We start from the raw sequence: 57,671 nt of genomic DNA, 5'->3' as shown, positions 1-57,671 counted from the left end.
AAGGTGACCATGTTTGCCTATAAAAAGGCGTTGGAGCTGGACGGGGCAGTGAAGCTGGACTTGGAGAAACTAAAAGAGAGAAATATCTGGATTGAATATTCCTCTAATGATGATATCGAAGAAGTTATCATTCCTTTCGATGAGGCCACTACCCGATTGGGGCAACCGCTTAATGCCGGTATTCACTTCGATAAACAGGAGCCTTACATGTCGTTTATTACGGAAAAGAGAAACAGAGCCGATGATGATTTCTTTGTGCCGAAAGGAGGTATCCTCTACTTCGATGCGGATAATGGCTCATTCAGAATAGATAATCCAAATAAGAAGCAAGACCCTTCACAATACTTTGCCGGAAGTATGTTCAGCTATAATGAAGATGAGCAAAATGTAACCTTTGAGGGTAAACTGAATTTTCTGGCAGGGCCAAATGTGTCTAATATTCAGGCTTCGGGAAAGGGAAAAGGGAATCTCGATTCAGCCAACTATGAAGTTGAGGCAATGTTTACCATGGCATTGGGGATGCCTCTGGAAGCACAGACCGCTATGGCGGGTAATCTCAAAGAAATGGGAGAGCAACTCGGAGTACCTAAGGCTCATGAAGATCGCTCGGAGCTTATTTATCGGGTAGCTGAATTTATGGGTGATGAGGCTACCAGAAAATGGGATCAGTCGTATCAGTCTATCCCCACGTCATTGGTCAATGCTTCAGGTGGAGCCTTGAATACTGATCTTGTGATTAGTGGGGTAAACCTGAAGTGGTCAAAGCAGAATAAGGCCTTCTACAGTGAGGGTAAGATCAAAGTCTCGAACGTATCCAATGTCGACCTGAACATGGAGTTGGATGGCTACATGGAAATTCGCAAAACTCCGGAAGGTGACGTGATGAATCTGTTGCTGGAAATGACGGATGGTACCTGGTATTACTTTATGTACGATGGCTTCCAGTTAGAAACCTTCTCTTCCAATGATGCTTTCAATGCACAGATTTCTAATATCAATACAGGAAAGGCGAAAGTAGGTAGCTTCAGAGCTTTACCAGGTTCCAAGGAACGAGTGATTCAATGGGTGGTTGATTATAAAAAGCTGTATTTTGGTATTGATGAGCCATATCAATTACTGATGGCTTCTGAATCTAACCAGACCCTCAAGAAGAAAGACACTGTTGAAGGTGACGGTTTCTAATCAACAATTACCATGAGAAAACTATTAACACTCACATTCTCCCTACTCTTTTCAGTGCTTATACAGGCTCAAACCTACGATTTTCTTGACCCGGGGCTCAAGCGGCTAACCAGTCAGAAAGGAATTCAGATAGTTCCGCAAGCGCTCGATGGATACTATCATACAGGGGAGAAGATAGCGAAGGAAGATATTATGCTCCTGTTCATGGACATTGACTACCAACCAGCCATCTATATAGATGAGCGTAATGAACCCAAAGTGATTGTCTTTGAAAAGGCTTCTGAAGAAGCGAAACTTGCTAAAATTCGCATGTTTGAAAACAGGAAAAGTGCTGACTTTATGCTTAATGAAAAGGCACCCGATTTCACGCTTAAAGACATGGATGGGAATGATGTAACCCTCGATGATCTGAAAGGTGAAGTTGTGCTGCTGAATTTCTGGTTTGTGGGTTGTAAACCATGCATCATGGAAATGCCTGAGCTGAACGAACTGGTGAAAGAATTTAAGCCCCATGGAGTCAGATTTCTGGCCATTGGCCTGGATAATCCTGAGCGCGTAAAAGCATTTCTTGAGAAGCAGGACTTCAATTATACCCTGCTGCCCAACGGCCGCAGAGTTGCAGGGGCCTACAGCATCAGTAGCTATCCCACCCATTTGCTTTTGAATGAGGAAGGAAAGGTAGTCTTCTCTCAGATAGGTTATTTCCCCGGGTTAAAATATGCACTTAGAAAGCGTCTGGAAGAAGCCGTTAAAGAATAACCCATCTTCTGACCGGAGGTCTTTACTTTCATTTTCAATCGATTAACTTGCGGCTCAAATGGTGGACATATGAGCGGAACACAAGAATTTATCAATCAAAACAAAGACAGATTTCTGAATGAACTTCTCGACTTGCTGAGAATTCCTTCTGTTAGTGCCGATAGCCGACACAAAGAAGATGTTAAGAAAGCAGCTGGGTTTATTCAGTCTAAGCTTCAGGAAGCAGGAGCTGACCGAGCAGAGATTTACGAAACTAAAGGGCACCCTATTGTCTATGGTGAAAAGCTGGTTGGCGAAAACGCACCGACTGTTTTGGTTTATGGTCACTATGATGTACAACCACCAGATCCGCTCGAACTGTGGGAGTCACCCCCGTTCGAACCAGTAATCAAGAAGACAGAAATTCACCCTGAAGGGGCTATTTTTGCCAGGGGAGCCTGTGATGATAAAGGCCAGGTGTACATGCATGTAAAAGCTTTCGAAGCTATGATGGCCGCGGGAGAATTAGCTTGTAATATCAAGTTCATCATCGAAGGAGAAGAAGAAGTAGGTTCAGATAACCTGGAAATCTTCCTGGAGGAAAATAAAGACATGCTGGCCAATGATATTGTGCTGGTTTCAGATACCGGAATCATTGCCAATGATGTCCCGTCAATTACTGTGGGCCTTCGCGGTTTAAGTTATTTGGAAATTGAAGTAACAGGGCCTAACAGAGACCTTCACTCAGGATTATATGGCGGTGCGGTACCGAACCCAATCAATGTATTGGCAGAAATGATTGCCTCATTGAAAGATGATAAGAAGCATATCACCATTCCCGGGTTCTACAACGATGTACTGGAGCTAACCGCAGAAGAGAGAGCCGCCATGGCCAGAGCCCCTTTTAATCTGGAAGACTATAAGAAGTCAATTGGCCTGAGTGATGTGGAAGGAGAAGAAGGTTACTCTACGATGGAGCGTGCTTCCATTCGCCCGACCCTTGATGTTAATGGGATTTGGGGTGGATATACCGGAGAAGGAGCCAAAACGGTGATCGCTTCCAAAGCATATGCTAAGATTTCAATGCGACTGGTGCCACATCAGGATCCTGACAAAATCACAGAATTGTTCCAAAAGCATTTTGAGTCTATCGCCCCCCCTTCTGTTAAGGTGAAAGTAACTCCACACCATGGCGCCTTGCCAGCGGTGACACCGACAGATTCACCGGCTTACCTGGCTGCAGCCAAGGCCATGAAGGAAACTTTCGGCAAAGAACCCGTTCCTTTTAGGGGAGGTGGATCTATTCCTATTGTTGCTTTGTTTGAACAAATATTGGATAGTAAAACGGTGCTAATGGGCTTTGGACTCGACTCTGATGCCATTCACTCACCGAACGAGCACTACGGTGTATTCAATTATTTTAAGGGTATTGAAACTATTCCTCTCTTCTTTAAGTATTTTTCTGAGATGAAGGGGTAGGGAAATGCCTCTTTATTGAGATATACAGACGGATATAAACCCTCGCCTAATGAAGAAGTTGAGTTTAGTTTTTAGTTTGATGCTGATGTTCCTGGCTTCTCAGGCCATGGCTCAGTTCAAAACAACTACCAGTTGGTCTTATGACGCTTCTAAAACAGAAGTAAAGACGGGCGATGAGATTGAGCTCATCTTCAAAGTAAAAATCATAGACGACTGGTACCTGTACTCCAGTGATATTGATCCCGATGTGGGGCCAATGGTTACCGAAGCAGAATTTGAACCCAATGAATCTTTTGAGGTAATAGGGCCATTAATGCCGGTAAATGCCAAAGAGAAGTATGATGATATCTGGGGAGCAGATGTAACCTACTTTGAAAAGACCGGAGAGTTTCGTCAGAAAATCAGAATACTTAAGAAAGACCTCGACATCAGAGGTTCTCTTACCTTCCAGACCTGTACTGATATTGACGGTCAGTGTATTCCGGGAGGAGCCGACTTTGACTTCAATTTTATAGAAGTGAGTGGAGGCGATGATATGAAGGCTCAGAATGACTATAGCGATTTGCTAGAGCCGGAGGGAGGCGAATCGTTATGGGGCTTCTTTCTGGCAGCATTCCTGTTCGGATTAGCAGCCTTACTGACCCCTTGTGTATTCCCGATGATTCCAATGACGGTAGCTTTTTTTACCAATAGTTCACAGTCTAAGAAACAGGCAAGGATTAAAGCAACTACCTACGGTTTATCCATTATTCTGATTTACATTCTCGTTGGACTCATCTTCACCAGCTTCTTTGGTGTTGGATTGGCCAATGATCTGGCTACAGGAGCTGTGGCTAATATTATTTTCTTTGCCGTATTCCTCATTTTTGCCATCTCATTCTTTGGCTACTTCGAAATTAATCTGCCTACCGGATTTGTGAATAAGATGGATAAGAATGCCAATAAAGGAGGTTTCCTGGGTGTTTTCTTCATGGCTTTCACTTTGGTACTGGTGTCATTTTCCTGTACCGGACCTATTGTAGGGACAGTACTCATTGAATCATTTCAGGGCGCTAAGATTAAGCCACTGGTAGGAATGCTGGGCTTTTCGTCAGCTTTTGCCATTCCGTTCACCGTTTTCGCCTTTTTCCCTGGCATGTTGAAGGATCTGCCAAAATCAGGCGGATGGTTGAATTCAGTAAAAGTAGTGCTCGGTTTCATTGAATTGGCCCTTGGTTTCAAGTTCCTTAGTGTAGCTGATCAGGCCTATCATTGGGGATTATTAGATCGAGAAATCTACATTGCTATCTGGTTTGTTCTGGCACTGGGATTAGCCCTTTATCTTTTCGGAATTATCAGATTCCCACATGACAGTAAGAAGAGAAAATTTCATCCGCTCAGAATGGCTATAGCGGTTACTTCTCTGGCATTTGCGATATACTTATTCCAGGGCTTCCGCGGTGCCCCTCTTGATGACCTCGCAGGTTATCTTCCACCCGATAAGAAAACCGACTTTTCGTTTGCCGTAAGCTTTGGTTTAGAAGAGGCTCCTGAAGAATTTAATGTGGCCCCAGTAGGATACAATGGTGAGGTAAAGCATGCGGACTTCCTGGAACTACCGCACAACCTAAAAGGCTTCTTCGACTATAATCAGGCTTTGGAGTTTGCTCAACAACAAGGGAAACCCATTTTCATTGATTTCACGGGTCATGGCTGTGTGAATTGTCGAAAAATGGAGCAGTACGTTTGGGCGGCCCCTGAAGTACTGGAAATTCTAAAGGAAGACTATATCGTTCTCGCTTTGTATGTTGATGATAAGACAGAACTTCCTGAGTCAGAATGGTACACTTCTGAATTTGATGGTAAAGTGAAGAAAACTGTCGGTAAGCAAAATTTCGACTTTCAAATAACCCAATTCAACGGGAACGCTCAGCCTTATTATGTGTTGTTAGATACAAACGAACAACCGCTGGTAGCTCCGCTTTCTTATGACCCCAGTGTAGAGAACTTCGTGAACTTCCTGCAGAAGGGTAAAGCAGAATTTGAAAGAAGAATGAGCGCAACAGCGTTGTCTAATTAAAAGACAATGCCTCCAATAGAAACCCTAAAAAAACAGCTGCCTGTAGAAGGAATGACTTGCGCAGCCTGCGCTAACACGGTTGAAAAGACTTTACAAAAGGCTCCTCATGTAGTTTCAGCTCAGGTGAACTATGCCACACATCAGGTAAGTCTTGAGGTAGATAACCAAGCCAATCTTAAGGAACTGAAGAAACTGGTTAAGAACGCGGGTTACAGCCTGATTCTGGAAGATGAGCAGAGTCGTTCTACTGAAGACAAACTCAAAGAGATCAAAAGACAGCTTTTTCTGGCTGTGCCACTGGCTGTTGTTGTGATGGTCTTGTCCATGTTCGTTGGTGACTTTCCCTACAAAAATTACCTGCTGCTTCTACTGACATTGCCTGTCTTATTCTATTCCGGTTTACACTTCTTCCGTAATGCTTTCCGGTTGGCGTTTAAGTTGCAAACCAATATGGACACCCTGATTGCCAGTGGAACAGGTGCCGCCTTTGTTTACAGTTTAATTAACACACTTGCTCCTGCCTGGATAGAGGGCTTAGGCCTTCAGGTTCATGTCTATTATGAATCGGCTGCAGTGATCGTCACTTTTATCTTACTGGGTAAATACCTGGAAGAAAGAGCCAAGTCCAGATCGTCTTCTGCCATTGAAAAGTTATTTAAGCTACAGGCCAAAAGCGCTATCAGGCTGGAAAATGGCCAGGAGAAAGAAGTTCCCCTTGAAGAGGTACAGGTTGGTGATCTGTTGCTTATTAAGGTGGGTGATCGGGTACCCGTTGATGGAGCGATTGAAAAAGGAAATGGAGTGCTTGATGAGAGCATGCTCACAGGAGAGTCAGTTCCGGTAGACAAAAAGCCGGGTGATCTTGTAAAGGCAGGAACATTGTTACAAAATGGCACACTGACTATTGAGGCCGAGAACCTTGGAGCAGATACTGCTCTCGGTCAGATCATTCAAATGGTATCTGATGCTATGGGCTCTAAAGCCCCTGCACAAAAGCTGGCTGACAAGATCTCTTCGGTTTTTGTGCCTGTGGTACTCGTTCTTGCCGTAGTGACATTCTTTGTTTGGTATACACTTGGTTCGGAAAATGCTTTTGCATTGGCCTTTGTCAATACCTTCAGTGTCTTGATTATTGCCTGTCCATGTGCGCTGGGTTTGGCTACTCCCACTGCCATTATGGTGGGTGTTGGCAAGGCAGCGTCTAAAGGCATCCTGATTAAAAATGCAGAAACGCTGGAAAAGCCCAAGAGCATTAAAGCATTGCTCTTTGACAAGACGGGAACCATTTCTAAGGGTAAATTAGAGGTAGTAGCTGAGCATCTGTTTTTTGATGATGCAGAAAAGCTTTACCTGCTAAGCATACTCAATGGTATGGAATCACAGTCCAATCACCCTATGGCTGATGCGGTGTCGAATTACCTCAACGAACGATACGCCCTAATGCCTTTCATGATCAATCAGTTGCATACTGTTTCGGGGATAGGCCTGAAAGCCATGATTGAAGAGGAGGAATATCGGGTAACCGGCTTGAAAGAATTGAATGGACTTTCGGCTGAGCAGAATAATGCAGTCAACGAATTGAAGCAACAGGGCAATTCAATAGTGGCTTTCTGGAAGGGTAGTCAGCTGCTGGCTTTATTCGGGCTACACGATAATATCAAGCCGGAAACCAGATCGGCTGTCGCCTCGCTCAAAAAGAGGGGGCTGCACCTTGAAGTTCTTTCCGGAGATCATGAGGCAGCAGTAGCAGCGGTAGCACATGACTCAGGTATTGAAGATTTTAAGGGAGGGCTTATGCCCGAAGATAAACTCAGATACCTGGAAGAGGTGCAGAAGAAATACGGACCGACTGTCTTTGTTGGTGACGGTATTAATGATGCTCCTGCCCTGGCTAAAGCCGACCTCGGTATCGCTATGAGTACCGGAACGGATGTAGCCATTGAGAGTGCAGATGTTACCCTCATGTCGGGAGATATATCTAAGATCAGTGAGTTTTTCAGGCTTTCAGAGCATATCAGCTCCACTATGAGGCAAAACCTTTTCTGGGCATTTATTTATAATGTCATTGCCATACCTGTGGCGGCCGGTGTACTTTATCCGGTCAATGGATTTTTGTTAAATCCCATGATTGCAGGTGGAGCTATGGCTTTTTCTTCTGTAAGTGTGGTATTAAATAGCCTGAGACTTAAAGCAAGAAAGTAAGCCTTCCTGTACTTTTTTTCAGCTTTCTCGCAGAATTCCTTTAATTTGTCGTTAAGCTCAAAAAGTAGGTCAATGAACAAAAGAGTTGCGGGCATCGCAGGGTTGGTATTAGTAGCAGTTGCAGTCACATTTTTTATCTTCAAATCGCAGAGAGATCAGGTAGACCCTGAGCTGTTCGAGGAGGCGGAAGAAGAACTGGTAGAAGAAGTTGTAGAACCTCAGTTTAAGTTCGGTATTCCTCTGGACTTATATGATGTGGAAGAAGGTAACATCAGAAGAAATCAGACTTTTGCTGATATACTCCTACCCTATAACCTGAGCCATCAGGATATTTATACCATCGATCGTATTTCGAAAGATGTTCATAGTGCCAGAAACCTGGTCGTAGGCAAACCTTACACTATTTTCTATTCCAGCGATTCAATCAAAAGAGCTTCCTACTTCGTGTATGAGCCGAATAACACAGAATACGTTATTTATCAACTAACCGACTCACTGGCAGTCTTCAAGGAAACCAGAACTGTGGAAGTGGTTGAAAAAACCATGGCAGGACTGATTACCATTTCTCTTGATCACGCTATTAGAGAGCAAGGTGGTTCAGCGGCATTGGTGAATGCAGTAGCAGACCTTTATGGCTGGCAAATTGATATGAAGGGCCTTTTCAAAGGAGATTGGTTTAAAGTAATTTATGAAGAGAAAATGGTCGATGGCCAGTCTGTTGGTATCGGCAATATTATCGGAGCTGAGTTCAACCATAGAAAGAATGCCTACATGGCTTATGCTTATGATCAGGGAGAAGGACTCAACTACTTCGATGAAGAAGGAGAGAGTAATCAGAAGGCTTTTTTGAGATACCCTGTTGAGTATTCCCGAATTTCGTCCCGATATAACCCAAACAGATTCCACCCTGTGCTGAAGAGAAGAACTCCTCACCTGGGCACAGATTATGCGGCTAACCGGGGAACACCTATTAAAGCAGCAGGAGACGGAGTAATTATCGAAAGAGGGTATACCAAAGGCAATGGTAACTATGTGAAGATTAAGCATAATAACACTTATACGACAGGTTACCTGCACATGAGCAAGTTCAGTAGCCTCAAGAAGGGACAAAGAGTAAGAAAGGGTGATGTGATTGGCTATGTTGGTAAGACAGGATTAGCCACAGGGTATCACCTTTGTTTCAGATTCTGGAAGAGAGGCAAGCAAGTGGACTTCCTAAGAGAAGAGCTCCCTGCCGAAACACCACTGAAAGAAGATCACAGAATTAACTTCGAAACGGTTGTTCAATTGACAAATAAAAAACTCAATGACATTCCTGCCAGTTGGGGAGATGGTCGAATAACAGCCAGTAACGAATAAAAATCTTAACGAATTCTTATTTTGAAGCAGGGTTTTACCCTGCTTTTTTCGTTTACTTTGGTTAAATGAAAAAGAGTCTCCTTCTCACCTTATGGCTTGTTCCTTCCCTGCTTTATAGTCAGGAGAAAGTGGGTCTGGTCTTGAGCGGAGGTGGAGCTAAAGGACTTGCCCACATTGGGGTTATTAAAGCACTGGAGGAAAATGACATTCCCATAGATTATGTAGTGGGTACTTCCATGGGAGCCGTAGTAGGTGCTTTTTATGCGGCAGGCTACAGTCCGGAAGAAATTGAGATCATCACTAAAGATCCTGCCTTTCAGAACTGGATTGAGGGGACCTCTACAGAGCGCTACCAATACAACTATACGAAGAGCGAGGATAATGCCTCATGGGTTTCTCTCGACCTGATCATTGACCCAAAAAGAGGACCACAGTTTAATTCACCTTTGGCGAATGACCTCATCATTAATTTTGTGCTTAATGAATACCTGACCCAGGCTGCCCAGGCTTCAGGATTCAACTTCAAAGAAATGATGGTGCCCTACAAAGCCATTGCTGCCGATGTCTTTACGCAACAGACATTGGCCCTGGATACCGGGTCCATTATGAAAGCTGTCAGGTCTTCCATGGCCGTTCCGTTCTTCTACAGACCTATCAAGAACAATGACCAATACCTGTTCGATGGAGGTATTTATGATAATTTCCCTGTCGATATTATGAAGGAAGACTTCGGACCTGATATCATTATCGGATCCAATGTGGCAACCAAACTGAGTGAGACTTACCCTTTCGATACAGACGATGAAATTGTAAATGATGCCTTGCTCTTCATGTTTCTGGATAAAACGAATCCGGCAATCCTGGATGAAAAGGATATTTACGTGGAACCTGATATCCAGGCCAATTACAGCGCCATTGATTTTGCTGAAGTGGAGGCACTGATTGACTCGGGATATAATGCCACCATCAGAAAATTACCTGAACTAAGGCAGAAGATCTCAGCCAGAAGGAATAAGGCTCAGGTAACTATGTCCAGAAGAGATTTTCATCAGAAGTTTGTTCCTTATTCTTTTCAAGAGTTGAGATTGTTTGGCTTCACTGAAGATCAGGAGAAGTTCATCAATAAGTTGGTTGACTTTAAAAGTGGTCCTAAAACCATTACCGAAATCAGTAAGGCCTATTTTCAGTTAGTTTCTGAGCCTTACTTCAAAAACGTTTACCCTAACTTCTCTTTCGATCAAAAAACCGGTAAATACATTTTCGAACTTTATTTAAAGTCAACTGCGCAAAATGCACTGACCCTTGAGTTTGGAGGCAATGTATCTACCAGAGAGGTATCAACCTTACAATTAGGAGCGCAGTTGAACTCCTTCAAAAGAAAGTTGAATACTTATAAGGTACTGGCATCGACCGGAAGATTTTACGAGGGTCTAAACCTTTCTACAAGGTTCAACCTAAACCCAAAAACCAGATTCTTTGTCGAGCCTGATTTTCAGTATAATCACTGGGACTATCTCAGTACAGAAGATATTTTCGATGAGTCTGTTGACCCCATGGTGATTCAGCGAACAGACCGAAAGCTCGGTTTCACTCTCGGCTTAGGCACTGGTCAGAGGAGCGTTTTTACGCTTGATAATGATATCATTAGTAATACAGATGCTTTCAGTAATATGAGTGGGGTCTCGTCAGATGAGGTCTTAGATGTGTTTCGCTTAAGAGGCTTTAAAGGTAAATGGGCCTATGAAAGAAATAGCCTTAATCAGAAGCAGTTTCCGACTATAGGTACCCGGTTCTATACAGGCTTGAAATTTATTCAGGCTTCTACAGAATACACTCCTGGTACCACTTCCGTTAATTATAACCCGGCACAGTCTACTACTTATGAGTCGAACCGCAACTGGTTCAATCTGACTTTCAGCTTTGAGGAATACTCTGTGTCGAGAGGCAAATATACTTTCGGCTGGTTGTTTGAAGCCTCTTATTCCAACATTAAACCCCTTTATAATTATCGAAATACGATTCTCTATACACCAGCATTTGAACCGATGTTCGATTCCAGAACCTACTTTCTGGATAACTTCAGAGCTCCCGGCTATGTGGCATTGGGCATGAAGCACCTTTGGGATTTTAAGGGTAGCCTGGATTTAAGAATGGAGGTTTATGCTTTTAGTCCATTCCGCAGCTTTGTTGAAAACACCAATCAGGAGGCCCTGGTTGACCTAGGCTTCAAAAAACCAGAGTTTACCGGTATGCTGGCCCTGATTTACAATACCATTGCCGGTCCGCTAAGTGTCCGAGTCAACTACATCGAAGGAAATAGTACACCAATTGGGCTGATGTTATCGTTTGGTTACCTTATTTTTAATCAGAAATCTTACGAATAGGCATATTTTGTCGATTCCAGGGGCTCAACAAAGGACGAATCGTTAAATTTGGTTATTATTGGATCGCGCTCGGATGTGCACCTCACCATGAAACACTGCTTTAGCTTACTATTTATAGTTTGCACGTGCATTGCATTGAGTGCCCAGACTACTATTCAATGGGCAACTCGGGTAGAAGCAGTGTCGTCTGAGTTTACTGAACTGGAAAATTCTTCCCGCCAAGCTCTTCTCAAACCCAATATTCTTCCTGCCGGGGGAAGCAATCCGAATGCCTGGAGGCCCTTTAAGCCCAATACTGTAGAGTTTATCAAAGTTGGTTTCGACTTGCCCATGCCTATCGAGCAGATTGCTATTGGTGAGACCTACAATCCCGGAGCCATTAGCCAGGTATTCCTTTATGATCAGGAAGGGAATGAATATAAAGTGTATGATCAACCCGCGGGTCCGGTCAGGGAGCGATGGCGGATGTTCCGCATATTTATCGAGAAAACTACCTACAACGTGGCGGCTGTAAAGGTAGTACTGGATGGAACCAAGGTAGATGGCTTCAGTGATATCGACTGTATTGGTGTCTCCAATGCCAGGGAGCCAATTGAGGCACGGATTAATCTGATGCCCAATATCAACACACGCCTTCAGGTTTACAGACTCAATGATCTGGTCAATAGTGATAAGAGAGAAATCAAACCACTTCTGACCAAGGATGGTCAGACACTCTATTTTAGTAGAAGAGGACACGAAGGTAATGTTGGTGGCCTTGATGATCTGGAGGATATCTGGTATTCAGATTTCGATCAGAGCACCCAGGATTGGGGGCTGGCCTACAATATTGGGGAGCCGCTGAATAATCTGGATCCCAACTTTATCAGTGCCTTTCTTCAGGAAGATGAGGAACTTATTATTCTAGGGAATGAGTACCTAAAAGGAGGAATGAATTATGGCCTTTCAAAAAGCCGAAGGTTAGACCGAACCACCTGGACCTACCCACAAAACCTGAAAATCTATAATGACCTCAATGTACATGAGAACGTGAATTTCTGGCTTACACCAGACAGTGAAGTGCTCATTATTTCTGAGGAAGGAAGAGGTACGGAAGGGCAAAGAGATTTATATGTCAGCTTCCTTCAAAAGGATGGTGTCTGGACAGAGCCTGTACATATGGGGCCGGTGATTAATACAGCCGGGGAAGAAGAGGGACCATTCCTCATGCCTGATAAAAAGACTTTGATATTCACTTCTAATGGACACAGCGGTTATGGTCAGAAGGATTTGTTCATGACCAGACGACTGGATAACTCCTGGCAGAGCTGGACTGAACCAGAAAACCTCGGGCCTGTAATCAATACTGAAGTTGATGACATGTTTCTGTTCATTCCAAAGAATGGAGGCTTTGGTTATTTCTGCAGAGAGGTTGAAGGGAATAATCTGGATATCCATTCATTTACATTGCCGCTCGTTTCTCGTCAGATCAGATTGGTTTCACTCTGTGGTCGAATTGTCGACCCTGATACTCAGGAACCTTTAGATGCTGAGGTGGTCTTTTCCAGACTGAGAGACGGTGTTGAAGTGGGACGGGTAAGAACCGATGCGGGAGGAAATTATTGTATTGAACTGCCGGCTGATGAAATTTACAGCTATAGAGCTGAAATCCCGGGCTTCGTGCCGGTAGGTTCAACCATCGACTTATTGGATGTATCAGACCTGAATGTCTATGCCGTATCGCTGGACAGACTAGACCTGGACAGCTCAAGAGTGGCTCTTGGTGAACCTATTGAGGTACCTCAGGATGTAGTAAAGGCTGTTGCCATTACTCTGGCACTTCCAGAAATTAAAAGAGACACTTTTGCGGTGCTCAATGCGCAAAGAAGGGAGTTGGGTTTACCGGAATTGAGCCAGAATGCTGTGCTCTCTAATGCACCTACTCCTACTGTTTATGCCACACCACAGTTAGTGAAAGCGGCAGCTGGCAAATCATTTGCCATCAGAAATGTCTTCTTCGATTTTGATAAGGATCTGCTCAAGGAACAATCCTGGATAGAGATGCGGAATCTGGCCAAGTTCATGAACGACTATCCTAATGCCATTGTAGAACTCGGAGGCCATACCGATAGCTATGGTACTGATGCCTATAACGTTGACCTTTCACATAGACGGGTGGAAGCGGTGCGCAAAGGACTGGCCACACTGGGTATCAAAGAAGAACGATTACGCTTTGTCTGGTATGGCGAAACAATTCCTATAGCTTCTAACAGAACAAGAGCTGGCCGTGCCCTGAATAGACGGGTAGAATTTAAAATAATAAAACTGGAGTAATAAAGACCCTTACTTGGTCTGAGAGAGCTTTCTGTCTCTAACAGAAGTGATGTATTTTTCCAGATATCGATTCTTCAAATCTTCTTTGATCAAGTCGTATTTCAATATCTTATTTATAATTAACTGCATAAGTTTTTCATTCCTTTCTGATGGATACAGCTCATAGGCTTTCATGACCATCTCCATCGCATTCACATAATCTTTGCTTAAATAAAACTTGGCTGACTCATTGAAATACTGAAGTCCTGCCAATTGCTTAAGGTCGATTGTTTTGTACTGGTTGGGTAGTGTTTTAAAATCTGAGAACCACTCCCCAACTGTAGTCAACTGACTTATTCTACGATGATTTAACCATGGTTGTTTAAGTAATTGCTCCATTTCAACTGTAGTTCTCATAAAGCCATTGAAAGGTAATGTCGATTCAAAGACATATGACTTATTATCGAGCTCCAGATGTATAAAAACATGATTGGGTAATTCTATAATTCTGTAGTCATAGCCAAAGTGTTGGAGTATTATAGCATAAATCGCGGTGCCTGTGAGACAGCCGAATTGTCCATCGTTTAAAGTCTCCTGCATAGTGGCCAGGCGATCATACTCAGTTAAAAGACTATTGTGTGTTTTGTAGAATATGCTTCTTAAAAAGGCGTAATCAGACTTTCTTCGCTTTTCAACCTTCTCTAGTCTCTCAACAAGGTGACTAAACTTTTGAACCAATTCATCCTCATTTTGGGCCGAATAAATACTAAGAAACTGTTTTAAGGAATTAACTGAAAGGTTGATAGGGTCTTCTACAGAAGCTATATCATTTTGCTGAGCCCTGACTGGTGTCAGTGGTAGTATTAATAGCCATATGATGATCCTCCACTTCATTTTTTCTTCTCCCGCACCTGTGCATTGACATGGTTCTGTAAATTTCAGTTAATACAAATTTAACATTAAATTAATATTTAGCAAGAAATCGTCTCAAAAACACGACATATGAGGATAATGTTTTCTTTTACATTCAATTCATTAACATTTACATAACATATAATACTGCTTGCGTCAGAATGGCTTTTTACAGTTATTGCGTGCTTTCAGAATGGGTACACAGAAAGTCGCAAAAACATTAAGGAGCTACAGGAAAATCCATAAATGGATCGGTCTGATTTTGGCTCTTTTCCTAATTCTCAGTGCTTTAACAGGTGTTCTGTTAGGCTGGAAGAAGAATGTGGATTTGCTACAACCACCTACTCAGAAAGGAGTTGAGTTGAATATGTCAGCCTATAAGCCGGTAGAAGAATTGGCAGCGGCTGCTCTGGTCGCAGTAGATTCACTAGGCCTCACCTCCGATAACTTCGATCGAATTGAATACAGGCCTACCAAGGGGATTGCTAAGGTGCTATTCGATACAGGCAGCTGGGAAGTTCAAGTAGACGCTACAAATCTTGAAGTGCTTTCAGTAGCTAAAAGACATTCAGACTGGATTGAACATATCCATGATGGATCAATCATCTCTGAGACTTTCAAGCTCATCTCCATGAACATACTCGGCATAGGCCTTGTTTTCCTAAGTATAACAGGTTTGTGGCTTTGGTATGGGCCGAGAAAAATCAGGAGCCTTAAGAATAAGGCATAGTCACACAACCACATGCTGGCCCTTTTTAGTTGGAGCATTAATAAATCTTGAAGTATTAAAACTTTGTATCGCTCCCTATCGATATTCGTTAAATTAGCACTGATAAAGTTTGATTTATGAAGAAGGCACTCAAAATAGTCGTTGGTTTTATTCTTTTCCTTTTTGTGGCAATTCTCCTGATACCTGTCTTTTTCAAAGGCAAAATCAAGGAGCTGATTATGGAAGAGTTTGCCAAGAATACTGAGGCCACTTTGTACTTCGATGACTTTAACCTTTCTCTGATTAGAAACTTTCCAAACTTTACTTTATCCCTCGATGAGATGGGGATTATTGGAAAGGGCGTTTTCCAGGAAGACACCTTATTTAAGGTAGATGAGCTTTCTGCTACAGTAAATCTGCAGGAAGTGCTTTTTGGCGATCAGATAAGTCTGAAGTCAATTTCTGCTGATGGTGCCGATATCACCATTATTGTTCTGGAAGATGGTACTGCTAATTACGATATAGCCAAAGCTTCGGAAGAAGTTGTAGAACCAGATACCGATGAAGAAGCCGGGGCAGTAAGCCTGGGTCTTGAATCGATCTCAGTTACTAATAGCCAGTTTGTTTACTTCGATCAGGGACTGAATTACTTCATGCAACTGGCAGGCATGAATGTAACCGGTGAGGGAGATTTCACCAATGATATTTTTGATCTCACTACCAGAGGTCGGGTAGATGATGTAGAAGTTAATTATGAAGGTGTAGATTATTTACATAATAAATCGGTGGACCTTGATGTGATCCTTTCCATGGATCTCACCAACTCCAAATACACCTTTAAGGAGAATATTATCAAAGTGAATGACTTTCCGCTGGCAGCGGATGGTTCCTTTACCCTGCTGGATGAGGGCTATGGGATGGACTTATCTTTCTCTTCTCCGGGAGCAGAGTTTAAACAGCTACTCTCACTTGTTCCAGCCGTTTATTCTAGTTCATTTGAATCATTACGTGCGGCAGGGAATCTAAACTTTAATGGTACACTGAAAGGGGTTTATGCCGATGAGAGTATGCCGGCTTTTAGTTTTGGTCTTAACGTTAAAGACGGAGACTTTAAATATCCCGATTTACCCGATGCCATTAAGAATGTTCAACTCAGTCTGAATATTGACAATAAAACCGGAGTGATTGAAGACACCCGGGTTGATTTGCAGAACCTTCATTTAGAAATGGGTTCGAATCCTTTCGATGCTAAGCTTCTGATTGAGAACCTGAAAGACTATACCATGACTGCTGCTATTAATGGGCAGCTTAATCTGGCTGAAATAGGTTCTTATTATCCTATGGAAGGGTATGACATGCGCGGACTGATCAACATTAAAGCAGATGCCAGCGGTGTATATGACAGCCTGAAGAAGATGGTGCCGAAAATGGATATTGGTCTGAGCCTTGAAAACGGATATATAAAAACACCTGATGTGCCATCTGCGATTGAGAACCTGACTTTATCTGCAGGTGTCATTAACCCTTCTGGTAGATTGTCGGATACTGAAATTATGGTTGATAACCTGTCTCTTAATTTGGATGGGCAGGAGTTCATGGCCCAGTTGAAGCTGGTTAACCCTGACAACTTTACCTGGGATATGAAGTCTAGCGGATCTCTTGATTTGGAGAAATTAATGGCTATGTACCCGATGGAAGGAATGGAGCTGAAAGGAAAGATCAATACTTCGCTCCAGAGTAGCGGTAATATGAGAGATCTGGAAGCAGAGCGATATAGCAGATTACCAACTTCCGGAGAACTCATTCTCTCAGACTTCAGCTATAAGGGAGAAGGCATTGATCAGGAAATCAGTATTGCCACGGCTGAAGCCAGGTTCGATAATAACTCCATATCGCTTTCCAATTACTCAGGAAAAGCAGGTTCTACCTCTTACACCATGGATGGAAAGATCGAGAACTATCTCGGATTCGCGTTGAATAATGAAACGCTCACCGGAGCTTTGAATGTACAGGCCGATCAACTCAATGTGAACGAATGGATGGTTGAATCAGAGGAAGAGGTTGCCACAGAAAGCGGTGAACCCATGGAAGTTGTGCGTATTCCGGAGAACGTGGTGTTCAATATGACTGCCAAAGTGAATCAGGTGAAGTACAACAGCCTGAACATGAATAATGTGCAAGGGAATGTTGTGGTGAAAGATGGAGCTGTGTCTTTAAACAATACCGGGTTTAACGCATTGAATGGAACTGTTTCCGCTACCGGTATTTATGACAGTAAGCCGGAGCAACCTGTTTTCGACTTTAAATTAGGGGCTAAAGAAATTTCCATTCCTGCCTCATTCCAATCAGTAGATATGGTGCAAAAGCTGGCGCCTGTTACACAGCAGATGACCGGATTATTCTCAACAGACTTTAGCATCAAAGGAGCCCTGGGTTCTGACATGATGCCGGATTATGGAACGATTACCGGAGGAGGCCTCATACAGGTACTACAAGCCAGTCTTGGTCAGTCTGACCTACTTTCTGGTTTGACTAGTGTAACCAAGCTAAGCAATATTGGTACGGCCACACTTGAGCGTGTAAAAATGTCGGCTGAGATTAAAGATGGAAAGCTCTTCATTAAGCCGTTCGATATTAATATTGGAGACTACAAAACCACTATTTCTGGAAGTACAGGAATCGATGGTTCTATAGATTACCTGCTCAAAATGAATGTGCCGGCTGGTCAGGTAGGTGCCCAGCTGAATAGCCTGGTCTCGTCATTGACCGGAACCAGTAACCAACTGACAGGAGAAAACCTCATCTTGAATATTGGAATGGGAGGAGTCTTTACTGAGCCTAAGTTCAGTCTACAGAGTATTGCTTCTGCAGATGGCAATACTGTTCAGAATACGGTGAAGGCAACCGTTACTGCCAAGGTTGATGAAAAGAAAGAGGAGGTAAAGAAGGAAGTAGAGACCCAGGTAGATGCGGCAAAGGATTCTGCACGTGAAGTGATTACGGCCAAAACGGATACCGCTAAGGCTAAATTAGATAGCCTTGTTCAGGCACAGAAAGATAGCCTGGCTAAAGCGGCTGCCGGTAAATTGGGGGTAGAAAAGGATACCGTAGATAAAAAACTGGAAGAGGTAAAAGAGAAGGCAAAAGGGGTATTGGAAGGGCTTCTGAAGAAAAAGAAGAAGAATGAGAAGAAGGAAGATGAGGATGATGGAAACAATCCCTAAGACGACCTCAAAGACTTGAAAGTTACAGCTGAAAATCAGTCTTGATAGAAGCTTAACATTGGTAATTCACAGCTTAACAAATTCTTAAATCATTCAATATCAATTACTTTCGTAAAAACTGTTATGCTTGCATAATAATGTCGAAAGTAAGCCCACATATAGATTTAGGTACCGGATATGTTCAGATATCTCGTTTACCTTTCGATCAGGCCATCAAAATCAGACAGTTTGTGCCTGAGTCAAGTATCCTTTGTTTCAATACCAGCGAGGGATTTGTAAATGATGCATTGGAGTACAGCCAGTACGAATACTGGTTTGACTTTCATCATAACTCCTACGAATCAGAATTTAGCATTTAAGATTTCCAGCCATTTTTGGCTACGGCCTCAATACTCTCTTCAACTTTGGTTTTGAGGTTCTCTTTGTATTCAACCAGATTGGCAGCAACCCGCTCATCTGAAGTGCCTACAATCTGTGCTGCGAGGATACCGGCATTTTTAGCGCCATCAAGGGCAACTGTTGCTACGGGAACACCACCGGGCATTTGCAGAATAGAAAGGACAGAATCCCAACCATCAATAGAGTTGCTAGACTTTACCGGTACACCAATCACAGGCAAAGTAGTCAATGAAGCCACCATACCAGGCAAGTGCGCAGCACCCCCTGCTCCGGCTATTATCGCCTTGAGTCCTTTCTCAGTAGCTGATTTGGCATAAGAGAACATTCTGTCAGGGGTTCTGTGAGCTGAAACAATGGTAAGCTCAAAAGCTACTCCCAAATCTTCTAATACCTGAGCTGCTTCTCGCATCACTCTCAGGTCTGACTGACTTCCCATTATGATTCCTACAACCGGTTGGCTCATGCTTTTACTTTTAATGTCGTTTTAACGAAGTTAACTTTTTCTCTTAATTCAGTCATGTCCTGATCAGACACGGTGATATGTCCCATTTTTCTAAATGGCTTGGTCAGCTTTTTGCCATACAGATGTACATGCACTCCCGCTTTTGCTAAAACTTCAGCCATGCCTTCGTATCTGGCGTTGCCTGTGAAGCCATCTTCTCCCAATAAGTTCACCATGGCCGATGGCCATAGCGTAGCAGTATCTCCCAGTGGCCAGTTGAGGATGGCTCGTAAATGTTGCTCAAACTGAGAGGTTACATTTCCTTCGATAGTCTGATGACCACTGTTATGTGTTCTTGGAGCAATTTCATTTACCAAAAGTTTTCCCTCTTTGGTCAGGAACATTTCAATGGCTAAAAGACCTGTCATATCCAGTTTTTCAATCACTGTTTTGGCAAGTTCCTGCGCCTCATTTTCGATGTTTGAATTGATATCTGCCGGAGAGAACAGGTATTCTACCAGATTATGCTCTGGGTGGAAAACCATTTCAACGGTGGGGAATGTCTTCATTTCTCCAGACTCATTTCTGGCGACAATCACGGCAAGCTCTTTCTCAAAATCTACCAGTTCTTCAACAAAACCATGGGCATCGAACGCTTTGCTCAATGCCTCTTCAGATTTAATAACCTGTACTCCCCTTCCATCATAACCACCGGTAGCCAGCTTATTGACAAAGGGTAACAAATCTTTTTTAGCTTCTACTTCTTCTGCATTAGCAACTTCGTGAAAAGGAGCCGTAGGTATATTGTTAGCAGCATAGAATTGCTTTTGATGCAACTTGTTCTGAATGAGCTCTATAATATGGGGCTGAGGAAACACCTTTTTGCCTTGGGTTTCCAGGGCCTTTAGTGCTTCGGTATTGACGTTTTCAATTTCAATGGTGAGTAGTTCCTTGTCAGCGCCAAAAGCCATTACGGTATCGTAATCGGTTAAGGCACCATTGGTGAAAGAGGTAGAAATATCTTTGCAAGGAGCATTGGGGTCAGGGTCCAGCACATGAACGTCCAGGTTGAAATCAATGGCAGACTGAATCATCATTCGGCCTAGTTGACCGCCACCCAGTACACCAATTTTTACATTAGAGTCAAAAGACATAAGCATTTTAGAAATGAGCCCAAAAATAAGGAATTCATACTGAAATGCAGGTTCGATTATTCAACTTCAATTCCCATCAGCTGCATAAGCTTGGTGGCGTTAAAGCTTTTGCAAATACCCGGAGTGAGTTTGTAGTTGAAATCTATTTCATTTCCTGTCACTGTACTGTTGAAGCTGTAGTTTTTAACTCCTTCAAGTTCATTGGTCATATTCCCCAAAACAATGTCGTGGGTAGAGACAAAGCCAAAGGCATTGGCCTTATTCAGTTGCTTGATCAGAGCTGTGGCCCCCTTATGCCTGTCGTCAGAATTGGTGCCTTTCAGCACTTCGTCAATCATGAACAATGTGGGTCTGTCTTCGCTAATCTGACCCAACAGTTGCTTGAGTCGTTTTAACTCTGCGTAGAATGATGATACACTTTCTTCCAGATCGTCTTGGGTGCGCATACTCGTAAATACTTTCAGCTCCCCTACTTCCATCCGATCAGCACAAACGGGAGCGCCCATCAGCGCCAAAACGCTGTTAACACCTACGGTTCTTAAGAAGGTACTTTTTCCACTCATGTTCGATCCTGTAATCAGACAAATGCCTCCCCGCCCTTCAAACTCAAAATCATTATTCACTCTTTTGGCTGAGTTAATCAATGGATGGCCAAGGTTGGTGGCTTTCACAGTATGAGGATTAGTAGAAATGCCGGCAAACACATGGTTCGGATTCGAATAGGCATACCCCGCAATACTCATTAAGGCATCGAAGGTTCCGATAATTTCGAACCACTCTTCCAGGTTAGCTTCATTCTCTGCTTTCCACTTACTGATTTTCAAATACCAGTAGATATCGAGTAACAGGGTAATGTTAAATAGCAGGTAGAGTACATTAGCCCTGTTTTGAAGATTGTCCAGTATATGAGAGAGCTCACTCAGCATTCTGGATGCTTTCTGATCTTGTCGGCTTAGTTTGGACTTGAGCTCTTTCAACTTTTTGGCATTGAAATCACTTTCTTCAATGAGTAATATTTGCTCTTTCAGTGATCTTAATGATTTGTAGCCTTTTTCCGTTTGTTGGGTAATGGTCATGAGTTTCTGAAAAAGCGTACTTAAAACACCAATGTTGATGAATATCATCAGGACGATCAGGCCGAAGGGCACTATCCCCATCGAGTTTAGAACAATGCTTCCAATGGTGATGATGGCCAGGCCAAACATCAATACCTTATATAAGGCCATGTTGGCGGTCTTTGATTCACTCCTTAACCATTGAAAAAGCTCTTTGGTACTTTGTTCATCGGGCTTTTCTTCGGTCATTCCATGGGCCTGAAAATTCTGTCGGAGATCTAAGTGGTCGGTTAGTTCAGCAATGGCTCTTTGTCTTTCAGTGATTTCTTCTTGGGGTGCATGATTGCTAAGCCATTTGGCCAGGATATTTTTCCCAAATAATGAAGAGGTTCTGTTGATTAGCTGGTACAGCGAGTGTTTACCGAAGACATCCAGGTCAATATGATAAGGGTGTTCAGGCTCAAAAAACTCCATACCATCTTCAAAGCCACTCAATTGAAAGTTCAATCGCTTGATTTCATCTTCATTAACCTGTACCAGGCTATTTGTGACTAGTAACTTCTTTTTACACGTTTCATGCTTTTTGAGCAAAAACAGGTAGACGGCAATAAAGGCGAGGAAAATGTATAACAAGGCAGAGCCATTACCCAGATTGGCCGTATAGACAAAACTGACAATGAAAACGATGAAGGAGAGCACTCTGAACCATGACAATTTTTTCGATTCTGATTTGAGCTGTTCTGCGGAGGCTTTGAATTCTTCCAGTCTTTGCGAATAGATGGCTTGAGCTGTTTCTTTCAAGATGATTAGAGTTTAAAGATTATGCATACGAGTACCCCTTACAAGAGTTCACCAGAAGTGTTCTCTTTTTTGGACTTCTTCGCAATTAGTGAAATCTTTATAAATTCAACCCAACGACAAACTACTTAGTGTGGCTATAGAAGAAAGTCAGTTGCTTGAGGCCTTTGCCAAAGGTGACAAAAAAGCTTTTGAGAAACTTTTCCGAGACTATTACGACTCAACCTGTCGATATGTGATTCGCATTATTCGCGACAAGGACACGACTGAGGAAATAGTACAATCTACTTTTGTAAATCTTTGGGAGAAAAGAGAAATGATAAGATCTGATATTAGTTTCAGGTCATATCTGTTTCGTGCTGCCCATAATACGGCACTGAACTATATTAAACACAGAAAGGTTGTAGCCAAGCATGTAGCAAGTAAGCAAGACAGAATTATTGAGGTAAAGAAGAATTTTGTCAGCTATCAGCCCGATTTTGAATTGCAAAGAAGGATTGATCATGCAGTGGGTGAATTGCCTCCTCAATGCCAGAGAGTATTTCGTTTGAGTAGAGAGGAAGGGCTTAAATACCATGAGATTGCAGAAGAATTAGGGATATCCAAAAAGACGGTCGAAGTGCACATGGGTAAGGCCCTTAAGATGCTCAGAGAAAGTTTGGGAGATTATTTAACTATTTTTTTACCACTCATCATTTTATGGTAGGGGTATTAGTGCATAAAATTGTCTGAGTATTGTAGATAGAAAAACACAATGGAAGAGCAGATAGCCAAATATCTGGCTGATGAGATGGGAGAGGACGAAAGAAAGCAGTTTGAAGAACAATTGCTTTCTGATGAACAGCTTAATATTGAGCTGCAGGAGAGTATTGCCTCGTGGGAAATATCTGGTGTTAATAATCAATCCACAGAAGATTTTAATGTCGATGCTGCCTGGAACAAAGTTTCGGAGCAATTGACTATTGAAAGGGAGCTTAAACCCGCTCCGACAAGATTCTCATTCTACAAAATCGCAGCCAGCCTTATGCTGATTGCCTCACTTGGTTACTTTATCACAAAGTGGTCTGGTGTACTGGATAATGGAGATGGTGATATAGTTTCATATACCACTACTGCCAGGGTTGAAGAAGTTAATTTGCCTGACGGCTCAGTGATTAAGCTCAATGCTAATTCTTCATTAACTTATGATAAGACCTTTGGAGAAGACAATAGAAATGTAACCCTTACCGGTGCTGCCAACTTTGATGTAGCCAGAAACGAGGATTTGCCATTTGTAATCTCCACCAAGAATAGCGAAGTAAAAGTATTAGGCACAAGCTTCGATGTAAGTGCTTATGATGATGCCGATGTGGAAGTAAACGTTTCATCAGGAACGGTTGGTTTCCAATCTACCAAAGCAAAGGGAGAGCCTTTGGTACTTCAAGCCGGAGAGAAGGCCACGTTATCTTCTGATGGACTTTCTATGCAAAGAGGTAAAGTGAAAAATCAGAATTATGCTGCATGGTGGACCAGAGAATTGGTTTATGAGAATGTAAAGTTGTCTGATGTAGTAAAGGATTTTGAAAAGACTTACTGGGTAGAAATTGAATTGGCTGATGCTGTTGCGGGTTGTCCGATTACATCAACCATTAAAGATAAGACGCTCGATGAGGCACTTGAAATAGTAAAAGCTACTGTACCGACTATCACAATCAACAGAGATAAAGAAAATCATATAAAATTAGACGGAAAGGGATGTACTGATTAAATTGGTACATGCATCGAAAGCTTGCCGTCACTATTTTTTTCTTCGTTGCCACTCAACTAATCGCACAGGACAAGCAGAACTCTGTTCTTAGTAACAAAATCAGCGTTCAGTTTAACAACTCTACCTTACCCGCAGCTCTCCGTCAATTGACCAGGGAGGCTAATCTCAACTTTTCTTATATCAGCAATATCATTCCCCGGGATGTCCGAATCACCTACTCTTATGAGAATGTAAGTGTGAAGGATATGCTGGATGATCTGCTCTCCAGAGGTAATCTCTATTATCGGGAAGTGCAGGGTACCATTATTATTCTCAAGCGAATTTACAGCGAGCGAACGATAACGGGGCAGGTACTGGATAAAACAACACAGGAACCTCTGCCCTTTGCCAATGTCTTCATTGACAATAGTACCCTGGGCCTGGCTACAGATCTTGAGGGCAGGTTTAAGATTGACAATATTCCGGATATAGGCTTCAACCTGGTGGTGTCTTACGTTGGCTATAAGTCCAAATCAATTCCTTTTAATTATAAGCAGGAAGTAGAGAATAGAAATTTCATTATTGAAATGGAGCTGGATTCTATTGCGCTTGAAGAGATTATGGTGATAGGGCAGGCCAGAAGAAGAAATGACAGGGAAAAGAGAAGGCTTTTTAAAAGGTTTGAAGAAGAGTTTTTGGGGAAGTCTGAAAATGCTAAGGAGTGTGTAATAGTCAATCCGGAGGTACTGGAATTCGAGGTCTTGGATAGTCTCAATAACTATCGGGTTACTGCCGAAGACATGCTTTATATTGAGAATAATGCCTTAGGCTTCAGGATTGGATACCTGCTTGAGGAATTTATTTTTGAGAATGGTACCAAAGTCAATATTGGCTCTGCACAATTCAAGGAGCTTGAACCCAAATCTAGAAGACAATACCGAAAGTGGGAGGAAGCCCGTGATAAAGCATACAGAGGCTCGGTGCTTCATTTCCTGAATGCACTGATCATGGATCAGTTGGATGAAGAGGGCTTCAAGGTGAATATCGTCCAATACGACTCAGTTACCTCTGAATACACAACACCCTTAAACCCACAACCTTTAGATCAGATACTACAGGTTGAAAAGACTGATAAGGAGTACCTATATCGGTTGACTACAGTCGGTGATATTGAGGTAACCTACACCAGGGAATTTGAAGATGATGACTACAAGAAATTGTATCGAAGTTCTTCCAAGAGTGGTAACTATAAGTATACCGATAAGAAGGCGAGGTCTTCAATTGCACTTTCTGAAAATCAGAGTTTAACAAGTTATCAGGTGTTTGGGATAGACCTGGATGAACTAGACCTATTCCAGAAGTCTATTATTTTCTTCAACGAAAAGACCACGACCATCAATTTTCCGGGACAGTTTCTGCAGCCTCGTGATGTGACTTTTGGTGGTTGGTGGCGCTGGGGAGCCTTTTCAGATGTGTTGCCCCTTAACTACAGACCTACTAACTAAAGATATTATAAGTCGCGAGTGCTGCCAGATAGGCCACCGCAGACATATAGATGGTTTGGAGTAAAGGCCATTTCCAACCTTTGGTTTCTCTATATACTACCGCCAAAGTACTCATACACTGCATAGCAAAAGCGTAGAATACCATGAGAGAAAAACCCAAAGCAGGGGTATACATTTTTCCTCCCGTTCTGGGGTTAACTTCCTTGCTCAGCTTTTCTTTAATGGTGAGCTCATCTTCCTCATCAGCCCCAATGCTGTAAATGGTAGAGATAGTGCCTACAAATACTTCACGCGCTGCAAAAGAGGTGATTAGAGCAATGCCAATTTTCCAGTCGTAACCCAGAGGTCTGATTGCCGGTTCTATAAACTTCCCAAACATACCAGCATAGGAATGCTCTAGTCTGTAGGAGCTTATGGCGGTTTCCAATTCCTCATCAGATACCGAGGCAGGTAATTCACTCTTTACTACTTCTTCAGCATTTGAGAAGCTGTCACCCGGGCCATAGGATGCCAGAACCCAAAGAATAATAGAGATAGCCACGATTACTTTACCCGCTTCAAACACGAAAGTGGTAGACTTTTCATAAATCGTCAGGGCTACATTCTTCCACTTGGGAAGTTTATAGGTTGGCAACTCCATGATGAAGTAGCCACGCTGTTTGGTCTTGAGGATATACTTCATGGCCCAGGCAGAAAGTATAGCCGCAATCAATCCCAGTAAGTATAGTCCTGTTAAAACAAGGCCTTGTAAGTTGATAAAACCCAGTACATCTTTCTGTGGAACAACCAGTGCAATGAGCAGCGTATAGACAGGAAGTCGGGCCGAACAACTCATAAACGGAGTTACAAAAATGGTGATGAGCCTGTCCTTCCAACTTTCGATATTCCTGGTGGCCATAATGGCGGGAATAGCGCAGGCCATACCCGATACCAAAGGAACCACGCTTTTTCCATTGAGTCCGAAAACTCTCATAATCCTGTCCATGAGGAAGACAGCTCTGGACATGTAGCCAGATTCTTCTAACAGAGATATAAAGCCAAATAGCAAGGCAATTTGAGGGATGAAAACAACCACTCCGGCCAAACCAGCAATAATCCCATCCGTAATCAGGTCATTGACAACTCCTTCTGGCAAGGCACCCTTTACCCAGGAAGAAAAGTCGGCCATAGAGTTTTCAATCAATGCCATGGGCCACTCAGCCCAGGCAAAAATGGCCTGGAAAATAATGAGTAGTATAGCAGTGAAAATAAGATAACCGAAGACCTTGTGAGTTACTACCTGATCTATTCTCTGTGAAAGACTAAGCTTTTTCTCAGACTCCGTTTTAATATTGCGGTCAACCACTTCAGAGATCAGGGCGTACCTGCCCAGCACTTCCTGTGATTGCGTTGGAACGTCATAAAAGCCGGTCTTTCTTTTAATTTCTTCTATGCTCTGGCGCTCATCATCAGTCAGGAAGCTGAGCCTTACATTTTGTTGAGCATACTGATAAGCTCTGTAGTCTTCAGATAGATCAAATTTCTCTTTAATCTCATCTATGGTATCCTCAGCCAATTCTCTCACCGGATAGAATGGTTTTTTGGGAACCTTAAGATCTTGTGTAAGAATATTCTTCAGTGCTTCTACGCCAAGACCTGAATGCGAGTTAGCGGGAATAATCTTCACTCCCAGGTCGATAGACAATGACCTCAGGTCGAACTTTAACCTTTTCCTCTCGGCCAGGTCCATCATATTCAGGACGAGCACACAAGGAATATTCAGGTCTCTTAATTGAGTAAAGAGGAGGAGGTTTCTCTTCAGATTAGTGGCGTCAGCCACTACAATAATGATGTCGGGATGCTGCGGGTGATCCAAATCGAGCAACACTTCCTGTACAATTTGCTCATCCAGTGTTTTAGGGAAAATACTGTAAGTACCAGGCAAATCAGTTAGTTCTGCCACTCGGCCATCGGGAAGTTTGACCATGCCCGATTTTTTGTCTACAGTAACTCCCGGGAAATTACCAGTCTTTTGTTTTAGGCCGGTTAGTAAATTGAAAAGGGTGGTTTTCCCTGAATTGGGGTTACCTACAAGTGCTATTTTGAGATCTGCCTTGGATGCCATCAATATCAGTCTTCAATAAGAATGCTTGAAGCCTCAGTTCTTCTGAGCGATAGGCAGTAACCCGACACCTCTATGGCTAAAGGTCCTCCCCAGGGCGCCACCAGTTCCAGTGAAATTTCTGAACCGGGTAAGCAGCCCATTTCCATCAATTTCACAGAAAGCACTTCATCAGTAAAGCCTTTGATAATGGCCTTTTCATGAAGTTTCAGGTGGGTGATGTTCTTCAAAACTTATTTAGATTAATTATAAAGAGCGGCAATTTAGTGGCGAAAAACGGTATAACAAAGTGATTCAGCTTATTTGTAATCAGTGAGTATCCAGTCTGAATGTTTAAGTGATTGCCACCTGACTTTTGTAAGATCGATATTGTTATCAATTAGCCGCACCTGAGGTTCTCTGTTTAATCTTACAAAGGATTCGGCCCTGATTTCAACATCTTCAAATCCCTCTTTTTTGTATTCCTTTTCCAGATACTGAGCAAACTGCCAAATCATATCGGGGTGCCCCGGAAGGCTGTAAGCCTGTTTTCGGGTTAAATGGTCTGCTGGTCTTACTACCCAGGTTGAGTCGCTCTTAGGATCATAGACGTTGAAGTTGGTGTAACCGGCCTTATACCGGAGCATCATTCTCCAGGCCAGTCGATGCCCTTCTTCAGTATAAAAGACATCTCCTTTATATAAATGATGTCTGAGGGGTAAATACAACTGATGTGCGAAATAGATACCAAAAACCAGCATAAAGGCAAGGCAGCTGGGTGTGAGGGCTGGTAAGCTTTTTTCAATTTTAACAATTGGCTTCTTCCTGAAGAAAGTTCTCCTTACCGTTTCAGGTTCAAAGAAGAACACCATGAGTGAAATCATAAGGTAAGGGAAAATGCCTATTTGAAATACGATTGAGTTGAAGAGGTGAAATAGGATACCGATAATGAAGGCGGCTTTACGAGTTCTCTTCCATAGTAGAAAGTAGATAATTAAACCATCGAATAAAATGCCGCCATAAATGACAATTTGCTGTAACCACTCTTTCTGAAGCAGATCCCCAATGAACCAATAGTCTTTTTTCCCAACAAAATTCATAAAGATAAAATCACCATTAAGCCACCCGGGATAGAGTTTATGCAGGGAGGCAAAGGTGAAGACGATCCACATTTGTGCAATAAAGATGTTAATGCACCACCTCGGGCAGGTAGTGGATACCACGGAGTTCCAGCGTTTGGCATCTGATGAAAAGTAAGCATGTGCCGGAACAATGAGCATGAAAATACTAAGGAGAATAAGCAGGTAATAGTGGTTGTTATAATGCGTTTTTTGCATCCAGTAAACCAGTGTCCATAGCATAGTAAAGAGGCCGATTCCCAATCGATAGTAGAAACCAAACATGACCATGAGGCCACAGGCTGCCATCAGATAGAAATAGAGATACATCCAGGGGCCATCAGGAGGTTGGAGCCACTCCATACCTATGAGGGTAAAATTAAACTCTGGTTCTATCAGTGCTGACCTGACCCAACCGGTAAGTGTAGCTCCGAAGCTCTCAAGGAAGATGAGTGCCCCAAAACAAATTCTAAAAAGAATCAGTGGAGAATTGTCTACAGGTTGGAATTGAAATTTTAACCAGTTCAACTAAATTGAATTAATAGCCACAATTTACAGTTATAAAAACATGGCAAAAAGCAAAAAGAAAGCTTTGAAGCAGGAGGAGGAAGAAAAAAAGGACAAGAAGCGGTCAAACGAGTCTTCAAATGAAGAGAATGAGCAATTCGATTTCGGGGGAATTCCTTCAAATGTCAACTTCAAAAGGAATATGGGTTGTGGGGGGTAACTACTCCGAATAGTAAACCCTTTTTACCCTTCCACTTACATTTGTAAGTATTTCATAAGGAATGGTGTTAGCCCAATCTGCTAGTTGATTCACTGTGGGGGATTCGCCAAAGACTATAACCTCATCTCCTTCCTTGGCCTCCAGTCCGGTAACATCAATCATGGTCATATCCATACAGACATTTCCAATGGTTTGTGCCTTTTTACCATTAACCATCACGTAAGCATTACCATTGCTAAAGATTCTCAAATATCCATCGGCATAACCAATGGCGATTACGGCTATTTCCATGTCATCAATAGCCTTACCCTTTCTTCCATAACCAATGCTTTCTCCTTGCTTGACCTTTCTGATTTGGGAGATCACGGTTTTTAACCTGGCTGGTTTCTGAAGGCGGCCCTGAAACTTTTTATTTACTTCTACTCCATGCAGACCAATGCCTAATCTTACCATGTCCATCTGATGTTCAGTGAACCGGGTAATGCCTCCTGAATTGAGAATATGTAAGAGAGGGCGATTGGGTAGCATGGCAGCAATAGATTCCGCAGCCGATTTAAAATCTTGTATTTGTCTGAGTGAAAAGGGTTCCTCATCGGAGTCGTCAGATGCTGCCAGGTGGGAGAAAATGCTTTTGACGTCCAGAGAATCTAGTCCGGAAAGTGTCTCTTTAAGATCAGCAAGTTGATCTGCATCAAACCCCAGGCGATTCATACCAGTGTTAATGACTAAATGAAGAGGTAGTCTTTTTCCCAGGGACTTGAAGGTATCGTGAAAATGGATCAGTTGCCGGATATTATAAACCTCTGGTTCCAGTCCATGCCTGATCATACCATATACATCATCCTCTCCGGGGTTCATCACCATTATTGGTGTCTTGATGCCATCTTTTCTTAAAGTAATACCTTCATCTACATAAGCTACAGCCAGGTAATCTACCTGATTGTATTCCAGCAGGCGTGCTACTTCAGTACTACCGGATCCGTAGGCAAATGCCTTGATAACTGCCATTACTTTGGTTGTCGGTTTAAGTAGCGATCTGTAGAAGTTCAGGTTATGTGCCAGAGCATCGAGATTAATTTCCAGACTTGTCTTATGTACTTTTTCTGAAAGCTCGAGTGATACACGTTCCAGGGCAAACTGCCTTGCTCCTTTTATTAATATAAGTTGGTCACTTAGTTCGTCAAGTTTTTCTGAAGTCATCAATGCTTCAGTGCTAGTAAAGAAAGTACCTCTGATACTAAAAAGTTCTTTATTGGATTCGAGCTGGGGCCCGATTCCGATCAACTGATCTATACCCTTCGAGATGAGTAAATCATTGAGTTTTTTAAAGTCTGATTTACTGGTTTTAGACTGTATAAAATCAGAAAGAATGACGGTTTTCTTCGACCCGGAGCTTTGCTGATCCATAAAGTTCAGAGCTTTGGAAAGGCCTGCCAGGTCATTATTATAAGTGTCATCAATAATATAGTTGCCATTTTGCCCCTTTTTCAGCTCCAGCCTCATTTGTACGGGCCTGAGTTTGTTCAATTGTGTTTGAATGTCCTCATTGAGCAAACCAAATTGCAAGGCAGTAACAATACAATGCACTATGTTTTGAAAAGAAGCATCATCAAGTAAAGACGTGGTGAATTGATATGACTTACCCTTCCATCTGACCTCTATTCCATGCTCTTGTTTAATGGCTGCCAGGGCCGACTCTGGGTTTCTTGACCAGCCAATTTTCTCACCTTTAAATTCTTTCTCTATGATTGAAGCCAGTAAGTGATCATCGGAGTCATAAACCAGAACCTCTGAATCGTTAAACAGCTGGAGCTTCTCATGTACCTTCTGTTCAATGGACTCGAAGTTTTCTTCATGAGCTGAACCAATGTTAGTAAAGATGCCTGTCTGGGGCCTGAGAATCTTCTGTAGCTTATTCATCTCCCCGGGTTGGGAGATGCCCGCCTCAAACACACCAATGTCATAAAGACTGGTTAGTGGCCATACCGAGATAGGTACCCCAAGTTGAGAGTTGAAGCTTTTAGGGCTGGCCAATACTTTTTTTCTGATGGATAGCAGAACTGTCAGCCATTCCTTTACAATGGTTTTGCCATTGCTTCCGGTAATTCCTATTACTTCACCGCTAAACTCACCTCTTTGATGCTGAGCTAGTTTTTGCAAGGCCTCCAGGCTTGATGGCACCTGAATCAGGTTTACCCCATGAGCACCTTCGAGAGTTTCTTCAATAATGAAGTTTTGTGTACCCTTGGCAATTAGTTGAGGAATGTATTGATGACCATTGTACTGCCTCCCCTTCAACGCAATGAAGAGTTCCCCGGGTTGATGGGTCGCCTGCCGGCTATCAAAGCAGATACTCGTAATGGAAGTTTCGGCTTTGTTACCAGCGGAAAGGATACCTCCTGTGATATTGGCTATTTCATGAACTTTCAAATCCGGAATTAGTATAGTCTGGAACCATTAGGAACCTTAAAGTCAGGAGAACAAAGAACGACTTTTCCCTCCTGATTGGGAAAACCCGTAACCAAAACTTCTGAGATCATTTTTCCTATCTGCTTAGGAGGAAAGTTGACAACGGCTATCACTTGTTTACCAATGAGTTGTTCACAGTCATACAAATCTGTAATCTGTGCACTGGTTTTCTTTACACCAATTTCCTGTCCAAAATCCACCTCGAGGATATAAGCACTTTTTCTTGCAGAAGTATTCATTTTGGCTGAAACAACTGTTCCAACACGTATTTCTATTTTTTCAAAGTCTTGCCATTCAACTAGCCCCATGACGGTTTATCATAAAAAAGGTTTGAGATTTATTACGATTAGTTAAACAAAATTATCTACCTAACGTTAAGAGCATTACAAATTTTCTTTAAATTAGGCGTTCATTTAAGCGATATGTTTCGAAAGGCTTCAATTATTTCTCTCTGTCTGGTAAGTTTCTTACTCGTTGAGCATAATTCTTTCGCTCAGGAAGAAGGTGGTCCAATCGACAAGTCGCAGGAAGAAGTAGTAGTTCAACAAGACTCTTCAATAGTCTTTGAAAGCGGTGAAGTAGAACACATCAGTATGCCAACCACAACTCCTTTCAACATTCCTTCTCCCGATCTGTCTAAAAAACCTGCTGCCACTACCAACAATACTCCGGCTGTAGATAAAACATCGCACGATGGTGAGCCCAAGGCCAAGGAAACCAAGCAGGACTTTTCATTTAACATCATCTATTACCTTATCTACAAGTTTAAACAGGTAGATAACTAGTCATTCTTACCACTTAAGTAATTAGCAATTTAGTCTTTGCAATAGTGTTGCAGGTATGTATACCTTTGCGGCATGGTTAGCAGAATCCTTTCCACTTTTTTCTTCATTGCCTTATCGACATTGGCCTATGCTCAGGACAATTGTAATATGAGCATTAGAGGTCATGTGATTTCGGGAGAAGATGGAGGGCCTGTACCCTTTGCTACCGTACTGCTTAAGAATGGCGGTGAAAAGGCCGCGGTATCAGACGAAAGAGGTGAGTTTCTGTTTGAAAATCTTTGTGAGAGACAGGCTATTATTTCTGTTCGTTTCGTGGGTTTCATTACATATACCGATACCCTGCTCCTTCAGGCAGGCGTTAATGAGCTTAATATAAGGCTGCAGGTAGATGTAAAGGAATTGTCTGAAGTAACCATCGAAGAAGAAGGGGTCGAAGAAGTGGCAACCATCAGCAGAGCTGAGTTGAACGAACTGGCCCTGGAAAAAACGGCCGGAGAATCACTTGGAAAAAGCCTCTCAAACCTAAGCGGTGTTACCATGCTTCAGTCAGGTCCAACCATTGCCAAGCCAGTAATTCATGGATTACACAGTAATCGGATACTTATACTCAATAATGGAATTCGCCAGGAAGGTCAGCAATGGGGACAAGAACATGCTCCTGAAATAGATCCTTTCGTAGCGAATAATTTGAGGTTGATTAAAGGAGCTGCTGCCGTAAAGTATGGCTCTGATGCCATTGGTGGAGTGATTCTCGTTAACCCTGCAGAACTACCCAAAGAGGCCGGTATTTCCGGGAAGGCTAGTCTCGTTGGAGCAGATAACAATAGAATGTATGCCGGTTCTATGCTTCTGGAAGGAGGGATTGCCGGATTAAGGGGTTTCGGCTGGAGACTTCAGGGTACTTATAAAAAGGCCGGAGATGCTAAGGCTCCTGATTACAGACTTACCAATACCGGAACCTATGAGAAGAATTATTCCATTGGTGTTGGCTACCATAAAGATAACATAGGGGCAGAGTTGTTTTTTAGCAGTTTTGATGCTGAAATAGCGATTTTAAGAAGCGCCCACATAGGCAACTTAACTGACCTGGAAGAGGCTATAGGAAGTGAACGCCCTTTGTTCATTAGCGATTTTAGCTATGACATCAATAATCCCTATCAAGCTGTTAACCATAAGCTTTTAAAAGCTAATGGCCATATTCAGGTGGCGAACCTGGGCCAGCTATCTGCGCAGTATGGTCTCCAAATCAATAAGCGTGAGGAGTTCGATATTCGAAGGGCAGGACGTTCTGTAATTCCGGCTCTATCTCTCGACTTGTACACCCACACAGTGGATTTGGATTTAGACATGGACCATATGGGTGACTGGAAATGGGATGTAGGGGCAAGCTTTATGTACCAGAATAATGAGAACAATCCCGAAACGGGGATCCGTCCCTTGATACCTGATTTTGAAAACGCTACCGCTGGAGCTCATGTTATTGGAAGATACATCAGACCGCAGTTTGAGTTAGAGGCCGGGGCCCGGTATGACTTTAGACATTACCTGGTAAAGAGGTTCGATGAGAATAATAATCTGCTGAAACCTGAATTCAATTTTAATAACCTGACAGGTTCTATTGGAGCATTGGTGTTTCTTTCCAATGATTTCCAACTTAGAACTAATATCGGAACTGCCTGGAGAGCACCACATGTCAATGAGTTGTACAGTGAAGGCCTGCACCATGGGGCTGCTGCCGTTGAAGAGGGGAATGATCAGTTGAAAAGTGAAAAATCAATCAAATGGATTACCAGCCTTGAGAAAGTAACAGAAAAGGTCAATCTGAATATTTCAGCTTATCTGAATCGCATTACAGACTACATTTACCTGAGACCGGAAGATGTGACTTTAACCATAAGAGGAGCTTTCCCTATTTTTCGTTATAGACAAACAGACGCATTGCTAACCGGACTTGATTTCGATCTGAAGTATCAGTTAAGTACCAGGCTGGAGTCAACAAGTAAGGTATCTATTATCTATGCCCGTGATGAACAGCAAAAGAGCCCATTAATCAATATTCCGGCTAACACTATTTCATCAGGATTAGATTACATGCTGAACATCAGAGGCCTGAACAAAGCCAATATTGGTTTTGACCTCAACTATACAGACAGACAAAGGAATGCTCCCAGAGTGGTAAGCATTGCCGAAATCAGAGAAGCCGATGACCAAAACTCAGACTTATTTGGAGCGGACCAGTCTGTTTTTGATATACTCGATGTTCCTGATGCTTATTTCCTGACCAATATTAATGCAGGCTTTGAAAAGGCTCTTGGTCAGCAGATTTTACGCTTTAACATTTCGGTGAATAACCTTTTCAATACCTCTTACAGAGATTACTTGAACAGGTTCAGATACTATGCTGATGAAATGGGAAGAAGTGTTACCCTAAGGGTGAACTACGAGTTTTAATCTATTTAAGAAGACTTTCGATATCCTTTAAGCTTAGATTCCCTTCGTAATAAGCTTTACCAAAGATTACTCCCTTTACTCCAATGTCTTCCAGTTTCTTAATGTCATCAACTGACCGAACACCACCACTGGCGAGGAAGTGGATATTAGGGAAAAGTGCCACCACTTTTTTATACAAGTCGAAGTTAGGTCCTTCAAGAATACCATCCTTCTCCACATCAGAACACTTCACGTATTTGATGCCTCTCATGTAGAAGTAATCGATATGTTCTTCGAGGTCGTAGTTGGTAGCATGTTGCCAGCCTCTGATCGTTATTTTACCGTCCTTGGCATCCGCTCCCAGTGTGATTTTCTCACGGCCGTATGACATCAACCAGGATGAGAAAAGATCTCTTTTGTTGATGGCCACCGAAGAAGCGGTTATTGAAGTAGCACCATATTCATAGGCTTTATTGATATCGCCATCGGTTCGAAGACCCCCGCTGTAGTCCACCTTAAGGTTGGTATAACCTGCGATGGACTCAAGGATATGATAGTTAACCGGGCTGCCCTTACGTGCTCCATCAAGGTCTACAATATGGATTTTGCTGATACCATAATCCTCAAATTGTTTCGCAATATCTATCGGACTGTCCTTGTAAACAGTTTCCTGAGAATAGTCCCCTTGCTTCAGTCGGGTTAACTTTCCGTTGATAATAGAAATTGACGGTATAATCTGAATCATAGTCTAAAAAGCACTTTTAAGGCGGTCAAAACTAGCAAATTTTTAAGCAGAAAAATGAAAGAGCTGCTTTATTAATTTATTAAATGCAAGACAAATAAAGTACTAAAAACTTACTGGTTTTCCAACAGCCATATGACTCTTTAGCCATCTATTTTTGCATCGGTGATGAGCTTAAAGCCCGAACCATGCAAAGTCATGATTTGTACGCTTGGATCGGCCTTCAAGTGCTTCCTCAGCTTAGCGATATAAACGTCCATACTTCGGGCATTGAAATAGGAGTCATCTCTCCAGATAATCTTTAAAGCAGTAGAGCGATCGAGAGGTTGGTTTAGGTGGAGGCATAACAAACGAAGCAATTCCGATTCTTTCGAAGTCAGCTTGGTTTGTTGCTCGCCATGAATGAGTAGTTGTTTATCGTAATCGTAGTGAAACTCTCCAAAGTTGAACTCCTTTTGATCTGAGATCTGGGGATTCTTTTCTGCGGTCCTTCTCAATATGGCCTGGATTCTGAGTAGAAGCTCTTCCATACTGAAAGGCTTGGTGATATAGTCATCACCACCAATCTTAAAACCTTCTATGGTGTCTTCCTTCATCGATTTAGCCGTGAGGAAAATAATGGGAGTGACTGAGTCATTCTTTCTGATCTCTTTGGCCATCGAAAACCCGTCCTTCTTTGGCAGCATAATGTCGAAGAGACATAAGTCATATTGCTCCCGTTTAAAGGCCGCTAAACCCTCTTCACCATCACGGCAAAGCGTGGTAGCATAGCCTTTGAGTGTCAGGTATTCGTTCAGGATTTGCCCCAGGTTAGGGTCATCTTCCACCAGTAATATTTTAAAACTAGCCATGTGTAAAAGGTAAAAAAACTTTGAATGTACTTCCCTTGCCCGGTTCGCTTTTCACAGAAACAGAGCCTTGGTGCATATCTACTATGTTTTTGACATAGGAAAGACCTAATCCAAAGCCCTTTACATCATGAACATTGCCGGTAGAGACGCGGTAAAATTTATCGAATATTTTATCAGTAGCTTCTTTAGACATACCAATACCCTTGTCCGAAATCTTGATGATAACACCGGTAGAAATGCTCTCGGTGCGGATATGAATCTCAGGAGCTTCCGGAGAATATTTATTGGCGTTATCCAGGAGGTTGTAAATGATATTGGTCAGATGCACTCTGTCTGCTTCTATTTCAGAATTAGAGGCCAGTAGCTGGCTGGTGATCTGTCCTCCCCTCTTTTCAACTAATATGGTTATGTTAACCAGTGCCTTTTGAATGATGTCGTGCACATCAGACTTTTCAAACTTTAGCTTGAAGTCTTTTTTATCCAGGCTGGCGATTTGTAACACTTTTTCTACCTGCATACCCAGGCGCTTGTTTTCATCGCGAATCACTTGAACATAACGATCTATGATAGCCGCATTACTTTTGATGTCATCATCCTGAAGAGCCTCAGTAGCTAATGATACAGTAGCAATGGGCGTCTTAAACTCATGCGTCATGTTGTTGATGAAGTCGTTTTTGATTTCAGAGATCTTTTTCTGCTTCAAAATGACCATGATGGCATAGGCAAAGCAGCCTACCACAATAAAGATTAAAATCCCTGATGCTGATAGAGGAACCAGCGCCTGTTTTAACAGGTAATTCTTTTCATTAGGAAAGTCTATAGCCAGCAAAAAGTCTTTTTCCATAAGGTCCATAGGGAAAAGATTGGCCTTAAGAGGTGACTGTAATACATGCTCTGCATCTTCTTTGATATTCGCATTCAGCAGTTTGAGCTCATCTTTGGAACTGTCGATGATACCATAATGGTATTCCAGGTCAATCCCTTTATTTTCGAGCTCCTCTCGCAGTAGAGTATCTAAATCAGCAGGATTAATTCTTTCATAGAGGTTATTGCTTCCCATTAAATGGTCCAGCCAGGTCTGTTTAAGCATGTCCATCCTCCGGTTCATCTGCTCCTCCACAATCAGGCTTCGATTGGCATTATCTGGCATGGGACCAAACTGTGCGGCAGGATCTACAAAAGCACTAAAGTCGAAGCTGACAAACCACTCTCCGGTTTGTTCATTGACCTGAAATTGGAACAGGCTGCTGATAGTCTCTTCAATATTGTTGACCCTTTGAGGATTTCTTGGGCTGAAACCTCCTGGATTGGAAATGCGATTAATCGAGTCTCTAAGAATTTCCAGATTCCTTTGGGGGAAGGGAACATTGCGATTCATGTTTTGAACCAGGAAATCGCGATCATTTTTAATAGCCAGTTTGTAGGCTACCTCATTGAGAGCATCATTCACCGATTTATTAAAGCGTTCCTTGTTGACAGTGTTCACTTCACTTATCCAGTAGAACTGAAAACCAATCAGGCCAAGTAGTGCCACACTCAGCAAACCAATTAACCAACGTATTTTATTCTGCGTCACGGTTTAAAATTACGGCTATTTCAGAGCTCTAATCACCTGGTTAACAATAATTAACATCGTTTAACCGGCTTTTAACAACGATTTGCAATCGATCAGAGTACTTTTGACTGAATAAGGAGGTAAAAAATGATAAGGTCAATTCAAACACAATTTAAAATCATTGGAGGTACACTGATGGTGCTTCTGATGCTGACAGCCAGCCAGTCATTAAAGGCTCAGGATGAAGGTACAAAAGAAAGTAAGTCAGTCTCTATTTCTACTACTGAAGATGGAAAAGTTAAGCTTCAGGTAATACAGAGAAGAGGCGAGCATGAAACTAACTTTGAGAAGACTTATGAGTCTTACGAGGACATGCAAAATGACCCCGATCTTGAGAAATATGGCATCAACAAAGACGATTTAACCTTTAGGTTCAATGGAGGTAAACCGCAGTTTTTCTTCCACAACGGACCTGGAAAAGGTTTCTGGGATGATGAGGATTTCGATATGTCCAGGTTCGGGGATATGCAGAAACGAATCGAGGAGATGATGAAAAACTTCGGAGGTAACTTCGCTTTTGACTTCGACAATGGGCACATGATGGATATAGACTCCCTGGTAAACAGATTCCAGTTCAGAAATGACAGTGGGCGTTTCTTCTTTAATGGGGATGAAATAATGGACATTGACTCGTTGAGAGATGCTCTCAAGGATAGAATGGGTCAATTTAGCTTCGATTTTGGTGACTGGGAAGATGACGGAAACTTCGGAGTCTGGAGTTTCGACCATGATGACGATGATGATACCGGAGTAAGAGTAATCACCAGAGCCAGAGTAGTAATTCACTCGGCAAAGGAGGAAGATAAGAAAGCAGCCGGTACAGACGATATGGAGAGTCTGGAGTTAAGAGATATCAGCTTCTATCCAAACCCAAGTGATGGAAGATTTGATGTTGAGCTAGCCACAAATAGTGAGGCCCCAGTGCAGATCGTTATTATAGACGATGAAGGCAATGAAGTTTATAATCGTCTGGGACAGCCCTCAAACGGAGCGTATCACTTCAAAGTAGACTTAACCCATGAGGGTAAGGGAATATATATCATGAAGTTGGTTCAAAACGACAAAGCACTTACCAAAAGAGTGGTAATAGAGTAAAATTTAGTTTTAGTTGAGTATTTAGAAAGAGGAAGTCGGTCAAACTTCCTCTTTTTGTTTTATTGGCTATATATTTGGCGCTCAATTACAAACAGATGGAATTAGTTAACGGTCGTTATTGCGTTCAGGGAGTAGACCTGATTCAGTTGACAGAGGAATTTGGTACTCCGGTATATGTTTATGATGCTGCTAAAATAAAAGCCCAGTTCGACAGGTTACAGTCAGCATTTAGTGCAGTGGATATGAAAGTGAAGTTCGCTTGTAAATCCCTGACTAACCTTTCCATTCTAAAGTTATTGAAGAGTTACGGTTCAGAATTGGACTGTGTATCTATTCAGGAGGTAAAACTCGGTTTGAAAGCCGGTTTCAGTCCGGAGGAGATACTATATACACCCAACTGTGTGTCTTTTGAGGAAATTAAGAAAGCCGTAGAGCTTGGGGTGATGATCAACCTTGATAATATCTCCATTCTTGAGCAGTTCGGAAACGAATATCATAATACCGTTCCGGTGTGTATCAGGCTGAATCCGCATATCATGGCGGGAGGAAATAAGAAGATTTCCACGGGCCATGCCGACTCGAAATTTGGCATCTCCATTTATCAAATGGCGCATATTCTGAAGGTGGTTTCTACTTATAACCTTAATGTGGTTGGTTTGCACATGCACACCGGTTCAGATATTCTCGATGCCGAAGTATTCCTGAGAGCATCTGATATTCTATTTGATGCAGCTAAGAACTTTGAAAATCTAGAGTTCATTGATTTCGGTAGTGGATTCAAGGTCGCTTATAAAGAAGGGGACATTACTACCGATATTGAAGATGTGGGTAACAAGCTTTCCGCAGCCTTTAATGAGTTTTGTGACAGGTATGGCAGGAAACTTGAGATGTGGTTTGAGCCGGGAAAATTTCTGGTGAGTGAGTCGGGTCTGTTTTTAACCAGAACCAATGTGGTAAAGACCACTCCTGCCACAGTTTTTGCAGGAGTTGATTCTGGTATGAATCATTTGATTCGCCCGATGATGTACGATGCTTATCACGAAATAGTGAATATTTCTAATACTTCCGGTACCAAAAGAGTTTACACTGTGGTAGGCTATATTTGTGAAACAGATACTTTTGGCTTAGACCGAAAGTTAAGTGAAGTGAAGGAAGGAGATCTTCTGGCTTTCAAAAATGCTGGAGCTTATGCCTTCAGCATGGCCTCCAATTATAACTCAAGGCTAAGGCCTGCTGAAGTTTTGATCTACGAAGGCAAAGCTCACCTCATTAGAAAGAGAGAGGAGTTTGAAGACCTCCTGAGAAACCAGGTAGAATTCGAAATTTAGGTCACGATAAACTCGCGATCGTTTATTTTAGTTAAGATTCTTAGTTACTTTAGAACCCCTAGAAACGCAATATGATGAATACAAAAAAATTAACCCTGCTTGCTGCTTTTTGTGGCATATTCTTAGCCTCGTTTTCATTTAAAGCCGATCAGAGTGACGCTTTGAAAAAAAGTATGGAGGCAGGAAAGACTACATACAATCAGGTTTGTATGGCCTGCCACCTGGACAAGGGACAAGGTATTGCCAATGTCTTTCCTCCTTTGGCGGAATCTGATTATCTGATGAAAGATGTAGAAAGAAATATCGAAAATCTGATTAATGGATTACAGGGAGAGATTACTGTAAACGGAAAAAAATATAATCAGGTGATGCCTGCAACCGGTCTTGACGATGCAGACATTGCTAACGTATTAAACTATGTGATGAACTCATTCGGTAACAAAGCCGAAAAGATGGTCACGAAAGAGCAGGTTGCTAAGGTGAGAGCAGATCTCAAATAGCAAGCTGAATTAAAAATAAAAGCAGAAATTCGTAGTTAAAGAACTGAATCTCCCCATGGAATTCAATACCCTCAAAAAACTGATGAGAAACATAACTGCGGTTTTCTGCTTTTTGCTTTTAAGTGCCAATGGATGCAAATCTCCGGGGGCTGATGTAAACCCTCAGGTCGATGACCAGGAGGTTTCGACTCTCTTTTCTCAGGGCACATCTATTGGAGAACTGCAAATTGCAGAATTAGATGAGGCTTCTGGCCTGGTTAACAGCCGTTCCAACCCTATATACCTTTGGTCGCACAATGATTCTGGAGGCTTTCCAGCACTATATCTTTTCACCAAAGAAGGAGCAGATTCGAGTAGGTTAGAGTTTAGTGGAGCCCAGAACATTGACTGGGAGGATTTAGCCAGTGGTCCCGGACCAGATGATTTGCTCAATTACCTTTATGTGGGAGACATTGGAGATAACAATGCCCGCAGATCTCAATTAACTATCTACAGGGTACCAGAACCAGATTTAACCGTAGAAGATATTCCTTCTACCTTTGTAGTAGCTAGTGGCGATTATGATGCAATCGACTTCGTCTATGAAGATGGGGCGCGTGATGCAGAAGCCTTATTTGTAGAACCCCAGTCTAAAGACATTTACATTGTAACCAAGCGTGAGCCAAGTGTAATTCTTTACAGGTTACCTTTTCCTCAAAGCACTACAGAGCTCAATACTGCAGAAAGGGTAATGGTGTTGCCTTACACCTTTATTACAGCGGCCGATATTTCACCATCCGGTGATGAGGTACTCATCAAGAATTACCTGAACATCTACCATTGGAAGAAGTCGGGCAATGAAAGCCTGACAGAATTATTAGCCACTGAGCCTGATCGCCTGAATTATGAACAAGAACCACAGGGCGAAGCCATCGCCTGGTCAGTTGATGGTTCGGCTTTCTTCACTATCAGTGAATCAGATGGCTCTAACCCTGTTGTTATTTATAGCTATTCCCGAAATTAACTGGCACTGATGGTATTCAGAGTAGCAGTGAAGGCATTGTAATAAGATCTGCCAATCGGAATTTTCTTAGCTCCAAGGTACACGTAATTAGTGTCTATGGCAGTTACAGAGTCTACCAATACCACAAAAGACTTATGCACCCTCAGGAACCTGTCTTTTGGTAGCCTGTCAGTGATTTCCTTCAATGATTTGCGAATGGTAAAGTCTCTGCCGTCACGGGCGTGAATTGTAATATGGTTACCATCGGCTTCAATCCATTCCAGCTCACTATATTTAACTTTTTCCAACATACTCTTCTTCTTAATGAAGATGGAGTCATTGTTATAGGTAGTAGGGTTGTTTTCGGCTAGTCTCTCACCAGTAGCTACCGCAATACGGTTTTTATTGAACAGGGCGACTTCTATAGCCGCATATACGTCATCCTTAGTGAATGGCTTAACAATAAAGCCTAGAGGCTGAGTTTGTTTTGCTCTGTTAACAGTCTCTTTATCAGAATAAGAAGTGATGTATACAAAAGGAACTTTATACTGTTCTTTGATAATGCCTCCCAATTCAATACCATCCTGATCGCCTTTGATTTTCACATCTAATAGAATCAGGTCTGGTCTGGATGCCTTAATTGCTTTAATGGCCTGGTTAGCAGAATTGGCTATCTCTGTATTCTCATAGCCAAATATGCCGAGCATTTCCTGAAGATTTTCCGCAATAAACGGCTCATCTTCCACAATCAAAATCTTCGGGCTGCTTTGATAGTCAGTGTCCATGGTCTAATCTTTTGTTAAGGTGAATATCTTAAATATTGAGGTTAATTGGCTGAAAACTACTAAAATAGTATCTTAAAATTATCCAAAAAACACCCTTCTTGAGAGCCTAAGTGATGGAAAACATTTTAAAAGATGCCACAGACGATTTATTGGATGTTAAAAAGAGATCCGTTGAGCTTCAGGAAGTTATAAGCAATCTTACTGAGCCAGTCTGGTCAATTGACCTCACATCCGAGCCCTATGAGATCGTATATCATAATGATCCAATTAAGCGATTTGGAAATCCTGAAGAGCTTGATCCATGGCCAAAAACCATGGAAGAATGGCAGCAGCGAATTCATCCGGATGATAGAGAAAGGGTGCTGGAAGAGGTTGTTAATGCCCTGAGTTCCGGTTCGGCCAACTACGCTTATAAATCACTTAGAAAGGAAGGGACCTATCGTTATTTCCGGGATCGTATCAGTGTCTACTATGAAGATGAGAAGCCGGTAAGGCTCGATGGTATCACTACTGATATTGACTACATCCGTAGATCAAGATTAAACCTGGAACTCAGTCAGCAAAGGCTAAAGGCCATTGTTGATGCTTTACCCGATCCGGTTTTCATCTCAACCAAGGAAGACGGGCAGGTCATTTTTGCCAATGAGGTGCTCTTCGAAGTATATGAAATGTCTCCGGCAGACTTTCTTGGGAAGAAGGTAATTCACTTCTATCAGAATTTTGAAGGAAGGAAGACCTATGTGGAGAGACTTCAGGTTGAAGGACATATTCAGGGCCATGAGCTGGTGCTACGTAATAAGAAAGGTGAGTCTTTCTGGGTTAGTGCCTCTACTATGCCACTTGATTTCCAGAATCAGGAATGCTTCATTACTATTCTTCAGGACATCACAGATCGAAAAAATCTGGAAAGTCAATTACAGGAAAGTAATGAGCGATATCAGTTGGCCGTAGAAGGAACTAATGATGCCATTTGGGAATATGATTTCAATACCAAACGCTCCTATCTTTCTCCTCAGTTTTGGGAAGGAATGGGTATACCTCCGGAGCAGAACCCTTTAGATGATCAATTAATTGCCAGATATCTGCATGAAGTTGATCGTAAGGAGTTCATAGTAATTCTCAATCAGCACCTGGAGCAGGGCAAGGAGAAAATTACCCTGGAATTCAGACTGGCAGCCGCTAATAATAGAATCATTTGGGCACTTTTTAAGGCTGGAATAATATATGACAATGAGGGGAAGCCAGTCCGCGCAGTCGGTTCTCTATCTAATATTACTTCACTGAAGGAGGCTCAGACAAGGCTGAGAGAAAGTGAAGCTAAGTATAAGCTGATATCAGAGAACTCCAGTGACTGTATATGTCTACAAGAGCTCGATGGTAGATTTGTGTTTGTTTCACCCTCATCAAAAGACGTTTTAGGCTATACCCCGGAAGAACTGCATGAGCTGAGGCTTAGAGATATAATCTCTAACGAATACCTTCATAAAGTATCCGATTCAATGCTTAAAGTGATCAATGGAGAACTCAAGACTATCTCCGTTACTTTTCAGGCTAAGCACAGAGATGGTACTCTACAGTGGCTTGAGACTGTTGGAGGGACTATACTCGATGATCAGGGAGAGCCATTGTTTCTTCAGACATCAACCCGTAATGTGACGGATCGAGTTGAGGCTCAAAGAGCACTAAAGGAGAGCGAGGAAAGGTATAAGCTGATTACTGAGAACTCGAATGATATTGTTTCTCTCATGGACATCTCCGGAAAGTATGTGTTTATCACTCCTTCCATTAAAGAGACGATGGGTTATGAAGTGGATGATGTCATCGGAAGAAATAGCCGTGAATTTGTACACCCTGACGACCTGGATACGATTAATGATGCCTTTAGTGAAACCATTGATAATAAGGTGAGAGATAGCTCGGCCATATTTAGATACCGACACAAGAATGGGTCTTGGCGCTGGATTAAAGCGACTGGTGGCATTATTCTCGATGAAGACCAGAACCCGATATACATCAGGGCCAATAAGGTTGATATCACGGAGAAAAAAATTACAGAAGAGAAATTAAAGGCGAAGGAAGAGCAATACAAGCTGGTATCAGAGAACTCAGCAGATGTGATCTGCCTCCATCGCCTGAACGGTTCCTTCACTTTCGTGTCACCTTCATGTACCAGGCTGCTGGGATATACTGTGGAGGAGAAGATGCAGCTCAGTTTGAAAGACCTGATTCATCCAGACGACTATAAGCGTGCCTCTGAAGTATTTGAAGAAACTGTCAAAAATAAAAGAAAGAACACCATCACTCAGTACCGTTATCAGAAGAAAAACGGAGAGTATTTCTGGGTGGGAGTTTCTATGAGTGCTGTATTGGATGATGATGATGAGGTGCAATTCGTATTGACCTCGACTCGTGACATTACGGAAATTGTAAATGTGATTGAGAAGGAAAGACAGCTCAATAAGCTGAAGTCGAGTTTCATTTCCATGGCCTCACATGAGTTCCGTACCCCACTAACCACCATTCAGTCCAGTAATGAACTGATAAGTATGTACCTGGATAATCGTTCGGAAATGCCTGACAATAAACTAGTGAAACACGTGACCAGAATCAGGACCGAGCTAGATCGTTTAAATGCGCTACTCAAAGATGTATTCACACTTGGCCGACTGGATGTGGGTAAAACGCAGCTCAAGAAGGAGATCACCACACTGACAGGCATTGTGAAACAGGTAATTCTTGAAAGTCAGGTTCAATTCAAAAACAGAAGTGTTGGGCTGAAAGTGGAAGGAAAAGAAAGGCAGCTGCTATTGGATAGTCAATTGATTTCACATGCTCTTTCTAACCTGATCAGTAATGCACTGAAATATTCTCCTGATAAGGAAAATCCTGAAGTAACCATCAAGTATGCATCAGACTCTGTACAGATAGAGGTAAAAGATTACGGTGTGGGAATTCCTGCTAAAGACCAGTCCAGCCTCTTTGAATCTTTCTCGCGTGCATCGAACGTTGGTGATATTGAAGGAACAGGTCTGGGACTTGTCATTGTGAAGCAGTTTATTGAGATGCATGGAGGTACTGTAAACTTCAAATCAGAAGTCAATAAGGGAACCACCTTTATTGTTAAGATTCCTAATGTCTAATTAGAAATAGAAGCCTAGCTTGAATAGTGGGAGGAAGTTTTCCTCCGATTTAGCCAGAAGAATATTCAAGGCAACTTTTCCGAATGGTGTCAGGTAAATTCCACCACCATAACCGTGATGGAGTTTGTTGGAATCTTCTCCTTCAACCCAAACTCGTCCGATGTCATTGAAGAGAATAAGCCCCACCCTTGAAGGCAGGAAGTAGTTTCTCCATTCGAACAAATCTACTCTCAGGTCAATTTGATGAAAAAAGCTGCTTTCTCCCGCAAAGCGATATCTTCTATAACCTCTGAGCGTATTGAATCCATCCAGATAACTGGCCTGGAAAAACTCAAAGTCTCCAAAGGATTTGTTATAACCCACTCTGGTAGCCATGGAAGTTCTGCCGAAGCCATCTAAAATCCATCTGAAAGTCAAATCAGAGTTCCATCTGGCACTATTGTTCGAGATGGAGTTAATGCCTATATCATAAATTAGTTGCGTATTGAATGTGACACCTCTTTTCGCCACAACACCATCATCTTTAGAATCGAACTGAAAGGCAATGTTTGTCCCTGCATAAGTTCGATGCTCGTTCAGGATATTCGGATTAAGGCCGTTGTTGGCGAAGTCAGAGATAAAGCGACCTTCATTCTCCTCAATTTCCACATCCCACAACCTTCCGCCTATTTTGAAACTGGCTTTTGAACCCACCTGAAAGCTGAGAGCCGGATTCAGTAAATAAGACTGGTATCTGGTTCTGTAATAGGTCAGTTCCAGGTCGTCATTGTATTCTGTCTCATTACCCAGTCCAAAGAAGTTATTGACAAAATTAGGGGCCTTAATTTCGGCATCGATCAACAAGTTGGCTTTACCAATCGCATCTACGAATTCGGCACTATAGTCTATACTGTATGAACTTGTGGCGATGGCATAGTTGGCCACAAGGCTTTGTTTACTGGCATAAGGTTCCTTTCTGAACCCATCAGTTACCTTCAAAAAGCCACCTCCTAAGAAAATACCGTCATCTGGGTTAAAGTTGAAACTGACCAAAGGCATTCTCAGGTCAAAGTCAAACTCTTCCATGTTATAATGGTTGATATCCGGGTCTTTGTCCGTGATGAAGCTCTTGGTTTCTGAACCAGCTTCTAATGTGGTACTCTTTGCTTTATCATACACCACGGTATGTTTCTTAAGTCCTTTGACAGAGCTTTTATCAACGATCAGGTCTTTACTTCCACCTCCGATAATTCTTACAATGATGCCCTTATTCACATCTCCGCTAACTTCGAACTCATCTTCCTGGCCGAAGCCAAACAGACGGATTTCTTCAGTTTCTTCAGTTTTGAAAACACGATGGTAAATGACCTCATCTCTGTTCCCTTTATCTGAGATTTTGTAGACAGTAACATCGGTTTCTTCATCATTCAGTCGCTTGACCACAAACCACTCTCTCTTATCACTACCCAACACATTCACTGATTTAGACAGGAAGCGATAGTAATCTGAAGCGTAGATATCTAGTTTGTCTCTTCTGTTTTTAAGCTTTCTGATGATCTCCTCACCATGTAGATCGAAGATTTTCTGAGGCCATACTTCAAAAGCAGATTCAATGACCTCATCGGTGAGAGCTGCTTTCAATTCCTGCGCCTGTCGAACCCAGTCCGCCTCAGAAGGTTCTGTCATAAAGTAGCGATCGAACCAGCGGATTCTGTAGAATCCATAAGAAGGGGTGTAGGTGATTTCATCATGGAAACCTTTCAAAGCAGGTTGAGCCCATTTGGATGCTGCAATCTTTTTGAAGACACCTTCTCCGGCAAAAAAGGCTACATCCCGATCGCGAGGTATGGGGCGGTAGAGCTTTTTATCATCTTTCAGGTCATATTCAACCCATCTCCATTGGTCATCATGGCGATCCCAATCACCGAGCCACATATCGAACAACCTGTTTCTGACCACAAAGACCTGATCTACTTTCTCATCATTGTCGTCCTCCAGTTCATCATAGAGGTCAATACTTGATTCTACATCGTCACCTGCTCCGAAGAAAGGCTCAACAATCTGCTCATCATTAGCTCTCTCTTCAAATACTGCTACGGTATTGGCGAAGTCTTCCCGGTAAATGCCGAAGCGCGGGTCATCAGGGATAAAATAGATGACCGGATTGGCGTGGTATATTCCGGCCGCATCAGCCAATGATGGTATAACCACGGGAGCGTAGGGGTGAGAGGAGGAGATTCCGTCCTGAACGATGCTCTTGATAAAAGTCCTTCTCAATTCTGGTGGTAAGGTCAGTGCCGGGTTTTTGTCCATAGAACGGAGCACATACTGCTTGCCATCCTTGCCCTCGAGTCTCAGAGAGGTTGTCTGATGTCCTCCTCCTTTTTTGAGTATTTTCAATCCCCCTTCAACACTGGCTATATCGAAGATGGGTAGCTCTACTTCCGCAGCCCATTCCTCCCTGTAGTTAGCACCGAAGAGTGCTTCGTGAAACTTACTTCGGTTGTGATACTTCTGGCTGGCGGCAAAGGTTGTATCCTTGTCCTTGAAGGTGTTTGGATCGAAATCTGCCAGAAGTTCCTTAGGACCTGGTTGCCATGGTAGCTCAGAGATAGTACTTGTATACAGGGCTTTGGGCTGACCATTTTCAGGGGTAACAAAATTGAGAACCACCCTTCCATCCTCGAAATAATCGAGTCGGGCAAAGCCCATAGTATTTTGAGCAAACAAGGCATCTCCCTTCTGCTTAACATGGGCATTGTTTTTTGATCCGGAACCACTAACGATATAATGCTTACCCTCTTTTTGGATGTGCTCCAGAGCATGTTCGTGACCCGCTGCATGAACAATATCCGGGTGAGATTTCATTAGCTGCACCATACCATCGCGGAATTGCTTGTAGACCGGATGTGATGTGTCTTGAATATTTCCGAAAATCTTTCTGTATAGTGGATAGATAGAACCTACCACCGGAAGTGGTACATAAAGATTCTTCATTTTCTTTGATGCAGTGAGAGGGAACAGGTGATCTTTCGCGCTAAAGACCCCTCCATGAATACCGTAGGTATACATAGGATGGTGCGAGGCCACTATTACTTTTTTGTGTGCGTTTCTCTTGAGGATGTCCTGAAAGAGTTCTCCTACCTCGGCAATGGTACTGGCACCACAGTCATTTCCTTCCTCTGGTTTTTTCCCTTTGTGCAGAAACCACTGTGTATCTATAATTACCAGAGTGATTTGGTCGGTGAGATCAACTTCTACCGGACCAGGACATCCATTCGATGGTAGCCAAACCTCACGATCATCCAGGGCTTGCTCAACATACTTCTGTTGATTTTTTAACCACTCCAGACCATACTCTTTGCCTTGCGCCCAATCATGATTTCCTGGCACAAAGATTCTCTTTCCTTCAAAGTCTTTCACCGCGTTGATCTGACCATCTATTGCAATTTCTGCGGCTTCTCTGAGAGGATGCTCCTCTGGTGGCATTCCTTTTGGATAAATATTATCCCCTAGAAAGATGACTGCAGCGTTCTTTCCTGCAGCGTCCAATTCCTTTTTTAGCAGTGTTAATACCGGGTTCTCATAGGGTTCTCCCGCATCTCCAACCAGATAGACAGAGTAAACAGGCGTCTGAGACTGAAAGGCCAGGCCTGTTAAGGGTAGTAGCGTAAACAGTAGAGAGATTAATTTTTTCATTTCCTCACAATTGCAGGATCAAACAGCAGTTTTTAATGATTGGTTCTACTGTTTCATTTTAAACCATAGCAAGGTGCCCCCTTCACCCTCCATTTCATTGCTAATGTACAAGTCACCATTCGGACTGAAGGCTATACCTTCCGGTTGAGGGAAGAGACTTCGCTTTAAATCAGTCAGGTTCTTGGGTTGACCATCTTTTCCAAAGACCATCAATGACCTTTTATGGGCTGATAGCACATAGACTTCTTCCGTAATAGGATGTACCGCCACGGCTGAAGGGTGGAATTTATAGTCTTTACCTAATACTCTTTCCAGGTCTTTATGGCTAACTGAAAAAAGAGGAAGCTTATCGAATTCGTTCTTGAGCAGGTCATAACCGTAAATTGCTCTTCCTGCCACTTTTACATCAGGAGTGTCTCCATCCTCTTTCAATGCCACCAACAAGTGGTTGGTCTTAGCGTTGTAACCCAGTCCTTCAACATTATTTTTGGAATCGAAGGGAGTTTTAATTTTCTCAACAACTCCTTCGATATTGACATTGAAGCGATATAGGTGTCCATTGCTTTTGACTACATAGATAAAGTCACCTACTCTTTCAATTCCCTCGAAGTCACCATCACCGTCAAAGCGAACTCTTTTTACCACTTGTCTTTTTTTCAAGTCGAAGACATACATTCGTCCTTTTTCATCGTTATGCATGGCGAGCTGATCGGTGTCGAAGTAGGTTAATCCCGAAACTTCCTCCAGATAATCGGGTAATGTGTAAACAATATTCGGAGCGGAGAGGTCATAAGGGGGCTTGTCCTGAGCCTTTACTTGGGGCAGGATAAGGGGTAAAACCAATAGCATCAATAGCTTAGCTGACCTGATCATTTGCATGGTTGGGAACAAAAATATATTTATTATCATTCCTTATAGGCACTGATATTCAAGTAATTTGGGTTGAGGTCTTATATTTAAGTTTAGAAAATACTACAGTGACAGATTTACTGGTCCCAAAAGTTCAGTCTTATTGTAAAGAACTCTTTTCTGACAGGCTTTCAGAAAACTTCGTTTACCACAATTATCATCATACTGAAAGAGTTGTTGATGCCGCGCGTATTATTGGTCGCGAGAGTGAATTGACTGACGAAGAACTAGAGTTGGTTACCATTGCGGCCTGGTTTCATGATGTCGGTTATACTGAAGGTTGTGACAATCATGAGGAGACCAGTGTGAAAATAGCCGAAGCTTATTTGAGTCAGGAAGGTCTTCCGGAAGACAAAATCAGGATTATTTCAGGTTGTATTCTGGCCACCAGAATGCCGCAAGCTCCTAAGAACCTACTGGAACAAATACTCTGCGATGCAGACATGCATCACCTGGCCTGTACAGATTATCATAAGATGTCAGACCGAATGCATCGGGAGATTGAGCTGACCAAGAATAAAAAGATCAGCGAGAGCGACTGGGATAAACTTAACTTCAGCTTCTTCAATGACCATGAGTATTTCACAGAATTTGGTAAGAAGTACCTTCAGCCCATTAAAGACGATAACCTGAAAAGGATCGGAAACGGTGAAGTGAAAGAAAAGAAGAAGTCTAAGTCAGAAGACAAACAGATTAAAAAACTTGAGAAAAAGCTGGCCAAAATGGAGGAAAAGGCTAGGATAAAACCTGATCGTGGTATTGAAACCATGTTTAGAACAACCTCTAAGAATCATCTGGAATTGAGTGCTATGGCCGATAATAAGGCCAACATTATGATTTCGGTAAACACCATTATTCTCTCAGTAGTGGTGTCTGTTCTTATCAGAAAACTCTACGAATACCCTAACCTGGTCATTCCAACCATCGTGTTGATTATTGTCTGTTTGACAACTATTGTATTGGCTATTCTGGCTACCAGACCCAATGTTTCATCAGGCGTTTTCACAGATGAAGAAGTGCTGAGTAAGAGAACCAACTTACTTTTCTTCGGCAACTTCCACAAGATGAAACTAGACCGTTACGAGTGGGGTATGAAAGAAATGATGAAAGACGGTGACTACCTCTATGGTAGTTTGATCAAAGACATCTATTACCTCGGGGTTGTACTGGGTAAGAAGTATAAGCTTTTGCGCGCCTGTTACACCTTCTTCATGATTGGTTTTGTCATTTCCATTATTGCGTTTGTCTGTGCTATGCTCCTCTTCCCTCCTCAGGAACAAACAGGCTTCTACACTTTCTGATAGCGTGTCATTTGTGAACAAAAGTGAACGAAAATGTACAGTTTAAATAACTGAATGATAGGCATAAGGCCGAAAATCAATATATTCGCTATTGGCATATAAATTGGTAAACCGATAAGGTCAAAACTTAAACGATTCAAATGATTAAACTACGCGACATCGACAAGTTTGTCGATTCCAAATACCAAAGAACTTTCATTCTCAAGGGAATTGATCTCGATATAGAACAAGGTGAATTTGTGACTATCATGGGCCCTTCAGGTGCCGGAAAGTCAACATTGATGAATATTATTGGTATGCTCGATGAGCCTTCTCAGGGAGAGTATTACTTCTTCGATGAGCCTATTCATAGAATGAAAGAGCGTAAGCGTTCTGATTTGCATAAGCATCATATCGGATTCGTCTTTCAGGCATATCACCTGATCGATGAGCTAACAGTTTATGAAAATATTGAGACACCACTTTTGTATAAAGGAGTGAAGTCAAAAGAGAGAAAGAGTCTTGTGGCGGAAATGCTTGATAGGTTTCAGATGGTAGCTAAAAAGGACCTTTTTCCTGAGCAGCTTTCTGGGGGTCAGCAGCAATTGGTAGGTGTGGCCAGGGCATTGATCGGTGAGCCGAAATTACTTCTGGCTGATGAGCCAACAGGTAACCTTCACTCAGATCAGGCGGAAGAGATCATGAAGTTGTTCCAGAAATTGAATTCAGAAGGAATGACCATTGTTCAGGTTACGCACTCCAAAGAGAACGCTGCCTATGGTAAGCGTACCATCAACATTGTAGATGGAGCTATTGATACAGATGACAGACATTAGTCCCAATCGATTATAAAATATTGAAGGAGCCATTTGTGATTGCAAATGGCTTTTTTGTTGCCCTAATTTCCGGCAGAATCACTTTTGGCCTCATATGCTTCTTTGACCTTCCAAAGTTGCCACCAGGCAGTTCCCGGAGAAGCATGATGTTCATAGTGATACCCAAAGAAGTAGCAACTTAGAAAAGCCCAGGCGTGATTGAGCTTTTGACTCCTTGATTTATGAATGTTTTGGGGAGTATGCTCTCCTCTGTGAGGCAGGTATGTACCAAAATAGAACAGCTGCAACGTAGAGAGCACCGCAGGCAACATCCAGTAGATAATTAGATTCTCAGTAGGAACTAAAAGTTTAAGGACATTAAATGCTCCAGCCATTAACACAATTTGTAGTACTGTGACGTACTGACTCAGAAAACTGAAATACCAGATCAGAAATCCTCCCTGATGGTAGTCAGGATCTTTGTCTGTGGCCACGTGTTTGTGATGCTCATGATGCTTAGGGAACAACTTTCGATAAAAGTTAAAGCTGAAGAGCAAAGCAGCCACATGGCCAATGAAATGATTGATCTTCTTATTACTTGAAACCGTACCATGCATGGCATCGTGAGCAGTAATGAACAAGCCGGTATATAAGTGCATAAGTACCAGTACCAAAACATAGGTCCATACAGAGCTCGGTTTTACGGGAGCCTGCAGAGCACCGATCAGCACTATGAACCATAGAGTAATAATGGTTAGTGCAACGTAGATTCCGGTATTCGACTTGGCTTTGGCCATGTCCCTAAATTAAGGATTAAAGTTTTTCGAGATGGCCCTTTATTTCTTCCATCAACCACATGGGTGTAGAGGTAGCACCACAGATACCAACTCTCTCATCTTTCCCGAACCATTCAGACTTTACATCTCCAATACTGGAAACAAAATGGGTTCTTGGGTTTTGATCGGCACAGATTTTATGGAGGACCTTTCCGTTAGATGATTTGGTGCCGCTTACAAAGACTATCACATCGAATTTTTTAGCAAACTCACGAAGCTCCTTGTCTCTGTTCGATACTTGTCTACAGATAGTGTCATTGGTTTTAACACTGATTCCATTTTCCTGAAGCATCTGATTGATTTCGTAAAACTTGTCCGTGCTCTTGGTAGTCTGGGAATAGAGGGTAATCTCACTGGGGAGTTCTTCCAGGTTAAGTTCTTCAATGTCCTGAAAAACCACAGCCTGATCATTCGTCTGTCCCAGCAAACCAACTACCTCCGCATGGCCATGCTTTCCATAGATGTAAATGTTTTCTTCTTTGTCGAAGCTGTTTTTGATGCGATTCTGAAGTTTCAATACCACGGGGCAAGAGGCATCAATCAGTTCAAGATTATTTTGAATAGCCAGTTGATAGGTTGAAGGAGGTTCGCCATGAGCTCTGATCAGTACCTTGGCATCCCTGAGGGATTTAAGCTCTTCATGGTTGATTATCCTCAGCCCCATTTTCTCTAATCGTTTTACCTCTTCATCATTGTGCACAATGTCTCCAAGACAATAGAGATGACCTTCCTCATTCAGGATATCTTCTGCCATTTCGATGGCATATACAACGCCAAAACAAAAGCCCGAATTGATGTCGATATCTACGCTGAGGTTAAACATATATCTTAAACTTAGGGATGACCTTTATGTTCAAAAATGGCTTGTTTTCATTAACGTTTTTTTCTGAACCTCAGATCGAATGCAACCGATGTTGAAAATAAATACCCAGAAGGATACCGAATTTTCTGATATCGGGAATTCTTATCCGCTCCTCCTTAATTCTGGAAGGGGGGCATTTTTTGATTTTTCTGAACAGCTTTAGGTAGTATTTATAGGCCAGATAAACACCAAGTCGGGCTTCTCGAGGTAATTGTTTAATTCCTTCAAGTGCTTCGTCAAAGTCACTTTGAATATCCGCTTCAATAGCCTCTTTAGCCGTTAAACTAAAGTCGTTGAAATCTACTCCGGGGAAGTACACTCTTCCTCTTTCTTCATAATCACTTTTGATATCACGAATGAAGTTAACCTTCTGGAAAGCGGCTCCCAGTTTTCTGGCAGGAGGAACAAGACGTTGGTACTGTGCTTCATCTCCATTACAAAAAACCTTCAGGCACATGAGCCCAACCACCTCTGCTGAGCCATAAATGTATTCTTCATAGCCATTCTGGTTATATGTCTTTTCTTCCAGATCCAGCCTCATTGAATGAAGGAACGCAGTGATCAGTTTATGATCTATTCTGTATTGGTTGACGACCAACTGGAAAGCATGGAGAACCGGATTGAGGCTTACTCCCTGCTCAATAGCCTCAAAGGTGTCAGCTTCGAACTGGTCTAGAAGTTTTTTCTTGTCTTTGTTATGAAATGTATCTACGATCTCATCAGCATAGCGCACAAAACCATAAATGGCATAAATGGGGAAATGCAGACTTTTATCCAGCGTCTTAATCCCCAGTGTGAATGAGGTGCTGTATCGTTGAGTAATCAACTTACTGCATTCTAATGTGGTTTGATCGAAGAGATCCATGATTTAAGATAACTAATAAAGTCTAAAAGGGTTTAAATGAAATCTTTAGCAATTTCATTTGCCACAACAATTCCTGAAATCAGACTGGGTGGAACACCGGGCCCCGGAACAGTTAGCTGGCCTGTATAATACAGGTTATGTACATGCTTATTCTTCAACCCGGGTTTTAGAATAGCTGTTTGCCTTAATGTATTGGCCAATCCATAGGCATTGCCTTTGAAGGAGTGATAATCATTGACAAAATCCTGATGGGCAAAGCTTCTTTTATACACCACATGATCGACAATGTTCTGACCACAATAGGCTTCCATCCGCTTCACGATCAACTTGAAATAATGCTCTCTTATTTCCTCACTGTCCTCCAACCCTGGTGCTACAGGAATTAGTAAGAAGAGATTTTCATGGCCTGCAGGTGCGACAGTATCATCAGTTTTTGAGGTTACTGAAGCATAGAACAACGGGTTTTCAGGCCACTGCGGATCTTCATATATATGCCTGGCGTGAGGTGTAAAGTCCGTGTCGAAGAACAAGTTATGATGTAGGAGTTTGTTCAATGGTTGATCAAGTCCAACATAGTAGAGCAGGGAAGAAGGCGCAAGCACCCTGGAATCCCAGTATTTTTCTGAGTAGTTGCGATCACCAGTTGATAGCAGCTTTGAATCTACATGATGATAGTCAGCTCCAGCGACCACCACATCTGCTTTAAAGTCTCCCTGGTTGGTTTCAACTCTACTCACCTTCTTATTCTCTGTGTGTATGGCAGTTACTTCATGGCTGCATAAAATTTCTACTCCTAATTCTCTGGCCAGAGAAGCAAGGGCTTCAACTATTTTGAACATGCCTCCCTTTGGATACCAGGTTCCAAGGGCCATATCCGCATAATTCATCAAGCTATATAATGCAGGGGTGTTTTTAGGCAGAGCGCCAAGGAATAATACCGGAAACTCCATTAACTGAATCAGCTTTGGATGCGAGAAGTACGTTCTGACATGCTTTGCCATGGACTGAAATACGTCCATGCGTACTACATCAATCAATAGCTTCAGGCTGGCAAATTCCGTGAGTGAGCGACCAGGCTTATAAACCAGTTGGTTAATACCTACCTCATATTTATAGGCGGCCTGCTTCATGAATGCTCTGAGCTTTAGACCTGCTCCAGGTTCTACCTGATCGAAAAGGGCTTCCAATTCCGGCATCTGAGCCGGGATGGGCATTTCTTCACCATGCTCATAGATGACCTGATATGAAGGGTCTAATCTGATAAGGTCATAGTAGTCAGAAACGCTTTTACCAAATCGATTGAAGAAAGACTCAAATACATCTGGCATCCAGTACCAACTGGGGCCCATATCAAAAGTAAAGCCCGACTCGCTGAACTGTCGGGCTCTTCCTCCAATGGAGTTATTTTTTTCCAGAATCGTGACTTGGAAACCTTTATCAGCCAGATTAATAGCGGCTGAAAGTCCTGCAAAACCGGAACCAATAACCAGTGCCTTTTTCTTATTCATTTAGGCTAAACTAGTATTAGCTTCTGTATGTTCTGAGTTTTTCTTTCAGTTGTTTTCTGGCAATGTGAATTCTATTCTTGACAGTACCAATAGGAATTTCCAATCTATCGGCAATTTCATGGTACTTGAATCCTCTGAAGTACATCATGAAGGGTGTTTTATAAACACTGTCCAGATCTTCTATAGCAGCATTAATGTCCTTTAGTGCGAAATTACTATAAGCACCATTTTCAATTTTGGTATCACTGCTGTTAATAAAATGAAGGTTATCAGTAGTATCTATGAAAGTACCTCTTCTTACCATTCTCTGATAATTAGTAATAAAGGTGTTTTTCATGATGGTATATAACCACGCTTTCAGGTTGGTTCCTTCTGAAAACTTTTCCCTGTTCTTGTAAGCCTTCATTAGGGTTTCCTGCAATAGGTCATTAGCGTCTTCGGTATCCTTCGTCAACTTTAAAGCAAATGGCTTCAGAGATTTAGTCATTTGTGTAATTGTGTAACTGTATTCTAGAGCTGTCATACGTTTTGCTTTTATGTTGAACAAATATTGTAAAACATTAAACAAAAGTCAAACAATTTCTGTGTAAACTTTTTGTTCAAACATTAAACAAACAAATGTAGGATGTCTGTTTTGCTTAATAAATGGGTA

The 57,671-nt window shown here is 42.3% G+C and carries 44 protein-coding genes (1 of these 44 only partly in view); 24 read left to right on the top strand and 20 right to left on the bottom strand.

Translation table 11 applies throughout. The features are described 5' to 3' along the window. From ACOOEY_RS09820 to ACOOEY_RS09785, 8 genes are all read left to right on the top strand, one after another. Nucleotides 1–1,182 carry the 3' end of a hypothetical protein gene (locus ACOOEY_RS09820; RefSeq protein WP_420388501.1) on the top strand. It extends 3,492 nt beyond the left edge of the window, so only the last 1,182 of its 4,674 coding nucleotides appear in the window; the start codon falls outside the window, past its left edge; it ends in the stop codon at nt 1,180–1,182. Between the two features lie 12 nt (nt 1,183–1,194). Beyond that, a complete protein-coding gene (locus tag ACOOEY_RS09815; protein WP_420388500.1) occupies nt 1,195–1,941 on the top strand; it encodes a peroxiredoxin family protein in 747 nt (248 codons plus the stop codon). 69 nt (nt 1,942–2,010) lie between these two features. Then, complete coding sequence (locus ACOOEY_RS09810) at nt 2,011–3,399, top strand: dipeptidase (protein ID WP_420388499.1); 1,389 nt, start codon at nt 2,011–2,013, stop codon at nt 3,397–3,399. Between the two features lie 49 nt (nt 3,400–3,448). After that, nucleotides 3,449–5,458, top strand: coding sequence for a thioredoxin family protein (locus ACOOEY_RS09805; protein ID WP_420388498.1), 2,010 nt, complete (start codon nt 3,449–3,451; stop codon nt 5,456–5,458). A 6-nt stretch (nt 5,459–5,464) separates the two neighbouring features. After that, nucleotides 5,465–7,660: a heavy metal translocating P-type ATPase gene (locus ACOOEY_RS09800; RefSeq protein WP_420388497.1), complete on the top strand. Its 2,196-nt coding sequence runs from the start codon at nt 5,465–5,467 to the stop codon at nt 7,658–7,660. A 72-nt stretch (nt 7,661–7,732) separates the two neighbouring features. Next, on the top strand, nt 7,733–9,019 hold the full coding sequence (locus tag ACOOEY_RS09795) for a peptidoglycan DD-metalloendopeptidase family protein (protein ID WP_420388496.1): 1,287 nt from the start codon (nt 7,733–7,735) through the stop codon (nt 9,017–9,019). 65 nt (nt 9,020–9,084) lie between these two features. Continuing rightward, nucleotides 9,085–11,403 (top strand): patatin-like phospholipase family protein, encoded by a 2,319-nt coding sequence (locus ACOOEY_RS09790; protein ID WP_420388495.1) that lies wholly within the window; start codon nt 9,085–9,087, stop codon nt 11,401–11,403. A gap of 135 nt (nt 11,404–11,538) precedes the next feature. After that, entirely contained in the window at nt 11,539–13,716 is a 2,178-nt protein-coding gene (locus ACOOEY_RS09785) for an OmpA family protein (RefSeq protein ID WP_420388494.1), read from the top strand. 9 nt (nt 13,717–13,725) lie between these two features. Here ACOOEY_RS09785 and ACOOEY_RS09780 read toward each other — a convergent pair whose 3' ends face one another. Then, a complete protein-coding gene (locus tag ACOOEY_RS09780) occupies nt 13,726–14,589 on the bottom strand; it encodes a hypothetical protein (RefSeq protein WP_420388493.1) in 864 nt (287 codons plus the stop codon). A gap of 211 nt (nt 14,590–14,800) precedes the next feature. On the opposite strand from ACOOEY_RS09780, the gene ACOOEY_RS09775 reads away from it, so the two are divergent. The 3 genes from ACOOEY_RS09775 (at nt 14,801) to ACOOEY_RS09765 (ending at nt 18,899) form a co-directional block, all read left to right on the top strand. Further along, nucleotides 14,801–15,337 (top strand): PepSY-associated TM helix domain-containing protein, encoded by a 537-nt coding sequence (locus ACOOEY_RS09775; RefSeq protein WP_420388492.1) that lies wholly within the window; start codon nt 14,801–14,803, stop codon nt 15,335–15,337. Between the two features lie 116 nt (nt 15,338–15,453). Beyond that, entirely contained in the window at nt 15,454–18,540 is a 3,087-nt protein-coding gene (locus ACOOEY_RS09770) for an AsmA-like C-terminal region-containing protein (RefSeq protein ID WP_420388491.1), read from the top strand. Nucleotides 18,541–18,677: 137 nt separating this feature from the next. Continuing rightward, nucleotides 18,678–18,899, top strand: a complete 222-nt coding sequence (locus ACOOEY_RS09765) for a hypothetical protein (protein WP_420388490.1) — start codon at nt 18,678–18,680, stop codon at nt 18,897–18,899. On the opposite strand, the gene purE is transcribed toward ACOOEY_RS09765, so the two are convergent. The 3 genes from purE to ACOOEY_RS09750 are packed head-to-tail and all read right to left on the bottom strand — an operon-like array spanning nt 18,896 to nt 22,391. After that, nucleotides 18,896–19,402 carry a 5-(carboxyamino)imidazole ribonucleotide mutase gene (gene purE / locus ACOOEY_RS09760; RefSeq protein WP_420388489.1) on the bottom strand — a complete coding sequence of 169 codons (507 nt, stop codon included), beginning with the start codon at nt 19,400–19,402 and terminating at the stop codon, nt 18,896–18,898. The genes ACOOEY_RS09765 and purE overlap by 4 nt on opposite strands. Then, nucleotides 19,399–20,535, bottom strand: coding sequence for a 5-(carboxyamino)imidazole ribonucleotide synthase (locus ACOOEY_RS09755; protein WP_420388488.1), 1,137 nt, complete (start codon nt 20,533–20,535; stop codon nt 19,399–19,401). Before ACOOEY_RS09755 ends, purE begins: the two co-directional genes overlap by 4 nt. 56 nt (nt 20,536–20,591) lie before the next feature. Next, nucleotides 20,592–22,391: a MutS-related protein gene (locus ACOOEY_RS09750; RefSeq protein WP_420388487.1), complete on the bottom strand. Its 1,800-nt coding sequence runs from the start codon at nt 22,389–22,391 to the stop codon at nt 20,592–20,594. A gap of 130 nt (nt 22,392–22,521) precedes the next feature. On the opposite strand from ACOOEY_RS09750, the gene ACOOEY_RS09745 reads away from it, so the two are divergent. The 3 genes from ACOOEY_RS09745 to ACOOEY_RS09735 are packed head-to-tail and all read left to right on the top strand — an operon-like array spanning nt 22,522 to nt 25,619. Beyond that, nucleotides 22,522–23,094, top strand: a complete 573-nt coding sequence (locus tag ACOOEY_RS09745) for an RNA polymerase sigma-70 factor (RefSeq protein ID WP_420388486.1) — start codon at nt 22,522–22,524, stop codon at nt 23,092–23,094. A gap of 48 nt (nt 23,095–23,142) precedes the next feature. Next, a complete protein-coding gene (locus tag ACOOEY_RS09740) occupies nt 23,143–24,135 on the top strand; it encodes a FecR family protein (RefSeq protein WP_420388485.1) in 993 nt (330 codons plus the stop codon). Between the two features lie 8 nt (nt 24,136–24,143). Next, on the top strand, nt 24,144–25,619 hold the full coding sequence (locus ACOOEY_RS09735) for a carboxypeptidase-like regulatory domain-containing protein (RefSeq protein ID WP_420388484.1): 1,476 nt from the start codon (nt 24,144–24,146) through the stop codon (nt 25,617–25,619). On the opposite strand, the gene feoB is transcribed toward ACOOEY_RS09735, so the two are convergent. From feoB to ACOOEY_RS09720, 3 genes are all read right to left on the bottom strand, one after another. Beyond that, complete coding sequence (gene feoB / locus ACOOEY_RS09730) at nt 25,612–27,723, bottom strand: ferrous iron transport protein B (RefSeq protein WP_420388483.1); 2,112 nt, start codon at nt 27,721–27,723, stop codon at nt 25,612–25,614. The two genes, ACOOEY_RS09735 and feoB, sit on opposite strands and share 8 nt — an antisense overlap. 5 nt (nt 27,724–27,728) lie before the next feature. After that, complete coding sequence (locus tag ACOOEY_RS09725) at nt 27,729–27,950, bottom strand: FeoA family protein (RefSeq protein ID WP_420388482.1); 222 nt, start codon at nt 27,948–27,950, stop codon at nt 27,729–27,731. Nucleotides 27,951–28,019: 69 nt separating this feature from the next. Then, nucleotides 28,020–29,345 carry an HTTM domain-containing protein gene (locus tag ACOOEY_RS09720; protein ID WP_420388481.1) on the bottom strand — a complete coding sequence of 442 codons (1,326 nt, stop codon included), beginning with the start codon at nt 29,343–29,345 and terminating at the stop codon, nt 28,020–28,022. Between the two features lie 40 nt (nt 29,346–29,385). Here ACOOEY_RS09720 and ACOOEY_RS09715 point away from each other — a divergent pair, with 40 nt between their 5' ends. Continuing rightward, nucleotides 29,386–29,544 carry a hypothetical protein gene (locus tag ACOOEY_RS09715; protein WP_420388480.1) on the top strand — a complete coding sequence of 53 codons (159 nt, stop codon included), beginning with the start codon at nt 29,386–29,388 and terminating at the stop codon, nt 29,542–29,544. Here the strand turns inward: ACOOEY_RS09715 and ACOOEY_RS09710 are convergent, their stop codons facing one another. Both ACOOEY_RS09710 and ACOOEY_RS09705 read right to left on the bottom strand, forming a co-directional pair. After that, complete coding sequence (locus ACOOEY_RS09710) at nt 29,545–31,974, bottom strand: bifunctional UDP-N-acetylmuramoyl-tripeptide:D-alanyl-D-alanine ligase/alanine racemase (protein WP_420388479.1); 2,430 nt, start codon at nt 31,972–31,974, stop codon at nt 29,545–29,547. It lies immediately after the preceding gene. A gap of 8 nt (nt 31,975–31,982) precedes the next feature. After that, the gene (locus ACOOEY_RS09705) at nt 31,983–32,321 is read right to left on the bottom strand and encodes a tRNA-binding protein (protein WP_420388478.1); all 339 of its coding nucleotides are present in this window, start codon (nt 32,319–32,321) and stop codon (nt 31,983–31,985) included. A 114-nt stretch (nt 32,322–32,435) separates the two neighbouring features. On the opposite strand from ACOOEY_RS09705, the gene ACOOEY_RS09700 reads away from it, so the two are divergent. Together ACOOEY_RS09700 and ACOOEY_RS09695 are read left to right on the top strand one after the other, a co-directional pair. Continuing rightward, the gene (locus ACOOEY_RS09700; RefSeq protein ID WP_420388477.1) at nt 32,436–32,798 is read left to right on the top strand and encodes a hypothetical protein; all 363 of its coding nucleotides are present in this window, start codon (nt 32,436–32,438) and stop codon (nt 32,796–32,798) included. A gap of 72 nt (nt 32,799–32,870) precedes the next feature. Then, nucleotides 32,871–35,249, top strand: a complete 2,379-nt coding sequence (locus ACOOEY_RS09695; RefSeq protein ID WP_420388476.1) for a TonB-dependent receptor — start codon at nt 32,871–32,873, stop codon at nt 35,247–35,249. A gap of 1 nt (nt 35,250) precedes the next feature. Here the strand turns inward: ACOOEY_RS09695 and ACOOEY_RS09690 are convergent, their stop codons facing one another. From ACOOEY_RS09690 to ACOOEY_RS09680, 3 genes are all read right to left on the bottom strand, one after another. Beyond that, entirely contained in the window at nt 35,251–35,973 is a 723-nt protein-coding gene (locus tag ACOOEY_RS09690) for a HisA/HisF-related TIM barrel protein (protein WP_420388475.1), read from the bottom strand. 140 nt (nt 35,974–36,113) lie between these two features. Then, the gene (locus ACOOEY_RS09685) at nt 36,114–36,821 is read right to left on the bottom strand and encodes a response regulator transcription factor (RefSeq protein ID WP_420388474.1); all 708 of its coding nucleotides are present in this window, start codon (nt 36,819–36,821) and stop codon (nt 36,114–36,116) included. Beyond that, entirely contained in the window at nt 36,814–38,397 is a 1,584-nt protein-coding gene (locus tag ACOOEY_RS09680) for a sensor histidine kinase (RefSeq protein ID WP_420388473.1), read from the bottom strand. Before ACOOEY_RS09680 ends, ACOOEY_RS09685 begins: the two co-directional genes overlap by 8 nt. Nucleotides 38,398–38,523: 126 nt before the next feature. Between ACOOEY_RS09680 and ACOOEY_RS09675 the strand changes: the two genes are divergently transcribed. From ACOOEY_RS09675 to ACOOEY_RS09660, 4 genes are all read left to right on the top strand, one after another. Next, on the top strand, nt 38,524–39,531 hold the full coding sequence (locus tag ACOOEY_RS09675; RefSeq protein WP_420388472.1) for a T9SS type A sorting domain-containing protein: 1,008 nt from the start codon (nt 38,524–38,526) through the stop codon (nt 39,529–39,531). Nucleotides 39,532–39,626: 95 nt separating this feature from the next. Then, a complete protein-coding gene (lysA, locus tag ACOOEY_RS09670; protein WP_420388471.1) occupies nt 39,627–40,859 on the top strand; it encodes a diaminopimelate decarboxylase in 1,233 nt (410 codons plus the stop codon). A 71-nt stretch (nt 40,860–40,930) separates the two neighbouring features. Continuing rightward, entirely contained in the window at nt 40,931–41,359 is a 429-nt protein-coding gene (locus ACOOEY_RS09665) for a c-type cytochrome (RefSeq protein ID WP_420388470.1), read from the top strand. An 82-nt stretch (nt 41,360–41,441) separates the two neighbouring features. Further along, nucleotides 41,442–42,362: a hypothetical protein gene (locus ACOOEY_RS09660; protein ID WP_420388469.1), complete on the top strand. Its 921-nt coding sequence runs from the start codon at nt 41,442–41,444 to the stop codon at nt 42,360–42,362. Here the strand turns inward: ACOOEY_RS09660 and ACOOEY_RS09655 are convergent. After that, on the bottom strand, nt 42,359–43,126 hold the full coding sequence (locus ACOOEY_RS09655; protein WP_420388468.1) for a response regulator: 768 nt from the start codon (nt 43,124–43,126) through the stop codon (nt 42,359–42,361). The two genes, ACOOEY_RS09660 and ACOOEY_RS09655, sit on opposite strands and share 4 nt — an antisense overlap. 113 nt (nt 43,127–43,239) lie before the next feature. Here ACOOEY_RS09655 and ACOOEY_RS09650 point away from each other — a divergent pair, with 113 nt between their 5' ends. Next, nucleotides 43,240–46,266 (top strand): PAS domain S-box protein, encoded by a 3,027-nt coding sequence (locus tag ACOOEY_RS09650; RefSeq protein ID WP_420388467.1) that lies wholly within the window; start codon nt 43,240–43,242, stop codon nt 46,264–46,266. Here the strand turns inward: ACOOEY_RS09650 and ACOOEY_RS09645 are convergent, their stop codons facing one another. Both ACOOEY_RS09645 and ACOOEY_RS09640 read right to left on the bottom strand, forming a co-directional pair. Next, nucleotides 46,267–49,944, bottom strand: a complete 3,678-nt coding sequence (locus tag ACOOEY_RS09645) for a metallophosphoesterase (protein WP_420388466.1) — start codon at nt 49,942–49,944, stop codon at nt 46,267–46,269. A 45-nt stretch (nt 49,945–49,989) separates the two neighbouring features. After that, nucleotides 49,990–50,817 (bottom strand): SdiA-regulated domain-containing protein, encoded by an 828-nt coding sequence (locus ACOOEY_RS09640; protein ID WP_420388465.1) that lies wholly within the window; start codon nt 50,815–50,817, stop codon nt 49,990–49,992. 104 nt (nt 50,818–50,921) lie between these two features. Between ACOOEY_RS09640 and ACOOEY_RS09635 the strand changes: the two genes are divergently transcribed. Next, on the top strand, nt 50,922–52,154 hold the full coding sequence (locus ACOOEY_RS09635; RefSeq protein ID WP_420388464.1) for a Pycsar system effector family protein: 1,233 nt from the start codon (nt 50,922–50,924) through the stop codon (nt 52,152–52,154). A gap of 140 nt (nt 52,155–52,294) precedes the next feature. Further along, nucleotides 52,295–52,969, top strand: a complete 675-nt coding sequence (locus ACOOEY_RS09630; protein WP_420388463.1) for an ABC transporter ATP-binding protein — start codon at nt 52,295–52,297, stop codon at nt 52,967–52,969. A 62-nt stretch (nt 52,970–53,031) separates the two neighbouring features. Here the strand turns inward: ACOOEY_RS09630 and ACOOEY_RS09625 are convergent, their stop codons facing one another. The 5 genes from ACOOEY_RS09625 to ACOOEY_RS09605 all read right to left on the bottom strand — a co-directional run bounded on the left by ACOOEY_RS09625 (nt 53,032) and on the right by ACOOEY_RS09605 (nt 57,542). Then, entirely contained in the window at nt 53,032–53,745 is a 714-nt protein-coding gene (locus tag ACOOEY_RS09625; RefSeq protein ID WP_420388462.1) for a fatty acid desaturase, read from the bottom strand. 16 nt (nt 53,746–53,761) lie between these two features. Beyond that, the gene (locus tag ACOOEY_RS09620) at nt 53,762–54,607 is read right to left on the bottom strand and encodes a 4-hydroxy-3-methylbut-2-enyl diphosphate reductase (RefSeq protein WP_420388461.1); all 846 of its coding nucleotides are present in this window, start codon (nt 54,605–54,607) and stop codon (nt 53,762–53,764) included. 70 nt (nt 54,608–54,677) lie between these two features. Continuing rightward, on the bottom strand, nt 54,678–55,511 hold the full coding sequence (locus tag ACOOEY_RS09615; RefSeq protein ID WP_420388460.1) for a phytoene/squalene synthase family protein: 834 nt from the start codon (nt 55,509–55,511) through the stop codon (nt 54,678–54,680). A 32-nt stretch (nt 55,512–55,543) separates the two neighbouring features. Beyond that, nucleotides 55,544–57,019: a phytoene desaturase family protein gene (locus ACOOEY_RS09610; protein WP_420388459.1), complete on the bottom strand. Its 1,476-nt coding sequence runs from the start codon at nt 57,017–57,019 to the stop codon at nt 55,544–55,546. A 16-nt stretch (nt 57,020–57,035) separates the two neighbouring features. After that, nucleotides 57,036–57,542, bottom strand: coding sequence for an RNA polymerase sigma factor (locus ACOOEY_RS09605; RefSeq protein ID WP_420388458.1), 507 nt, complete (start codon nt 57,540–57,542; stop codon nt 57,036–57,038). Nucleotides 57,543–57,671 lie beyond the last annotated feature (129 nt).

Source organism: Roseivirga sp. (genome assembly GCF_965216855.1).
GTDB lineage: Bacteria > Bacteroidota > Bacteroidia > Cytophagales > Cyclobacteriaceae > Roseivirga.
Note: the sequence above shows the minus strand (reverse complement) of the source record. Positions and strands in the feature narration are given on the sequence as shown.

What these genes read in the sequence shown, in the direction of transcription:
- ACOOEY_RS09735 (WP_420388484.1), top strand. Translation starts at nt 24,144, where the DNA reads ATGCATCGAAAGCTTGCCGTCACTATTTTTTTCTTCGTTGCCACTCAA.
- ACOOEY_RS09775 (WP_420388492.1), top strand. Translation starts at nt 14,801, where the DNA reads ATGGGTACACAGAAAGTCGCAAAAACATTAAGGAGCTACAGGAAAATC.
- ACOOEY_RS09625 (WP_420388462.1), bottom strand. Translation starts at nt 53,745, where the DNA reads ATGGCCAAAGCCAAGTCGAATACCGGAATCTACGTTGCACTAACCATT.
- ACOOEY_RS09780 (WP_420388493.1), bottom strand. Translation starts at nt 14,589, where the DNA reads ATGAAGTGGAGGATCATCATATGGCTATTAATACTACCACTGACACCA.
- ACOOEY_RS09805 (WP_420388498.1), top strand. Translation starts at nt 3,449, where the DNA reads ATGAAGAAGTTGAGTTTAGTTTTTAGTTTGATGCTGATGTTCCTGGCT.
- ACOOEY_RS09685 (WP_420388474.1), bottom strand. Translation starts at nt 36,821, where the DNA reads ATGGCTAGTTTTAAAATATTACTGGTGGAAGATGACCCTAACCTGGGG.
- ACOOEY_RS09610 (WP_420388459.1), bottom strand. Translation starts at nt 57,019, where the DNA reads ATGAATAAGAAAAAGGCACTGGTTATTGGTTCCGGTTTTGCAGGACTT.
- ACOOEY_RS09640 (WP_420388465.1), bottom strand. Translation starts at nt 50,817, where the DNA reads ATGATCAGGTCAGCTAAGCTATTGATGCTATTGGTTTTACCCCTTATC.
- ACOOEY_RS09765 (WP_420388490.1), top strand. Translation starts at nt 18,678, where the DNA reads ATGTCGAAAGTAAGCCCACATATAGATTTAGGTACCGGATATGTTCAG.
- ACOOEY_RS09615 (WP_420388460.1), bottom strand. Translation starts at nt 55,511, where the DNA reads ATGGATCTCTTCGATCAAACCACATTAGAATGCAGTAAGTTGATTACT.
- ACOOEY_RS09695 (WP_420388476.1), top strand. Translation starts at nt 32,871, where the DNA reads ATGGTTAGCAGAATCCTTTCCACTTTTTTCTTCATTGCCTTATCGACA.
- purE (WP_420388489.1), bottom strand. Translation starts at nt 19,402, where the DNA reads ATGAGCCAACCGGTTGTAGGAATCATAATGGGAAGTCAGTCAGACCTG.
- ACOOEY_RS09675 (WP_420388472.1), top strand. Translation starts at nt 38,524, where the DNA reads ATGATAAGGTCAATTCAAACACAATTTAAAATCATTGGAGGTACACTG.
- ACOOEY_RS09700 (WP_420388477.1), top strand. Translation starts at nt 32,436, where the DNA reads ATGTTTCGAAAGGCTTCAATTATTTCTCTCTGTCTGGTAAGTTTCTTA.
- ACOOEY_RS09815 (WP_420388500.1), top strand. Translation starts at nt 1,195, where the DNA reads ATGAGAAAACTATTAACACTCACATTCTCCCTACTCTTTTCAGTGCTT.
- ACOOEY_RS09605 (WP_420388458.1), bottom strand. Translation starts at nt 57,542, where the DNA reads ATGACAGCTCTAGAATACAGTTACACAATTACACAAATGACTAAATCT.
- ACOOEY_RS09645 (WP_420388466.1), bottom strand. Translation starts at nt 49,944, where the DNA reads ATGAAAAAATTAATCTCTCTACTGTTTACGCTACTACCCTTAACAGGC.
- ACOOEY_RS09770 (WP_420388491.1), top strand. Translation starts at nt 15,454, where the DNA reads ATGAAGAAGGCACTCAAAATAGTCGTTGGTTTTATTCTTTTCCTTTTT.
- lysA (WP_420388471.1), top strand. Translation starts at nt 39,627, where the DNA reads ATGGAATTAGTTAACGGTCGTTATTGCGTTCAGGGAGTAGACCTGATT.
- ACOOEY_RS09705 (WP_420388478.1), bottom strand. Translation starts at nt 32,321, where the DNA reads ATGGGGCTAGTTGAATGGCAAGACTTTGAAAAAATAGAAATACGTGTT.
- ACOOEY_RS09715 (WP_420388480.1), top strand. Translation starts at nt 29,386, where the DNA reads ATGGCAAAAAGCAAAAAGAAAGCTTTGAAGCAGGAGGAGGAAGAAAAA.
- ACOOEY_RS09620 (WP_420388461.1), bottom strand. Translation starts at nt 54,607, where the DNA reads ATGTTTAACCTCAGCGTAGATATCGACATCAATTCGGGCTTTTGTTTT.
- ACOOEY_RS09660 (WP_420388469.1), top strand. Translation starts at nt 41,442, where the DNA reads ATGAGAAACATAACTGCGGTTTTCTGCTTTTTGCTTTTAAGTGCCAAT.
- ACOOEY_RS09800 (WP_420388497.1), top strand. Translation starts at nt 5,465, where the DNA reads ATGCCTCCAATAGAAACCCTAAAAAAACAGCTGCCTGTAGAAGGAATG.
- ACOOEY_RS09665 (WP_420388470.1), top strand. Translation starts at nt 40,931, where the DNA reads ATGATGAATACAAAAAAATTAACCCTGCTTGCTGCTTTTTGTGGCATA.
- feoB (WP_420388483.1), bottom strand. Translation starts at nt 27,723, where the DNA reads ATGGCATCCAAGGCAGATCTCAAAATAGCACTTGTAGGTAACCCCAAT.
- ACOOEY_RS09655 (WP_420388468.1), bottom strand. Translation starts at nt 43,126, where the DNA reads ATGGACACTGACTATCAAAGCAGCCCGAAGATTTTGATTGTGGAAGAT.
- ACOOEY_RS09790 (WP_420388495.1), top strand. Translation starts at nt 9,085, where the DNA reads ATGAAAAAGAGTCTCCTTCTCACCTTATGGCTTGTTCCTTCCCTGCTT.
- ACOOEY_RS09630 (WP_420388463.1), top strand. Translation starts at nt 52,295, where the DNA reads ATGATTAAACTACGCGACATCGACAAGTTTGTCGATTCCAAATACCAA.
- ACOOEY_RS09810 (WP_420388499.1), top strand. Translation starts at nt 2,011, where the DNA reads ATGAGCGGAACACAAGAATTTATCAATCAAAACAAAGACAGATTTCTG.
- ACOOEY_RS09740 (WP_420388485.1), top strand. Translation starts at nt 23,143, where the DNA reads ATGGAAGAGCAGATAGCCAAATATCTGGCTGATGAGATGGGAGAGGAC.
- ACOOEY_RS09755 (WP_420388488.1), bottom strand. Translation starts at nt 20,535, where the DNA reads ATGTCTTTTGACTCTAATGTAAAAATTGGTGTACTGGGTGGCGGTCAA.
- ACOOEY_RS09795 (WP_420388496.1), top strand. Translation starts at nt 7,733, where the DNA reads ATGAACAAAAGAGTTGCGGGCATCGCAGGGTTGGTATTAGTAGCAGTT.
- ACOOEY_RS09690 (WP_420388475.1), bottom strand. Translation starts at nt 35,973, where the DNA reads ATGATTCAGATTATACCGTCAATTTCTATTATCAACGGAAAGTTAACC.
- ACOOEY_RS09650 (WP_420388467.1), top strand. Translation starts at nt 43,240, where the DNA reads ATGGAAAACATTTTAAAAGATGCCACAGACGATTTATTGGATGTTAAA.